At 33.7% G+C, this 57,671-nt stretch carries 54 protein-coding genes and 1 pseudogene (2 of these 55 only partly in view); 44 read left to right on the top strand and 11 right to left on the bottom strand.

Features of this window, described 5'->3' with window-relative positions:
* The 28 genes from MUA37_RS11600 to isaB all read left to right on the top strand — a co-directional run.
* Window positions 1–186: the 3' end of a GNAT family N-acetyltransferase gene (locus tag MUA37_RS11600; protein ID WP_002509431.1), read on the top strand. 321 nt of this gene lie to the left of the window's left edge; only the last 186 of its 507 coding nucleotides appear in the window; its start codon lies off the left edge, out of view; the stop codon is at window positions 184–186.
* A gap of 237 nt (window positions 187–423) precedes the next feature.
* On the top strand, window positions 424–1,092 hold the full coding sequence (locus MUA37_RS11595) for a Wzz/FepE/Etk N-terminal domain-containing protein (RefSeq protein WP_021459836.1): 669 nt from the start codon (window positions 424–426) through the stop codon (window positions 1,090–1,092).
* Window positions 1,093–1,108: 16 nt separating this feature from the next.
* On the top strand, window positions 1,109–1,804 hold the full coding sequence (locus MUA37_RS11590) for a polysaccharide biosynthesis tyrosine autokinase (protein WP_002509433.1): 696 nt from the start codon (window positions 1,109–1,111) through the stop codon (window positions 1,802–1,804).
* Window positions 1,797–2,564, top strand: coding sequence for a tyrosine-protein phosphatase (locus MUA37_RS11585; RefSeq protein ID WP_262624627.1), 768 nt, complete (start codon window positions 1,797–1,799; stop codon window positions 2,562–2,564). Before MUA37_RS11590 ends, MUA37_RS11585 begins: the two co-directional genes overlap by 8 nt.
* A 63-nt stretch (window positions 2,565–2,627) precedes the next feature.
* A complete protein-coding gene (locus MUA37_RS11580) occupies window positions 2,628–4,385 on the top strand; it encodes a polysaccharide biosynthesis protein (RefSeq protein ID WP_394371098.1) in 1,758 nt (585 codons plus the stop codon).
* Window positions 4,386–4,395: 10 nt separating this feature from the next.
* Entirely contained in the window at window positions 4,396–5,433 is a 1,038-nt protein-coding gene (locus MUA37_RS11575) for a nucleoside-diphosphate sugar epimerase/dehydratase (protein ID WP_204172526.1), read from the top strand.
* The gene (locus tag MUA37_RS11570; RefSeq protein ID WP_002509437.1) at window positions 5,430–6,539 is read left to right on the top strand and encodes a polysaccharide biosynthesis C-terminal domain-containing protein; all 1,110 of its coding nucleotides are present in this window, start codon (window positions 5,430–5,432) and stop codon (window positions 6,537–6,539) included. Before MUA37_RS11575 ends, MUA37_RS11570 begins: the two co-directional genes overlap by 4 nt.
* A gap of 4 nt (window positions 6,540–6,543) precedes the next feature.
* A complete protein-coding gene (gene wecB, locus MUA37_RS11565; protein WP_262624625.1) occupies window positions 6,544–7,674 on the top strand; it encodes a non-hydrolyzing UDP-N-acetylglucosamine 2-epimerase in 1,131 nt (376 codons plus the stop codon).
* Complete coding sequence (locus MUA37_RS11560) at window positions 7,668–8,291, top strand: CatB-related O-acetyltransferase (protein WP_262624624.1); 624 nt, start codon at window positions 7,668–7,670, stop codon at window positions 8,289–8,291. The genes wecB (MUA37_RS11565) and MUA37_RS11560 overlap by 7 nt, the downstream gene beginning before the upstream one ends.
* Window positions 8,292–8,301: 10 nt before the next feature.
* Window positions 8,302–9,414: a glycosyltransferase gene (locus MUA37_RS11555; protein WP_002509440.1), complete on the top strand. Its 1,113-nt coding sequence runs from the start codon at window positions 8,302–8,304 to the stop codon at window positions 9,412–9,414.
* 15 nt (window positions 9,415–9,429) lie between these two features.
* Complete coding sequence (locus MUA37_RS11550) at window positions 9,430–10,611, top strand: lipopolysaccharide biosynthesis protein (RefSeq protein WP_262624623.1); 1,182 nt, start codon at window positions 9,430–9,432, stop codon at window positions 10,609–10,611.
* Between the two features lie 5 nt (window positions 10,612–10,616).
* Complete coding sequence (locus MUA37_RS11545; RefSeq protein WP_103388458.1) at window positions 10,617–11,879, top strand: O-antigen polymerase; 1,263 nt, start codon at window positions 10,617–10,619, stop codon at window positions 11,877–11,879.
* Between the two features lie 23 nt (window positions 11,880–11,902).
* Window positions 11,903–13,111, top strand: a complete 1,209-nt coding sequence (locus MUA37_RS11540; protein ID WP_002509461.1) for a glycosyltransferase family 4 protein — start codon at window positions 11,903–11,905, stop codon at window positions 13,109–13,111.
* Between the two features lies 1 nt (window position 13,112).
* The gene (locus MUA37_RS11535) at window positions 13,113–13,670 is read left to right on the top strand and encodes a sugar transferase (protein ID WP_103388457.1); all 558 of its coding nucleotides are present in this window, start codon (window positions 13,113–13,115) and stop codon (window positions 13,668–13,670) included.
* Window positions 13,670–14,539, top strand: a complete 870-nt coding sequence (locus MUA37_RS11530) for an NAD-dependent epimerase/dehydratase family protein (protein WP_142019869.1) — start codon at window positions 13,670–13,672, stop codon at window positions 14,537–14,539. Before MUA37_RS11535 ends, MUA37_RS11530 begins: the two co-directional genes overlap by 1 nt.
* Window positions 14,540–14,606: 67 nt before the next feature.
* On the top strand, window positions 14,607–15,878 hold the full coding sequence (locus MUA37_RS11525) for a nucleotide sugar dehydrogenase (protein ID WP_262624622.1): 1,272 nt from the start codon (window positions 14,607–14,609) through the stop codon (window positions 15,876–15,878).
* 38 nt (window positions 15,879–15,916) lie between these two features.
* Entirely contained in the window at window positions 15,917–17,056 is a 1,140-nt protein-coding gene (gene wecB, locus MUA37_RS11520; protein WP_021459848.1) for a non-hydrolyzing UDP-N-acetylglucosamine 2-epimerase, read from the top strand.
* 171 nt (window positions 17,057–17,227) lie between these two features.
* Window positions 17,228–17,932 carry a CoA transferase subunit A gene (locus tag MUA37_RS11515; RefSeq protein ID WP_262624621.1) on the top strand — a complete coding sequence of 235 codons (705 nt, stop codon included), beginning with the start codon at window positions 17,228–17,230 and terminating at the stop codon, window positions 17,930–17,932.
* The gene (locus MUA37_RS11510) at window positions 17,925–18,578 is read left to right on the top strand and encodes a 3-oxoacid CoA-transferase subunit B (RefSeq protein WP_262624620.1); all 654 of its coding nucleotides are present in this window, start codon (window positions 17,925–17,927) and stop codon (window positions 18,576–18,578) included. The genes MUA37_RS11515 and MUA37_RS11510 overlap by 8 nt, the downstream gene beginning before the upstream one ends.
* 4 nt (window positions 18,579–18,582) lie before the next feature.
* Window positions 18,583–19,359: a 3-hydroxybutyrate dehydrogenase gene (locus MUA37_RS11505; RefSeq protein ID WP_142019861.1), complete on the top strand. Its 777-nt coding sequence runs from the start codon at window positions 18,583–18,585 to the stop codon at window positions 19,357–19,359.
* A 47-nt stretch (window positions 19,360–19,406) separates the two neighbouring features.
* The gene (locus MUA37_RS11500; RefSeq protein ID WP_262624619.1) at window positions 19,407–20,363 is read left to right on the top strand and encodes an ornithine cyclodeaminase family protein; all 957 of its coding nucleotides are present in this window, start codon (window positions 19,407–19,409) and stop codon (window positions 20,361–20,363) included.
* Between the two features lie 129 nt (window positions 20,364–20,492).
* On the top strand, window positions 20,493–20,915 hold the full coding sequence (hypR, locus tag MUA37_RS11495; RefSeq protein ID WP_262624618.1) for a redox-sensitive transcriptional regulator HypR: 423 nt from the start codon (window positions 20,493–20,495) through the stop codon (window positions 20,913–20,915).
* Between the two features lies 1 nt (window position 20,916).
* The gene (gene merA / locus MUA37_RS11490) at window positions 20,917–22,239 is read left to right on the top strand and encodes a hypothiocyanous acid reductase MerA (protein ID WP_142019858.1); all 1,323 of its coding nucleotides are present in this window, start codon (window positions 20,917–20,919) and stop codon (window positions 22,237–22,239) included.
* Window positions 22,240–22,367: 128 nt separating this feature from the next.
* Window positions 22,368–23,801, top strand: a complete 1,434-nt coding sequence (locus MUA37_RS11485) for an APC family permease (RefSeq protein ID WP_262624617.1) — start codon at window positions 22,368–22,370, stop codon at window positions 23,799–23,801.
* Between the two features lie 251 nt (window positions 23,802–24,052).
* Window positions 24,053–25,423, top strand: a complete 1,371-nt coding sequence (locus tag MUA37_RS11480) for an amino acid permease (RefSeq protein ID WP_021459855.1) — start codon at window positions 24,053–24,055, stop codon at window positions 25,421–25,423.
* A 154-nt stretch (window positions 25,424–25,577) separates the two neighbouring features.
* Window positions 25,578–26,564, top strand: coding sequence for an adenosine deaminase (gene add / locus MUA37_RS11475; RefSeq protein ID WP_002509475.1), 987 nt, complete (start codon window positions 25,578–25,580; stop codon window positions 26,562–26,564).
* A gap of 1,001 nt (window positions 26,565–27,565) precedes the next feature.
* Window positions 27,566–27,907, top strand: a complete 342-nt coding sequence (locus MUA37_RS11470) for a DoxX family protein (RefSeq protein ID WP_002509476.1) — start codon at window positions 27,566–27,568, stop codon at window positions 27,905–27,907.
* A gap of 336 nt (window positions 27,908–28,243) precedes the next feature.
* The gene (isaB, locus tag MUA37_RS11465; RefSeq protein WP_262615126.1) at window positions 28,244–28,792 is read left to right on the top strand and encodes an immunodominant staphylococcal antigen IsaB family protein; all 549 of its coding nucleotides are present in this window, start codon (window positions 28,244–28,246) and stop codon (window positions 28,790–28,792) included.
* Between the two features lie 118 nt (window positions 28,793–28,910).
* On the opposite strand, the gene MUA37_RS11460 is transcribed toward isaB, so the two are convergent.
* Entirely contained in the window at window positions 28,911–29,861 is a 951-nt protein-coding gene (locus MUA37_RS11460; RefSeq protein ID WP_021459856.1) for a LacI family DNA-binding transcriptional regulator, read from the bottom strand.
* Between the two features lie 119 nt (window positions 29,862–29,980).
* On the opposite strand from MUA37_RS11460, the gene eda reads away from it, so the two are divergent.
* Genes eda through MUA37_RS11420 form a run of 8 tightly spaced genes read left to right on the top strand, consistent with a single transcriptional unit; the run spans window position 29,981 to window position 37,682 of the window.
* On the top strand, window positions 29,981–30,598 hold the full coding sequence (gene eda / locus MUA37_RS11455) for a bifunctional 4-hydroxy-2-oxoglutarate aldolase/2-dehydro-3-deoxy-phosphogluconate aldolase (protein ID WP_002509479.1): 618 nt from the start codon (window positions 29,981–29,983) through the stop codon (window positions 30,596–30,598).
* Between the two features lie 3 nt (window positions 30,599–30,601).
* A complete protein-coding gene (locus MUA37_RS11450) occupies window positions 30,602–31,573 on the top strand; it encodes a sugar kinase (RefSeq protein WP_262624616.1) in 972 nt (323 codons plus the stop codon).
* 18 nt (window positions 31,574–31,591) lie between these two features.
* Window positions 31,592–32,635, top strand: coding sequence for a TRAP transporter substrate-binding protein (locus MUA37_RS11445; RefSeq protein WP_103388448.1), 1,044 nt, complete (start codon window positions 31,592–31,594; stop codon window positions 32,633–32,635).
* Entirely contained in the window at window positions 32,610–33,113 is a 504-nt protein-coding gene (locus MUA37_RS11440) for a TRAP transporter small permease (protein ID WP_002509482.1), read from the top strand. The genes MUA37_RS11445 and MUA37_RS11440 overlap by 26 nt, the downstream gene beginning before the upstream one ends.
* Window positions 33,110–34,405, top strand: a complete 1,296-nt coding sequence (locus tag MUA37_RS11435) for a TRAP transporter large permease (protein WP_193325157.1) — start codon at window positions 33,110–33,112, stop codon at window positions 34,403–34,405. The genes MUA37_RS11440 and MUA37_RS11435 overlap by 4 nt, the downstream gene beginning before the upstream one ends.
* A gap of 15 nt (window positions 34,406–34,420) precedes the next feature.
* The gene (uxaC, locus tag MUA37_RS11430; RefSeq protein WP_262624615.1) at window positions 34,421–35,827 is read left to right on the top strand and encodes a glucuronate isomerase; all 1,407 of its coding nucleotides are present in this window, start codon (window positions 34,421–34,423) and stop codon (window positions 35,825–35,827) included.
* 2 nt (window positions 35,828–35,829) lie between these two features.
* Window positions 35,830–36,864, top strand: coding sequence for a mannonate dehydratase (locus MUA37_RS11425; RefSeq protein WP_262624614.1), 1,035 nt, complete (start codon window positions 35,830–35,832; stop codon window positions 36,862–36,864).
* Complete coding sequence (locus tag MUA37_RS11420; RefSeq protein WP_002509487.1) at window positions 36,861–37,682, top strand: SDR family oxidoreductase; 822 nt, start codon at window positions 36,861–36,863, stop codon at window positions 37,680–37,682. Before MUA37_RS11425 ends, MUA37_RS11420 begins: the two co-directional genes overlap by 4 nt.
* Window positions 37,683–37,906: 224 nt before the next feature.
* Here MUA37_RS11420 and MUA37_RS11415 read toward each other — a convergent pair whose 3' ends face one another.
* Entirely contained in the window at window positions 37,907–38,215 is a 309-nt protein-coding gene (locus MUA37_RS11415; protein ID WP_262624613.1) for an MFS transporter, read from the bottom strand.
* A gap of 51 nt (window positions 38,216–38,266) precedes the next feature.
* Window positions 38,267–38,659, bottom strand: coding sequence for a winged helix-turn-helix transcriptional regulator (locus tag MUA37_RS11410; protein WP_002509489.1), 393 nt, complete (start codon window positions 38,657–38,659; stop codon window positions 38,267–38,269).
* 139 nt (window positions 38,660–38,798) lie between these two features.
* Between MUA37_RS11410 and MUA37_RS11405 the strand changes: the two genes are divergently transcribed.
* Both MUA37_RS11405 and MUA37_RS11400 read left to right on the top strand, forming a co-directional pair.
* Entirely contained in the window at window positions 38,799–39,980 is a 1,182-nt protein-coding gene (locus tag MUA37_RS11405) for an MFS transporter (protein ID WP_262624612.1), read from the top strand.
* A gap of 16 nt (window positions 39,981–39,996) precedes the next feature.
* Window positions 39,997–40,830, top strand: a complete 834-nt coding sequence (locus tag MUA37_RS11400) for an aldo/keto reductase (RefSeq protein ID WP_262624611.1) — start codon at window positions 39,997–39,999, stop codon at window positions 40,828–40,830.
* Window positions 40,831–40,926: 96 nt separating this feature from the next.
* On the opposite strand, the gene MUA37_RS11395 is transcribed toward MUA37_RS11400, so the two are convergent.
* From MUA37_RS11395 to MUA37_RS11385, 3 genes are all read right to left on the bottom strand, one after another.
* Window positions 40,927–43,041, bottom strand: coding sequence for a glycoside hydrolase family 31 protein (locus MUA37_RS11395; RefSeq protein WP_262624610.1), 2,115 nt, complete (start codon window positions 43,039–43,041; stop codon window positions 40,927–40,929).
* 135 nt (window positions 43,042–43,176) lie between these two features.
* On the bottom strand, window positions 43,177–43,956 hold the full coding sequence (locus MUA37_RS11390; RefSeq protein ID WP_002509494.1) for a DeoR/GlpR family DNA-binding transcription regulator: 780 nt from the start codon (window positions 43,954–43,956) through the stop codon (window positions 43,177–43,179).
* 66 nt (window positions 43,957–44,022) lie between these two features.
* Window positions 44,023–45,087, bottom strand: coding sequence for an alcohol dehydrogenase catalytic domain-containing protein (locus MUA37_RS11385; RefSeq protein ID WP_262624930.1), 1,065 nt, complete (start codon window positions 45,085–45,087; stop codon window positions 44,023–44,025).
* 193 nt (window positions 45,088–45,280) lie between these two features.
* On the opposite strand from MUA37_RS11385, the gene MUA37_RS11380 reads away from it, so the two are divergent.
* On the top strand, window positions 45,281–46,927 hold the full coding sequence (locus tag MUA37_RS11380) for a ribulokinase (protein WP_262624609.1): 1,647 nt from the start codon (window positions 45,281–45,283) through the stop codon (window positions 46,925–46,927).
* Window positions 46,928–47,095: 168 nt separating this feature from the next.
* Here MUA37_RS11380 and MUA37_RS11375 read toward each other — a convergent pair whose 3' ends face one another.
* Together MUA37_RS11375 and MUA37_RS11370 are read right to left on the bottom strand one after the other, a co-directional pair.
* Window positions 47,096–48,319 (bottom strand): Nramp family divalent metal transporter, encoded by a 1,224-nt coding sequence (locus MUA37_RS11375; RefSeq protein ID WP_262624608.1) that lies wholly within the window; start codon window positions 48,317–48,319, stop codon window positions 47,096–47,098.
* A 28-nt stretch (window positions 48,320–48,347) separates the two neighbouring features.
* The gene (locus tag MUA37_RS11370) at window positions 48,348–49,289 is read right to left on the bottom strand and encodes an agmatinase family protein (protein WP_262624607.1); all 942 of its coding nucleotides are present in this window, start codon (window positions 49,287–49,289) and stop codon (window positions 48,348–48,350) included.
* Between the two features lie 308 nt (window positions 49,290–49,597).
* On the opposite strand from MUA37_RS11370, the pseudogene MUA37_RS11365 reads away from it, so the two are divergent.
* The 3 genes and pseudogenes from MUA37_RS11365 (at window position 49,598) to MUA37_RS11355 (ending at window position 51,787) form a co-directional block, all read left to right on the top strand.
* Window positions 49,598–50,922, top strand: a pseudogene (locus MUA37_RS11365) (amino acid permease).
* A gap of 39 nt (window positions 50,923–50,961) precedes the next feature.
* On the top strand, window positions 50,962–51,441 hold the full coding sequence (locus MUA37_RS11360) for an SRPBCC domain-containing protein (protein WP_002509500.1): 480 nt from the start codon (window positions 50,962–50,964) through the stop codon (window positions 51,439–51,441).
* Window positions 51,442–51,655: 214 nt separating this feature from the next.
* Entirely contained in the window at window positions 51,656–51,787 is a 132-nt protein-coding gene (locus MUA37_RS11355; RefSeq protein ID WP_002509501.1) for a hypothetical protein, read from the top strand.
* A 162-nt stretch (window positions 51,788–51,949) separates the two neighbouring features.
* Here MUA37_RS11355 and MUA37_RS11350 read toward each other — a convergent pair whose 3' ends face one another.
* Window positions 51,950–53,128 carry an MFS transporter gene (locus MUA37_RS11350; protein ID WP_021459871.1) on the bottom strand — a complete coding sequence of 393 codons (1,179 nt, stop codon included), beginning with the start codon at window positions 53,126–53,128 and terminating at the stop codon, window positions 51,950–51,952.
* Window positions 53,129–53,248: 120 nt separating this feature from the next.
* Between MUA37_RS11350 and MUA37_RS11345 the strand changes: the two genes are divergently transcribed.
* Window positions 53,249–54,139 (top strand): LysR family transcriptional regulator, encoded by an 891-nt coding sequence (locus MUA37_RS11345; protein ID WP_262624606.1) that lies wholly within the window; start codon window positions 53,249–53,251, stop codon window positions 54,137–54,139.
* A gap of 563 nt (window positions 54,140–54,702) precedes the next feature.
* Here MUA37_RS11345 and MUA37_RS11340 read toward each other — a convergent pair.
* Entirely contained in the window at window positions 54,703–55,350 is a 648-nt protein-coding gene (locus MUA37_RS11340; RefSeq protein WP_262624605.1) for a FusB/FusC family EF-G-binding protein, read from the bottom strand.
* A gap of 457 nt (window positions 55,351–55,807) precedes the next feature.
* Between MUA37_RS11340 and MUA37_RS11335 the strand changes: the two genes are divergently transcribed.
* On the top strand, window positions 55,808–57,178 hold the full coding sequence (locus MUA37_RS11335) for an MDR family MFS transporter (protein WP_376786825.1): 1,371 nt from the start codon (window positions 55,808–55,810) through the stop codon (window positions 57,176–57,178).
* A 142-nt stretch (window positions 57,179–57,320) separates the two neighbouring features.
* On the opposite strand, the gene MUA37_RS11330 is transcribed toward MUA37_RS11335, so the two are convergent.
* Window positions 57,321–57,671 carry the end of a YfcC family protein gene (locus MUA37_RS11330; protein ID WP_262615110.1) on the bottom strand. Its footprint extends 1,080 nt past the window's final position, so only the last 351 of its 1,431 coding nucleotides appear in the window; the start codon falls outside the window, past its right edge; its stop codon occupies window positions 57,321–57,323.

Here is a 57,671-nt window from a genome sequence, read left to right as displayed (position 1 = left end):
AATAAAATCTTGAAGAAAGCTTTAGATTATTTATCACGTATTGGCGTACAAGAAGCCTTAATTACTTGCAATGCAGATAATGAAATTTCATTGTCAGTCATTGAGCATAACGGTGGCGAAGAAATCGAACCATATACAAAAGAAGATGGTACAACAACACGACGTTTCTTATTCGACATTGCATAATAAATTTACAACAAAATAAGAATTACACATTTTTTTGGAAGCACTTTTTTATTAAGTGCTTCCTTTTTTTTGCTTATTTTAAAATTTACCACAGCTTGAAAGTATATTCAGGTAAAATTTTAATGCAACATATTTGTAAATTACAATATGGTTCGCAATAAAAATTGTGAGCAAATATTGATATTACAAAATGGATGGCATTTAATCAATTGTAAAACATGATTAATGGAGGTAAATATGGAAAAAACATTAGATTTGATGAAGTTAAAAGACATAATAAAGAAAAACTTAAAGTTCTTATGTTTAGTGCCACTTTTATTTTTAATTAGTAGTGCAATGATTACTTTTTTTATTATGGTTCCCAAATATGAAGCTTCTACCCAAGTCTTGGTTAATCAAAAAGAAAGTGATGGTCAGCAATTTAATCCGCAACAAGTACAAAGCAATATTCAATTAGTAAATACATATAATGAAATTATTAAAAGTCCTCGTATTTTAGAGGCCTCTGCCAGAAAACTAAGCAAAAAATATAGTGCGGACGATATTGCTGCAATGTTAACTGTGTCAAATCAGGCTGAAACGCAATTATTAAACATTAATATACAAAGTGAAAATAAGAAGGAAACGGAAAAAATTGCTAATACTATTGCACAGGTATTTAGTGATGAAGTGACTGACATTATGAATATAGATAATGTGTCAATTTTATCTAAAGCTAATGGGACCGCCATACAAGTTGCACCTAAACCACTTGTAAATTTATTTATCGGATGGACATCGGGATTATTAGTAGCGCTGTTTGCTGTTGTGCTAAAAGAATTATTTGATAAACGTATAAAAACAGAAGTAGATGTAGCAACGGAATTGGACTTACCAGTTCTAGGCGCTATACAAAAATTCAAATAAGGAAGGTTGCTCAGCTATGGCTAAAAAGAATAAAAATATAACACCCCTGTACACATATGATCAACCCAAATCAACGATTAGTGAAAAGTTTAGAGGAATAAGGTCGAATATTATGTTTTCGAATGCAAATGCTGAAATTACAGATATCATAGTTGCCTCAGAAAAAACTGCAGCAGGAAAAAGTACGATTGCAGCAAATATTGCAATTACATATGCGCAAGCAGGTTATAAAACATTACTTATAGACGGTGATATGCGTAAACCGACGCAACATTATGTTTTTGATGTAACGAACAATAATGGATTATCAAACTATATGTTAGGTAGGGCAATGTATCAAGATGCTGTCAAAGAGACGTTCGTTGCAAATTTGTTTGTACTAACTTCTGGTCCGATACCACCGAATCCATCTGAGTTAATTGGTTCAGAAAAATTTAAAACAGTATACCAGCAACTAAAGCAAGAGTTTGATTTTATTGTGATCGATACACCACCGGTAACGAGTGTGACTGATGCTCAACTATACGCTATCAATGTGGCGAATTGCATTTTAGTCATTGATAGCGAAAAGAATGATAAAAATGAAGTGAAAAAAGCTAAAGAATTAATAGAAATATCAGGAGCAAAAGTTATTGGTGTTGTATTAAATAAAATGCCGAAAGATAAATCGTCAAATTACTATTATTATTACGGAGATGATAGTAATGATTGATTTTCATAATCACGTGTTAATTGATGTTGATGATGGACCACAAAATATTGAAGCAGCGAGTAAACTGCTACAACAAGCACGTACAGAAGGAGTAACTGAAATAATAGTGACGCCTCATCATTTACATCCTAAATATTCAACGACTATGCACTGTGTTGAAGAAAAGTTGTTGGAATTACAAAATCATGAAGAAGTAAAACAATTGAACTTTAACTTTTATGCGGGACAGGAAATTCGATTGACAGATCAAATTATTACTGAGCTAGAACAAGGAACTATTAAAGGAATTAATGATTCACGTTATTTATTAATTGAATTTCCATCGAACGAAGTGCCGTATTATACGCATAAGCTATTTTATGAATTACAAAATAAAGGATATATACCAATCATTGCACATCCAGAAAGAAATAAAGAAATGAGTCAAAATCTTGATGTATTATTTGAGCTAATTAACATGGGAGCTTTAAGTCAATTGACTTCTGGATCGTTAGTAGGTGTTTTTGGTAAAAACGTTAAAAAGTTAGCATTTCAAATGATAGATAACAATTTAGTACATTTTGTAGGTTCCGATGCACATCATGCCATACATCGTCCATTTTTGATGCGTAGCTTATTTCAGGACCGTAAGGTGAAGCAGTATCATGGTGAATTAACTAATTTTTTAACAAATGCACAAAAGGTGGTTAGGGATGTACACATATCCAAATTTAAGCCAACTCAGGGATATAAAGAGAAAAAATGGTTTGGACTAACTTAGTAAATTGAATGAGGGATTATAGTGACGCACATTTCTGCAAGATTACGGTTATTAATATTAATTATGATTGATTCAATAATAGTAACTTTCTCAGTCTTTGTAAGTTATTTTATCTTACAGCCATATTTTGAAAGTTATTCTATTAAATTATTAATGTTATCAGCGCTGTCGTTGTTAATATCGCATCACATTTTTGCCTTGGCTTTTAACTTATATCATCGGGCATGGGAGTATGCTAGTGTGGGTGAACTCTTGTTAGTTGTGAAAGCGGTAACTTCATCTATTGTGAGCACAATGATTATCGTAGCAATCTTAACAGCGCAAAGTCCATTTATTAGGTTGTATTTTATTACATGGATGATGCATTTAATATTTATTGGTGGTTCTCGTTTATGTTGGAGAGTATCAAGTAAACACTTTGGTGGCAAAGCATATAATAAAAAACCTACATTAGTTGTCGGTGCTGGCCAAGGAGGTTCGATGTTGATTCGTCAAATGTTGAAAAGTGTTGAGATGAAATTAGAACCAGTATTGGCAGTAGACGATGATCCGAAAAAGTACAAAATAGCAATTACTGAAGGAGTTAAAGTACAGGGAACGATAGCTGATATTCCGGAGTTAGTAAAGAAATTTAACATCAAAAAAATTATTATAGCAATACCTACAGTTAATCAAAAGAGACTAAAAGAAATTAATAATATCTGCAATATTGGAGGTGTTGAGTTATTAAGAATGCCTAATATTGAGGAAGTTATGGCAGGAGAAATTGAAGTTAATCAACTGAAAAAGGTAGAAGTTGAAGATTTACTTGGGAGGGACCCAGTAGAACTAAATATGCAAATGATATCACAGGAGTTAACGCGTAAAACGATATTAGTTACCGGTGCAGGTGGTTCTATAGGCTCAGAAATTTGTCGCCAAGTTTGTAAATTTAGCCCGAACAAAGTCGTGTTGTTAGGACATGGTGAAAATAGTATTTATTTAATACACCAAGAATTGTCCAAACAGTATGCAGGGGAAATTGAGTTTGAACCTGTAATAGCCGATGTGCAAAATAGAGTGCGATTATTTGAAGTGATGAATTACTACAAACCGTATGCCGTGTATCATGCAGCAGCACATAAACACGTTCCACTGATGGAATATAATTCACAAGAAGCATTACGTAATAATGTACTAGGAACGAAAAATACTGCAGAAGCAGCGAAACATGCAGCTGTGAAAAAGTTTGTCATGATTTCTACAGATAAAGCAGTAAACCCACCGAACGTTATGGGAGCGACAAAGCGAGTTGCAGAGATGGTTATACAAAGTTTGAACGACAAAACATCACAAACAGACTTTGTCGCTGTCCGTTTCGGTAATGTGTTAGGTTCGCGAGGTTCAGTAATTCCATTATTTAAGCAACAAATAGAAGCGGGTGGCCCGGTTACTGTAACGCATCCAGAAATGACGCGGTATTTTATGACGATACCAGAAGCATCAAGATTAGTATTACAAGCTGGTGCCTTAGCACAAGGCGGAGAAGTTTTCGTACTCGATATGGGAAAACCAGTAAAAATAGTAGATTTAGCGCGTAATCTTATTAGGTTAAGCGGTAAAAAAGAAGAAGATATCGGTATTGAATTTTCTGGTATAAGACCAGGAGAAAAGCTATACGAAGAGTTACTGAATGAGGGTGAAATACATCCAGAACAAGTATATGAAAAAATCTATCGAGGTAAAGTGAAATTCTTCTCTCGAGTAGAAGTAGACGAAATCATAAATGATTTAGTAAATAACTTTTCTAAAGAAAAAATTATCCAGATTGCTAATGAATAGGAGAATTAATATGTTTAAAGATAAAGTGCTATTAATCACTGGTGGAACAGGGTCATTTGGTAATGCCGTTATGGATAGATTTCTTGAAACAGATATTAAAGAGATTAGAGTGTTTTCAAGAGATGAAAAAAAGCAAGACGATATGAGGAAAAAATACAATAACTCTAAACTAAAATTTTATATAGGTGACGTGAGAGATTCACGTAGTGTTGAAACTGCTATGAGAAATGTAGATTTTGTATTTCATGCAGCAGCTTTAAAACAAGTGCCTTCTTGTGAATTTTTCCCAATAGAAGCTGTTAAAACAAATATACTCGGTACTGAAAATGTACTACAAAATGCTATTCGTCATAATGTAAAAAAAGTAATTTGTTTATCTACAGATAAAGCTGCCTATCCGATTAATGCAATGGGCATTTCTAAATCAATGATGGAAAAAATATTTGTAGCTAAATCTAGAAATGTGGATAGTGAGCAAACATTAATTTGTGGTACTAGGTACGGTAATGTGATGGCTTCAAGAGGCTCAGTCATTCCTCTCTTCATAGAAAAAATTAAAGCTGGAGAACCATTAACAATAACAGATCCAAATATGACAAGGTTTTTAATGACTTTAGAAGAAGCCGTTGAATTAGTGATTTATGCATTTGAGCACGCACAAAATGGAGACATTATGGTTCAAAAAGCACCGAGCTCAACAGTTGGAGACCTTGCGACAGCACTTTTACAATTATTTGAAGCATATAATGACCTCAAAATAATCGGTACAAGACATGGTGAGAAAAAGTCTGAAACATTATTAACTCGCGAGGAATACGCTCAATGTGAAGATTTAGGAAATTATTTCAGAGTGCCAGCAGATTCAAGAGATTTGAATTACAGTAATTATTTTGAAGATGGTAGTAAAAGTATTACTGCATCTTATGAATATAATTCTGATAATACGACAATATTAACAGTTGAAGAAATTAAGGAGAAATTGCTGACTTTAAAATATGTTCGTACTGAATTAAGCAAATACCATAAAAGACAGGAGCGTTTACATTGAAAATTGTTATAACTGGCTCAAATGGCTTTGTAGGAAAAAACCTAAAAGAAGATTTGAAAGCAACAACAGATTATGAAATTTTTGAAGTGCACAGACAAACTTCCTCAGATGAATTAAAACAGTATTTACTGGTAGCTGATTCAGTTGTGCATTTAGCAGGCGTAAATAGGCCTCAAAATGATACGGAATTTAAAATAGGTAATGTAGACTTTTTACAACAAATACTTGAAATCTTAAAAGATAACCCTAAGCAACCAAAAATTATTTTTGCTTCATCAATTCAAGCTGAAATTGATACACCATATGGTAATAGTAAACGTGAAAGTGAGCATCTACTTATTAATTTTGCAGTACAAAATGGCAATGAAAGTTTAATTTATCGCTTGCCTAATTTATTTGGTAAATGGTGCAAACCGAATTACAACTCAGTTATTGCTACGTTTTGCCATAATATTGCTCGAAATAAAGAAATACAAGTTAATGATGAGGATGTTGAACTTAAATTAAACTATATTGATGACGTTATTAAAGAATTTAAAAATGCAATTGCAGGACGACCGACTATTAAAAATGACAGACCCGAAGTACCTAATGTATTTGAAGAAAAATTAGGTACAGTAGCTAAACTATTATATCGATTTAAAGAAATGAATATAAATAAATCACTCCCAAATATTGAAAATCCATTTGAACGAGCATTGCATAGTACATTTTTAAGTTACTTACCTAAAGATAAATTTAGTTATCCTTTAAAAATGAATGTTGATGATAGAGGATCATTTACAGAGATTTTTAAAACTATAGATAGAGGTCAAGTTTCGGTTAATATTTCAAAACCTGGCATTGTGAAAGGAAACCATTGGCATCATACAAAAAATGAAAAATTTTTAGTTGTTTCTGGTCATGGTGTTATTCGTTTTAGAAAAGTTGGAGATGACAAAATTATTGAATATCCTGTTACTAGCGAAAAACTTGAAGTAGTTGATATTCCAGTAGGTTATACACACAATATTGAAAACTTAGGTGACACAGATATGGTTACAATCATGTGGGTAAATGAAATCTTTGACCCACATAATCCAGATACATATTTCTTGGAGGTCTAAATAAGTGAAAAAATTAAAATTAATGACTGTTGTTGGTACAAGGCCTGAAATTATTCGGTTATCAGCAACTATAAAATCATGCGATAAGTATTTCAATCACGTATTAGTACATACGGGTCAAAATTATGACTATACGCTGAATCAAGTGTTTTTTGAGGATTTAGAATTAAGAAAACCAGACTACTTTCTTGAAGTGGTAGGAAGTCATTTAGGTGAAACAATGGGTAACATTTTAGCAAAATCATATGAAGTTTTAGCTGAAGAAATGCCAGATGCACTGTTAATTTTAGGAGATACCAATAGTTGTTTAGCAGCGTTATCAGCGAAAAGACTTAAAATTCCAGTATTTCATATGGAAGCAGGAAACAGATGTTTTGATCAAAATGTACCAGAGGAAATTAATCGGAAAATTGTCGACCATGTCAGTGATGTTAACTTACCTTACACAGAACATAGTAGACGCTATTTACTTGATGAAGGTATCCAAAAACAAAATATTTTTGTGACAGGGTCTCCTATGAAAGAAGTATTAGATGAACATTTAACTAAAATTGAGGGAAGTAGCATTCTTTCAAACTTAAAGTTAACACCGCAAAATTATATTTTAGTGTCAGCGCATCGTGAAGAAAATATTGATAATGAGCTAAACTTCTTATCATTGATGAGTGCGATTAACGCAATTGCAGAGAACTATCAAATGCCAGTTATTTATTCAACGCATCCAAGAAGTTGGAAAAAAATTGAAGAAAGAAATTTTAAGTTTCATCCATTGGTTAGACAATTAAAACCATTTGGCTTCTTTGATTATAATGCATTGCAGAAAAATGCATTTGTTGTATTGTCCGATAGCGGTACATTATCTGAAGAATCAGCTATTTTAAAATTTCCAGGTGTTTTAATCTGTACTTCAACTGAAAGACCGGAAGTACTGGATAAAGGAACAGTCATTGTGGGTGGTATTTCATACGACAATCTTGTGCAATCTGTCGAATTAGCAAAAGTAATGCAAGAAAATGACGAGCCAATGATTGACGCAATCGACTATCAAGATAGCAATGTTTCAACAAAGGTCGTTAAAATTATTCAAAGTTATAAAGATATTATTAATCGCAATACTTGGAGGAAATCATGTTAAATAAAGTATTTGCTTTAATAAAATCATCATCTTCTAAGGAAAAAAATGTGAAGATAAATAGATTAGCTTATGTTAATAATTCAACTTTTGAAGGTAATAATTATGTCGATAGATTCTGTAAAGTCAGAAATTCTACTATCGGTAAATATAGTTATATTGGTTTTGGTAGTGATTTTAATAACGTTAAAATAGGCAATTACTGTTCAATTTCATCTGATGTAAAGATGGGTTTAGGTAAGCATCCAGTAAATTTTTTTAGTAGCTCTCCTGTCTTTTATTCAAACAATAACCCTTTTGGTTTAAAAGAAGCTTTTTTGAAATTTGATGAGAGTCCGAAGAAAATTGTTGTTGGACATGATGTATGGATTGGAGCTAGTGCAATCGTACTAGATGGTGTTCAAATAGGTACTGGTGCAATCATAGCAACAGGAGCAGTTGTAACGAAAGATGTTGCTCCTTATGAAATTGTAGGTGGAATACCAGCTAAAACAATAAAAAAAAGATTTGATAATGTAACTATTCAGCAGTTACTTGAAAGTAAATGGTGGTTAATGGAGCCAAAAGAACTTAAAGCAAATAACTTTTCATTAAATAATTTTAAAGTTTCGAAAGAATAGGAAGAGATAAATGAAAATTTTAAATATCGTATCAAGTAATATTGTTCAAGATCCTAGAATTTTGAAGCAAATGGAGACGATTAAAAATGTTACTAATACTCATTTAATGGTCGGAATGAACAATAATAATGTTACAGAAGAACGTTTAAAAAACATAAACTTTAACTTTAAACTTCTTGGTGATAAACAAGATACTACTTCAATTTTAAGTAAGTTGTCTAAACGCATTAAATTTGCCAAAGGTGTAATAAGACAAATTAAAAGATATAAACCAGATGTAATTCATGCAAACGATTTTGATGTACTGCTAATGGTTTATTTTAGCGGTTATAAAAATGCAAAAATCGTCTTTGATGCCCATGAAATATATGCTAAAAACGCATTTATCAATAAGTACAGAGTTATATCTAAAATTGTTGAACTTATTGAAAAACATATTATAAATAAAAGGGTGAATGCATTTGTTACTGTGAGTCATGCAGCTAAATCATATTATTTAAAAAAAGGTTATAAAAAAACGCCACATGTGATTACCAATGCACCGTTTCTCGATGAATCATTGACTTTAACTAAAAGTAGTGAAATTAATGAAGTTGTTTATCAAGGTCAGATTGTTGCAAATCGTGGTTATGAGGAGTTTGTTAAAGCTGCTACAATTCAGCATGAACAACCAGTTAATTATGTGATTAGAGGATTTGGCCCACAAGAAGACGAAATTAGAAAACTCATTAAAGTAGAAAATGCTAACGTAAAATTAGCTAAACCTGTAGAAGTAAAAGAGTTAGTTCAAAAACTAAGTGAAAGTGATATTGGTGTAGTTCTTACTAAACCTGTTTCAATAAATTTTAAATATACAGTGTCTAATAAAATTTTTGAATGTATACATGCTGGATTGCCAGTAATATTATCTCCAGTTAAAGAACATTACTACTTAAATGAAAAATATGAATTTGGAATTGTAATAGACAAAGTAACACCTCAAAACATTGCTGAAGCCGTGCAAACATTATTAAATAATAAAATTTTATACAACAAATTAAGATGTAATGCTATTAAGGCATCTAATGAGCTGAATTGGCAAAATGAAAGTGAAAAATTAAAAAGAATATATTTAAGTAATTAATAGTGTGGTAGCAAAATGAATAAATCAAAAGACTTTATCTATAGTGTGTTATCTAACGTAATGATCATGGTTTTAATGCAGTTTTTACTTCTACCTATTTATTCAAAATCACATTCTACAATAGAATTTGGGAACTTCATTTTACTTTTAACATTAGTTAATATGATTTCACCTATCATAGGGAACACATTGAATAACATAAGATTAATAAATAAAAATAAAGATCAAATAATTGAATCGGAATACTTATTTTTAATATTTATGGGATCTGTAATAGTAATGTGTGTAACGGGTCTTTATTCTCTAGTGAATCAGTTTGCATTCATAGATATTATGTTTTCTAGTTTGTGGTCAGCATTTTTATTAATAAGATGTTATTTATTTGTATATTACAGATTAGATTTTCGATTTAAATCACTATTTTATATAAGTTTAATAGCAAGTGCAATTATGATAATAGGCGGCGTAAGTATGTATTTATTGCATACATCTGTGTTCGTAATATTATTTTTGAGTGAATTTTTAATGAGTATATTAATGATATTTGAATATAAGAACGTATTAAAAAAAACAAATATTAAAATGTTAAATAAAGTTGATTTTAAAAGTTATTTAGAGCTTCTTAGTGCTAATTCCATATTAAATTTAATTAATTACTCAGATAGGATATTGCTAAGTATATTCTTAGGAACTATTTATGTGCCATTATTCTTTATTGCTACTATAATTGGCAAAATTTCTAATATACTAATCAATCCCATTGTTACCGTGTTATTGAGTTATGAAGTTGATAACAAACAAGAGATTACGACAGCTCAAGTAAGAAAGACGTGGAAGTTAATAATATTTTTATCAATTATAATATCAATTTTTATTTCCGTACTTTCATGGGTCTTTATTTATATATTTTATAATGAGTATATTTACAAAGTTCAATTGTTAATATTTCCAGCGAGTTTAGGGGTGATTTTAATGTCGAGTTCAGCATTGCTACAAATAAAATTGCTTGCTAACAATCAATATAGAAATAATTTGATAATTAACTTATTCACATTAATAATAATTGTTTTACTTAGTGCAATATTGACTAACATTTTAGAAATATATGGATATGCAATCGCTTTAATAATTTCAGCAATATATAAGCATTTTGCCATTTATAAAAATATTTTAAAGCTAATTCAGAATAAAGGGTGAATTGTGTGATTATATTTTTCTTTGTAACAATATCGGTTACTTATGCGATATATTTATTGCGTTCAAATTTTAGGTTTATAAGTTTATTATTTTTAACAGTTTTTAGTATAAGTTTTTTATTACCTATAATAATGGATAAACCTTTTAATTATAAATTGTATTTAGATGCCTCAAATTATGATTACACTAATAAATTGTATTTACTAGCTTTGATTGTCTTTGTAGTTACTAATCTTATTATTCAACTTGCAAATATAAAATTTGAAATGAACAATTTATTAATAATAAAAACAAAAAATATAGATAATATCTATCCAATATATGTATTAGCAACAATTGTTGTAATAATGTTAACAGGATTGAACATTGTTACTGGTGGTTCGACTGCAACTCTTGAAAATAGCTCTATAATGAAAATGTTACAAGGATCAGTGCTATTGGGTTACTTATATCTTTCATATTTATATTTATATAATTCAAATAATACAAGAAATAAAGTGAAATCTTTATTTCTAATTCTTATTAGTGTAATAGTAGTAACAATCTTCATATTTGGAAGACGCATTTTAATATATCCCACTATAGCAATTTTAGTACTTTACATTTATAAAAAAGGGAAAACACCAAACCTTCTTCATTTATCAGCAATTGCACTATCAACTATATTAATTATATTACCTTTAATGATGAGCATTCGAACTTATGGTTTGAAGGATGGTTTTGTGAATTTTAAAGATATATTAGTCGGAGATTACAACAAATATATAGATTATTTAGCAGTAGGAACGGATGTGAATTATTCATATTCTTTAGCAACTATAATTACTAATTATCAAGTACATGTAAATATATTAACATTATTCAAACCATTATTTATTTTTATACCTAGAAGTATTTGGCCGAATAAACCCCAACCTTTGTCGGAAGAAATAGTTAAAAAATTAAATTTTCCATTTGATCAAGGGATGTCAATTCCACCAGGGTTTGTAGGTGAAGCATATATATATTTAGGTGTTTTTGGAATAATTTTAGCGAGTATAATATTTGCAATATTTTGTGGTTTAGCTGACCAGTACAGTTTGAGCTTAAGAAAAGCTGAAAATGGAATATATAGTATTAATTTAATTTTAATAACTATTTTATCTATTCAATTGATTATGGGTTCTATTCGGGGAGATACTGCAACAAATATTCAAGAAGCATTATATTTATTTATTCCGTTAGCATTATTGCTTTGGTTATCACAAATTAAGCTTAAGTTTAAATAAATTTGAAAATCTAAGGTGAGTAGATGAAAAAGAAAAAATTATTAATATTATGTCAGTATTTTTATCCTGAATATGTGTCGTCTGCTACATTACCAACTCAAATGGCTGAGGACTTAGTTGACAAAGGTATGCGTGTGGAAGTGATGTGTGGGTGGCCATATGAATACAGTAATGAAAAAGATGTTGAAAAAAATGAAAATTACAAGGGAATTTCTATTAAAAGATTAAAATACTCTAAATTTAATAACAAAAATAAATTTGGTCGTATTTTTAATTTCTTTTCATTATTTGCAATGTTTGTTTGTAAAATGCCAAAAATGCTGACTTATGATCATATATTAGTATATTCAAACCCACCAATATTACCTTTAATTCCAGATGTGTTATATCGAATGTTTAACAAGCAATACTCATTTGTAGTGTATGATATTGCACCCGACAACGCTTTGAAAACAGGAACTATCAAATCTGGAAGTCTAATTGATAGATTAATGAACTATATCAATAAACATGTATATAAAAATGCTGAAAACATCATAGTTCTAGGCACAGAAATGAAAACTTATTTATTACAAAATAAAATTTCAGATAACCCGGGAAATATTCACGTGATACCTAACTGGTACATAGAATCTGAATATGACGTAGTTAAGAGTAATGAATTTAAGAAACTTAGAAATCAATATGACAAGATCTTGCTATATAGTGGCAATATGGGACAACTACAAGATATGGAGACAATTGTTGAATTCTTAAAGTTAAATAAGAATAACGAGAACACGTTAACGATTCTATGTGGGCATGGTAAAAAATATGCAGAAGTGAAAAAAAGTATTAAATCAAACGAAATTAAAAATGTGAAGATGTATGAATTTCTAACTGGGACTGATTATACGGATGTATTAAAAATTACTGATGCTTGTTTTGCTTCGTTAATTCCTGAAGGTGTGGGCTTAGGTGTGCCGAGTAAAAACTATGGTTACTTAGCCAATAAGAAACCCTTAATTTTAATTATGGATAAACATTCAGATATCGTTAAACACGTTGAAACATACAATGCAGGTATTCAAATTGATAATGGTGCAGCTCAAGATATACTTGATTTTATAACTAATCATTCAAGAAATGATTTGAAAGAATTTGGTAAAAATGCATATCAATTATTTAAAGATGAATATACGAGACAACATAATACAACTAAATATTATATTTTGCTGAATGGAGGCAATTGATGTGAAAAGAGCTTTCGATTTATTTTGCTCAATATATGGATTAATTGTAGCCGGGCCGTTACTACTTATTGTAGCAGTACTAATAAAATTAGAGTCACCGGGTCCTGCTATTTTCAAACAAAAAAGACCAACGATAAATAATGAGCTTTTTAATATTTATAAATTTAGATCCATGAAAATGGGGACGCCTAACGTAGCAACAGATTTAATGGGGCCAGAAGATTTTATAACTAAGACAGGTAAATTCATTAGAAAAACATCAATTGATGAGTTACCGCAATTAGTAAATGTGCTAAAAGGAGAAATGTCAATAGTGGGCCCGAGACCAGCACTTTATAACCAATATGAACTTATCGAAAAGAGGACTAAGGTTAATGTGCATACGATACGACCAGGTGTTACTGGATTAGCTCAAGTGATGGGCAGAGATAATAACACAGATGACCAAAAAGTTATGTATGATAAATACTATTTGGAAAATCAATCATTACTACTTGATATGTACATCATTTATAAAACTGTGATTAACACAATCTCTTCAGAAGGTGTGTCTCACTAATGGCTAAACACATTTTAATAACTGGAAGTAGCGGATATGTTGGCAGTCATTTAGCAGATAGTTTAGAACAATTAGGTAATAAAGTTAGCAGATTAAATGTAAAAAATACATTGTGGAAAGAACTGGATTTTAAGCAATATGATGCCATTATCCATACAGCAGCTTTAGTACATAACAATGATCCTAACGCTCAACTTGCAGAGTATTTTCGAGTTAATATGCATTTAACATTTAATTTAGCAATGGAAGCCAAAAAATGCGGAGTTAAACATTTTGTATTTATGAGTACGATGGCTGTGTTTGGAGAGGATGGCAAAATTGGTGAAATGGTTGAGCTAACAAATCCAACTAATTTAAAACCAGTGACAAATTATGGTATATCAAAGGCTAAAGCTGAAGCTAAAATACGAGAGCTAGCAGATGATAATTTTAAAGTTGCAATAATTAGACCTCCAATGATATATGGAGTAGGTTCACCAGGTAATTTCACTAAATTAATAAAAGTTGCAAAGCGATTACCTATAATTCCAAATTTAAGTAATGCTAGGAGCGCTTTGTATATTAAACATTTGGAACAATTTGTAAATGAAATAATTAAACATGAAATGACAGGTATCTATCATCCAAAAGATAAATTTGAATTCAATACGACAAAGGTTGTAACAGAAATACGGAAGAATGAACATAAAAATACATTTTTATTGCCTATTCCAAAAGCAATGTATCCTATTTTAAATAAATTTCGAGTTATTTCTAAAATCTACGGTAACTTGGTGTATGCCAAATCTTTGTATGCACATGAAAGCAAAGTTGCTATTGATAATCAGAAATTTGAAACAATTATCAAAGATATCATGAATAAATATTAGTATTTTAAAAGTCATTTTAATGAAAATCACATATAAAAATTATTATTTGTATATGGAGGGTATTATTTTGAAAATAACAGTTGTGGGTTTAGGTTATATCGGACTACCAACATCTATTATGTTCGCCAAACATGGTGTGGATGTATTAGGTGTAGACATAAATGAAAAAACAATCGATTGTTTACAACAAGGGAAAGCAAACATAGAGGAGCCAGGGTTACAAGAAGCATTTGAAGAAGTACTTGAAACAGGGAAGTTCAAAGTATCTACCAAGCCTGAAGAAGCGGATGCATTTATCATTACTGTACCAACACCAAATAACGATGATACGTACGAATCTTGTGATATTTCAATAGTACTTAGTGCAATAAACAGTGTAATTCCACATTTAACAAAAGGTGATACGATTATTGTAGAGTCTACTATTGCACCTCGTACCATAGATGACTTCGTTAAACCATTAATCGAAGAAACTGGATTTATAGTTGGCGAAGATATTTATTTAGTTCACTGTCCAGAACGTGTATTACCTGGGAAAATTTTAGAAGAGTTAGTATATAATAACCGTATTATTGGTGGTGTTACATCTAAATGTGTGGAAGCTGGGAAACGAGTTTATAGTACATTTGTTAAAGGTGAAATGATTGAAACTAATGCACGTACTGCTGAAATGAGTAAATTAATGGAAAATACTTATCGTGATTTAAATATTGCTTTAGCAAACGAGTTAACAAAAATTTGCAATAACTTAGACATCAATGTATTAGATGTTATTGAAATGGCTAATAAGCATCCACGTGTAAACATACATTTACCTGGTCCAGGTGTAGGAGGTCATTGTTTGGCTGTTGATCCGTATTTCATTATCGCGACAGATCCAAAAAATTCGCCATTAATTCAAAATGGTCGAAAAATTAATCGCTCAATGCCTCAATTTGTAGTTGAAAATGTTAAGCGGTTATTAACTGGTATCGATAACGCCAAAGTTGCTGTATTTGGATTAACTTATAAAGGTGACGTCGATGATATTAGGGAATCAGCAGCTTTTGATATTTATACATTATTACAAGATGAGAACTTAGATGTAGTGGCTTATGATCCACATGTTAAATTAGATTTTGTTGAAAAAGATATTGATAAAGCTACTGAAGGGGCTTCACTGGTACTTATTCTTGCGGATCATTCTGAGTTTAAAACATTTAGTGATGATGACTTCAAATACATGAAACATAAAATCATCTTTGATACGAAAAACATTGTTAAATCCAACTTTAAAGATGTATCATATATTAACTATGGTAACCTATACATAACAAGAGATATAGAGCTAGTTAATTAATGATTGAATTTAAATTGTTATGAACAAGGGGGAAGCAAATGAAGAAAATAATGACCGTTTTTGGCACCCGCCCGGAAGCTATAAAAATGTCGCCTCTAGTTAAAGCGTTACAAACAAATGAAAACCTACAACCAGTTGTCGTAATTACAGCACAGCATAGAGAAATGCTCGATAGTGTGTTAAACATCTTTGATATAAAAGCAGATTATGACTTAAATATCATGAAGGCAAACCAAACATTAGCTGAACTCACTTCTAGAATTATAACGAAATTAGATGCAGTAATAAAAGAGGAAAAACCAGATATGGTCCTGGTTCACGGAGATACAACGTCTACATTTGTAGGTGGCTTAACAGCTTTTTACAATCAAATACCAATTGGTCATGTAGAAGCAGGATTACGTACTTGGAATAAATATTCTCCATTTCCAGAAGAGATGAATAGGGTCATGGTTGGTCATATGGCTGATTTAAATTTTGCACCCACAGAGCAAGCTGCTAATAATTTACAAAGGGAAAAGAAACAAGTAGCAAGTATCGTTGTAACGGGAAATACTGCCATTGACGCAATGAAGACAACAATTAAAGACGGATATCAGTCAAAAATTCTTGAACGTCATAGTGATAAAAGAGTTATTTTATTAACTGCACATAGAAGAGAGAATATCGGGGAATCTATGCACAACATCTTTAGAGCAGTTCGTGACATTGTAGATGAATATAAAGATGTCGTTGTTATATATCCAATGCACAAAAATCCTAAAGTAAGAGAGATTGCGAGTCAGTATTTATACGATCATTCAAGAATTGAATTAATTGAACCGCTTGATGTTGTAGATTTTCATAATTTTGCAAATGAAGCACATTTAATTCTTACAGATTCTGGAGGAGTTCAAGAAGAGGCACCATCATTGGGTAAACCGGTATTAGTCTTGAGAGATACCACTGAACGACCAGAAGGTGTTAGTGCTGGTACATTAAAAGTTATTGGTACAACTTATGAAGCAGTGTTAACAGAGACGAAAAATTTGTTAGATAACCACAATGAATATGAAAGAATGAATAAAGCTAGTAATCCATATGGAGATGGCAAAGCTTCGCGACGTATTTGTGAAAACATAGAATATTATTTTGGAATTAGAGAAGTAAAACCTGAACCTTTTAATTATAGAAATTAAAATTTAAACAGCATCTCAATAGTTGAAATGATAGTCAACTTTAATTGAGATGCTTTTTTGTTTATCATTGTAAGCGTAATCATAATTTTAGGACAATGATTTCCATTTAAAGTATAATCGGAGTAGTATTAGTACTAGGTATTAAAATTGTTAGAAGAAATGAGGGATATTATGTCTAAAGTAGTGACAGACATTAATACAGCATTAGTGAATTTACATGATGGTATGACACTTTTAGCTGGTGGTTTTGGTTTATGTGGTATTCCAGAACATGCTATCGAAGCGATTCGAAATAAAGGAACTAAGCATTTAACAGTTGTGAGTAATAACTGTGGTATAGATGATTTTGGGTTAGGTCGTTTGTTAGAAAAGAAACAAATCGATAAAATGATCAGTTCTTATATTGGTGAAAATAAACGTTTTGAACAGCAATTGATTAATGGGGAATTAGCTGTTGAGTTAACACCTCAAGGTACTTTAGCTGAAAAATTACGTGCGGGTGGTGCTGGAATTCCAGCATTTTATACACCAACAGGAGTAGGCACATTAATTGCTGAAGGCAAAGAAGTCCGTGAATTTGATGGAAGAGAATATTTAATGGAACGTGCGATTACTGGTGATGTTGGAATTATTAAAGCGCAAAAGGCCGATACATTTGGGAACTTAGTGTTCGACAAAACAGCACGTAACTTTAATCCACTATGTGCTATGGCAGCGAAAACAACAGTTGTGGAAGTGGAAGAGCTTGTAGAGGTCGGTGATATTGATCCAGATGCTGTGCATTTATCAGGGGTTTATATTGATTACATATTTGTTGGAGCGGAGTTTGAAAAAAGAATTGAAAAGCGTACAGTAAAGGAGGTTAATCATGGATAAAATGACACAAAGAATGAAAATAATTCGTCGTGCAGCCCAAGAAATAAAAAGTGATATGGTCATTAACTTAGGTATTGGTATGCCTACATTAGTTGCCAATGAAATAAATGACCATGTGGAAAATGTTTATTTCCAATCTGAAAATGGATTGTTAGGTATCGGTCCTTACCCAACTGATGCTGAAGTAGATCCAGATTTAATTAATGCGGGTAAAGAAACGGTAACTGCAGCTAAAGGTGCATCATTCTTTGATAACGCAGAGTCGTTTGCCATGATACGTGGCGGTCATATTGATTTGGCCATACTTGGAGGTATGGAAATAGCGCAAAATGGCGATTTGGCTAACTATATGATTCCAGGGAAATTAGTCAAAGGTATGGGTGGTGCCATGGATTTAGTTGTAGGTGCACAACAAGTAGTAGTTATTATGGATCATGTCAATAAACATGGTGATTCTAAAGTGAAAAAAGCTTGCACCTTACCATTAACAGGTAAAGGCGTCGTTGATACATTAATTACTGATTTAGCTGTCTTCCAGTTTGAAGATAATGTTATGAAACTCATTGAGTTACAAGAAAGGGTATCTTTAGCAGACGTAGAAAAGTATACAGAAGCAGAGTTTGAAAATCATTTGAAGGAGTTGTAATGACTTGGTTAAAGATAAAGTAACAATCATTACTGGTGCAGCCAGTGGTATTGGTTTAGAAATAGCTAAAATATTTGCTCAAGAAGAAGCTAAGCTCATTCTCGCAGATATGAATACAACTAAATTAGAGAGCGAAGTGCAGTCGTTACAAGCACAAGATGTAGATTGCATGGGTATCACAGTAGATGTAACCAACGAAGATGATATTCAACGTATGATTCAACAGACTGTCGAACATTATGGGCGAATCGATATTTTATTTAATAATGCAGGATTGCAACATATAGATAGTATTGAATCTTTTGCTACAGACAAATTTAGACAAATGATTGATATTATGTTAGTTGGTAGTTTTATGGCGATGAAATATGCTTTGCCATATATGAAAAAGCAACAATCAGGACGTATATTAAATATGGCATCTATAAATGGCGTGATTGGTTTTGCGGGTAAAGCTGCTTACAATAGTGCCAAGCATGGCATAATTGGTTTAACTAAAGTAGCAGCATTGGAAAATGCTACAGATGGCATTACAGTTAACGCTTTGTGCCCAGGTTACGTTGATACACCTTTAGTACGTAATCAAATGGCAGAGTTAGCCAAAAACAGAGGAACAAATATAGAAGATGTGTTAGATGAAGTATTGTATCCTTTAATACCGCAAAAGCGTTTGTTGCAAGTGTCCGAAATTGCTGACTATGCTTTGTTTTTAGCGAGTGATAAAGCTAAAAGTGTTACAGGACAAGCAGTGCTAATAGATGGAGGCTACACAGCCCAATAAGGTGAACTTAATGTTTGAGTATAAATATCGCTTAGAGGAGGTTTGTTATGCAATTTATTAGTGCAGATGAGCAAGCAAAATTGTTAGATATGAAAGAAGTTGTAGATGCAGTAGCTGAAGCACTACAAGCTTATTCAGCAGGTCAAACTGAAACACCGATACGTTATTCATTACCTTTTAACCAAGACAATCGTTATTTAGTCATGCCTGCACTGTCAGATGCGTTAAAATTAGTAGGGTTGAAAAATGTAACTTTTGCACCACATAATCCTGATAAGGGCAAAAGTACGATAGTTGGATCCGTAGTGTTATCTGATTATGATACTGGAGAGACATTAGCGATATTAGAAGGTTCATATCTAACAAAAATTCGCACTGGTGCTATTTCAGGTGTGGCGACACAATATTTAGCTAAAGAAGATGCTAAAACATTGTGTGTAATTGGTACTGGTGAGCAGGCTGAAGGATTAATTGAAGCTGTTTTAGCAGTTAGAAATATCCAACGTATTCAATTTTATAACCGTACATATGCTAAAGCAGTGGATTTTGCACAAGATGTTGCAGATAGACATACACAGGTCACAATAGCAGTGTATGATGATGTTGATGCTGCCATGGATGATGCAGAAGTTATAGTTACAGCAACGAATGCGTCTGCACCTGTGTTCGAAAAACAAGTGGAACCAGGGGTACATGTAAATGCAGTCGGATCGTTCAAACCAGATATGCAAGAACTCCCTTCACAGTTAATTGCTAACGCAGATAAGGTAGTAGTTGAAGCGGCAGAAGCAGCGTTAAAGGAAACCGGTGATTTAATAAATCCTGTAAATGAAGGTGTCTTTAATGATACAGATTTGTACGGTGAATTAGGGAATATAGTTGCAGGTAAGTTAACCGGGAGAGATTCAGCAGAAGAAATTACTGTTTTTAAATCAGTGGGCTTAGCTATAGTCGATATCGTAGTTGCTAATTATTTTTATCAAAAGTTAAGGGCTTCAAAATAATACTAAAAGAGAGTTGCATCAATTTTGGATGTAACTCTTTTTTCTAATTATATATAAGCAAAAGGGTTGTCTGTTAGGATTATATTTGTTTAAATGTAATTATGAAAGTTACAATTAAGGAGTGGAGAGATGAATTTATCATTCAATATCGCAATTCACGTACTAACATTTTTAACTAAACATAGTAACGAACGATTTTCCAGTGATGCTTTAGCAGAAAAGGTGTGTGTTAATGCAGTGCAATTACGTAATGTTGCACGGATATTGAAACAACATGATTATTTGGACGTTCATCGTGGGCAAGTTGGAGGGTATCAAGCAACTAAAAAAACAGCAAGTGCTAATTTAGGTGACCTTTATTTATTGTTCACTGAGGGTAGAGATAAAGGACGTATTTTTACAGGAGACCATGACAGTAGTTGTGAAGTATCTAGTCAAATTAGCACTACGATGGCTAAGCATTTTCAACAAGAGGCGATACGTGTTCAAGCGTATTATGAAAACTTTACTATTAAAGATATTTTAGAAGACATACTCAAGGAGGATAAATAGTATGAAAACATATGATTTAATTGTAATTGGTTTTGGTAAAGGTGGTAAAACATTAGCAAAATTTGCAGCTACACAAGGTAAAAAAGTTGCAATGATTGAACAATCACCTCGTATGTATGGTGGTACGTGCATTAATATTGGATGTATACCTTCTAAAACGTTAGTGCATGAAGGCTTAGCACATAGTGGATTTAAGCAAGCAATGCAACGTAAAGAAGAAGTTATCGATGCGTTAAATAATAAAAACTACCATAATTTAGCGGATGAAGAGAATATTACAGTTTTTGATAATAAAGCAAAATTCCAATCTAATGATACAGTTGCCATATTAAATGACAATGGTTCAATAGAAGAGACTGTTACTGCTGAAAATATTGTAATTAATACAGGTGCAACGCCAGTAATTTTACCTATCGATGGTATTAAAGAGTCACAATATTTATATGATTCTACTGGTATTATGAATTTACCTGAACAACCACAACGACTTGTAATCGTAGGTGGGGGTTATATTGCTTTAGAGTTTGCATCAATCTTTGCGAATTTTGGTACTGAAGTTACAGTGCTTGAACATAAATCTGAGTTATTAGCACATGAAGATCGTGAAGTCGTGGCTCAAGTTGAACAGGATTTAACGGATAAAGGTGTAACATTCGTATATAACGCTGAAACAACAGCTTTTGAAGATCAAGATGATCATACTTTAGTGCGCACTTCACAAGGAGATTTTGCAGCGGAAGCAGTGTTATTAGCAACAGGTCGTAAACCTAATACTGACTTAGAATTAGACAATACTGATATTAAGTTAGGTGAGCGTCAAGAAATAGCGGTAAATGATAAACTACAAACAACAGTGCCACATATTTATGCATTAGGCGATGTTAAAGGTGGCATGCAATTCACTTATATCTCGTTAGACGACTTTAGAATTGTGAGAGATCAATTATTAGGTAATGGACAAAGAACAACTAATAATCGTGGTGCAGTTCCGTATACAATGTTTGTTGATCCACCATTCTCTCGTGTAGGTTTAACGGCAGCAGAAGCTGAAGAACAAGGTTATGACTTTGCAGAAGGTCAAATGGCAGTGAATGCAATGCCGCGACATAAAATAAATCATGACGAACGTGGTTTATTCAAAGTAGTCATTGATAAATCAAACAATCAGATTTTAGGAGCTACTTTATATGGTGCACAAACTGAAGAAATAATTAATATTATTAAATTAGCGATTGATCAACAGATTACGTATGATGTATTGCGTGACAATATTTATACGCACCCTACAATGATTGAATCATTTAATGATTTATTTAATATCTGATTGGTTTTTTGTTTAGACATGGTGATGAGCGTTAAAAAATGCTGTCTACAATATATTGTAGACAGCACTATTAAATACGATTATACTGTGTAGTATTGTTTTGATAACAACAAGGAGATTGTAAGGAAATGAATATATTGAAAAGACTATTGTATAAGGAAGATCCTGCTCTGTTTCTAAATAAAGATGCACATCTTGAAAGGACATTAAGAGTAAGAGATTTTCTAGCACTAGGGGTCGGTACGATAGTGTCGACAGCAATTTTTACATTGCCTGGTGTGGTTGCGGCGGATTATGCAGGTCCGTCAGTAAGTTTATCGTTTTTAGTAGCAGCTATTGTTGCTGCGCTAGTAGCTTTTGTATACGCAGAAATGGCATCAGCTATGCCTGTTGCGGGTTCTGCTTATACGTGGATAAGTTTATTATTTGGCGAATTCTTCGGGTGGATTGTCGGCTGGGCATTAATTGCAGAATACATTATTGCAGTGGCATTCGTTGCATCGGGGTTTTCGGCAAATTTGCGAGGACTAATTGCTCCATTGAATATTGAGTTACCTGCAACATTATCTAATTCTTTAGGCAATAATGGTGGCGTAATAGATATTTTAGCTGCAGTAGTGGTTATTATTACTGCGTTATTATTATCTCGGGGCGCATCTGAAACAGCGCGAGTACAAAATATTTTAGTTGTTTTGAAAATACTAGCGATCTTTTTATTTTTAATAGTAGGTTTAACAGTTATTGATTTACATAACTATGTGCCTTTTATCCCTGAACATTCGTCTACTGCGAATAGTACATTTGGTGGGTGGCAAGGTATTTATGCTGGTAGTTCAATGATTTTTATTGCATATATCGGCTTTGATTCCATCGCGGCCAATTCTGGTGAAGCTATAGAGCCTCAAAAAACAATGCCACGTGGTATTTTAGGTTCGTTACTGATTGCAGTGGCATTATTTATTGCTGTATCTCTCGTACTGGTCGGTATGTTTAACTATAGCGAATACAAAGATAATGCAGAGCCTGTAGGTTGGGCACTTCGAATGAGTAATCATGAAGTTATTGCTGCTGTGGTACAAGCAATATCTGTTGTCGGTATGTTCACAGCCTTAATAGGCATGATGCTAGCAGGTTCTAGATTACTGTATTCATTTGGTAGAGATGGGGTTTTACCGACATGGATAGGTAAACTCAACAATAAACATCTACCGAATCATGCATTATGGATTCTTACACTGGTAGCGGTTATAGTAGGGTCAATGTTACCTTTTGCTTTCTTAGCACAATTAATAACTGCTGGAGCTTTGGTTGCCTTTATGTTTGTAACTATAGGTATGTATGCTTTACGGCCTCGAGAAGGTAAAGATTTACCAGAACCAGCATTTAAATTACCTTTGTATCCAGTAATGCCGATAATTATTTTTGTCTGTGTATTTTCTGTATTTTGGGGTCTTAGTGGCCAAGCTAAACTTTATACAATGATTTGGTTTATCGTAGGCATGGTTTACTACTTTATCTATATCATTGTGTTAGATAAACAAAAAAACAATAATATATTGTAGTGAAAGAGGCTGAGACATCATTGATTCGTCTCAGTCTCTTTTCATATTGTTCGTAGATGACTAGCAGTGAAAATGTGCGCTAAATCAACCATTGTTTACTGCTAGTTATCATTGCAAAGGGTGGGATGACGTAATCTTTTTAATAAAATTAGATTTCTTTCCCACTTCTTTTTATAAATATACTAATCTCAATTTTAATTTATATAAAAATATATTAAAATGTAATAATCATGAATGAAGAGGTATGTTTAATGAATAACAATTTGCAAAGAGCGTTAACAGCACGACAGATTCAAATGATAGCCCTTGGAGGTACGATAGGTGTTGGCTTGTTTATGGGCGCCTCGAGTACTATTAAATGGACAGGCCCCTCGGTTATATTAGCGTATGCCATTGCTGGTCTATTTGTATTTTTGATTATGAGAGCATTGGGTGAAATGTTGTATATTTATCCTGACACTGGATCATTTGCGAAATTTGCTAATGATTACATTCATCCATCATTTTCATACATAACTGCGAGTAGCAGTATTTTTAATTGGATCATAGTTGGAATGAGTGAAGTGATTGCAGTCGGCTCGTATATGCGATTCTGGTGGCCAGAATTACCTACGTGGATACCTGGTATAGTAGTTATTGCGATTTTGCTAACAGCAAATTTAATATCGGTAAAATGGTTTGGCGAATTTGAATTTTGGTTTGCTGCTATCAAAGTTGTTACAATTATTTTAATGATTATTGCAGGATTCGGCATTATTTTATTTGGTTTTGGTAATCACGGAGATCCAGTTGGTTTTGCCAATTTATGGTCACACGGTGGTTTTTTTGCTAATGGTTTAAGTGGTTTCTTTTTTGCACTCTCTATTGTATTTGGGTCATATATAGGTATCGAGTTGATAGGTGTTACTGCGGGAGAAACTAAAGACCCACAAAAAAATATTAAAAGAGCAATAAATGGAGTAATTTGGAGAATCCTAATTTTTTATGTCGGTTCTATATTTATAATTGTCACTGTGTATCCTTGGGATGAAGTAAGTCAAATTGGTTCGCCGTTCGTTGCAACATTTGCCAAAATTGGTATAACAGGTGCTGCGACAATTATTAATTTTGTAGTCGTTACAGCAGCAATGTCTGGTTGTAATTCAGGCATCTTTAGCACTAGTCGTATGGTTTATACACTCGCTAAACAAAAACAAGCATCAAAAATCTTTTTAAGGCTAAATCGTAATAATGTCCCAGATATCGCAGTCATTGCTGTGACTCTAGGTATTTTTATGGGCATTGTGTTAGATATTGTCTTACCATTAATATTAGGGAAAGATACTAATATCTTTGTCTATGTTTTTAGTGCGGGCGTTTTACCAGGTATGGTCCCTTGGTTTGCCATTTTAATTAGTCATTTGCGTTTTAGACTGTTAGAAAAGATACCAGATCATCCATTTAAAATGCCTTTTGCGCCATATAGTAATTACGTAACTATTTTAATGTTATTAGCAGTAATTGTCGGTATGATTTTTAATAAAGAGACACGAATTTCAGTTATTATTGGCATTGTTTATATTAGTGTAGTGAGCATCGTAGTAATTGCGAAACAGTGGCGTAGCAATAATTCTATACGATAAGGCTTGTAGAAGGATTAATAATAAAAAACAGTTGGGTGAGTAGATAAAATAGTTGTAAAAACTTAGTTTTAAACTCACTTTCTTATATATTTTTATAGTAATATTATTTTTAAGAGAGAGTAAGAAGTATGACCATTTAATTAAGGAGTATGACATGGAACAATTAATTAAAGATATTGCTAAGGTAGAATTGCATTGTCATTTAGATGGTTCAGTTAGTGTTGAATTAATTAAACAACTCGGCGCAGAACAAGGAATTGACATCAATGAACAGCATTTGCAAGCGGATAAAGACTGTGAAAATTTAGAAACATATTTAAAATGTTTTGATGAAGTACAAAAGGTTTTACAAACGAAAGATAGTTTAAGACGTTCGGTAATAGATGTGGCTGAACAAGCAACGCAAGATAATGTGAAATACATTGAATTACGTTTTGCCCCGTTATTTCATATGGAGCAAGGTTTAGCTGTAGAAGAAGTGATTGCAGCGGTAATATTAGGTGCAGAGCAAGCAATGGCACAACTGGATATTAAAATCAATTTACTAATTTGTGCGATGCGTCAACATGATATAGCAACGAATAGTGAGTTATTTGATCGAGTTATTGCACTAAATAGTGATCTCGTTTGTGGCATTGATTTTGCAGGTCCCGAAGCAGCTTTTCCGCCAGAAGATATAGCTCCTGCCATTCAATACGGCTTGGATCAAGGGCTTAATTTAACATTACATGCTGGTGAATGTGGCTGCATGCACAATGTGGTAGAATCTATTAAATTAGGTGCCCAACGTATTGGTCATGGTGTAGCTATTAATAACAATGATGAGTTATTAAATATGGTGAAAACGCATGATGTGTTATTAGAAATATGTCCGCAAAGTAACATGCAAACAAAGGCCATTGAGTCGTTTAAAGAATTAAACTTACCACAATTGATAGAGCAACAAGTGCCTTTCATCATTAACACGGATAATCGGACAGTCACTCAAACGACTTTAAATGATGAATATGTAATATTGTATGAGCATGAACAATTAACACTTGAACAAATGAAAATGATTAATAAACAGGCTGTAAATTATGCGTTTTTAACTGACGCAGATAAAGACGTATTACAAGCACGTCTAGAACCAGTAAAATAACTTTGAAGTGAACACATAAAGTAGTCATTCAATTAAATAACGTTAAGGCGACTTCAATTTTTTATTTTGATGTCGCCTTAATTGTTGATGGGATGTGTGAATAAATAAAACTGGCAATCAATTTTTTCATTTTGTGGGCAGTTTTTGAGCACGCTTTCCGCGGGCACTGCCTCAGCCTGTAGTCTTCGGCTAGTGGTATTCCCGCAGGAGTCGGCTCAAATCACTGCCAATCTAGTGCTGAAAATATTATACATATAAATTTAACAGTGTCGGTGTTTATTATGTTGAATAAATCAAAAGACAATTAAGATTAAGAGAAATGATTTCTATCTCTGAATTAGATTCGAACCATCCTCTATTACATAAAGTAGATGTGATTTTGGATTAAGACGACTGGCGATCAATTTTTTCATTTTGTAGGCAGTTTTTGAGCACGCTTTCCGTGGGCACTGCCTCAGCCTGTAGTCTTCGTCTAGTGCTATTCCCGCAGGAGTCGGCTCAAATCACTGCCAATCTAAAGTGAAGGCTTTAGGAAATCTAATACAAAAGGGTTATTTAATGACAATATGACAAGAGGCTATCGACAAAGTTTCTGACTTTGTGGGCAGTTTTTTAATGCAAGCTTTCCGTGGGCACTGTCTCAGCCTGTAGTCTTTGGTCAGTGTTATTTCCACAGAATTCGGCTCAAATCATTGTAAATATTATACAAAATGTTTTAGACACACTGTCAGCTAAAGTTTGTCTACTTCTTGGGAATAGCATTGAAAGCCAACGTTATTAAAAATGTTTTATTGCCCTACCACGATAGGATAATTAGCTTACAAAGCTTGATACGAAATGTATTTTCAGGTCATGTTTTGTTTGACGATATCATTGATACTAGTACGAATCAATGATGTCTCAGGCACGATTTAATGGTAAAATATAGAGTGGTATTTGAGAGAATAGGCTGTACACTGTGAATTTCATAGTACACAGTAAGCATAAATGAGGTGTAGTCAATGGGCGTTATAATGATTATCTTACAAATAATTTTGGGGATAGTTTTTATAATTACAGGATCGAAGATTGTGTCTGGTGCGATGGATAAAGAATTCGTCAGAATGGGTTATCCAAGAATATTTAATCAGATAACTGGTGGGATTGAACTATTAGGTGCGTTAGGCATGTTATTTGGGATTTTTTATCATTTACTAGCTGTAGGTGCAAGTATAATATTAGGCTGCACGATGCTAGCCGGTGCTTTATCGTTAATCTTTTTAGGTAAAGATCCTATTGTGAAAGCATTACCAGCTATCATTTTATTTATTTTAAATGTGATAGTGTTCATTTGGTACATATAAGTGATACAACTAGGCTGAAAATAATTTCAGCTGTTTATAATGACTGTAGTTAGCTAGTAACCAGCTAACTACAGTCATTATGCTTTTAGCGTGATTATTGAGTTTTACACAGTTGGTATAGAGTGAGTGTGAGGTTCATTAAATGTTTTCAATAGCCATTAAAGAAAATAATCTTATTTTATTCCCAAGTGGTTATATACTGAATATTAATATAATCAGATTTTGATATTATTAATAAGTAACTATATTGATTGTTTTTATAAAAAAAGAGCGTATACTTATAAGTGAAAAATTACCCTTGTTTTTACGACAATTCTCAATGGGGAGTGAACTGTTATGCGTGAAGGTAGTAAAATCTTAGCAGCAAGCGTTGTTGTATCGACCCTTGTATTAGGATCTGCTGTAACTACAACAAGTAATGCAAACGTAGCGAGTGCACAAGAAGTAATGAGTCAACATGATTCAGGTATAGATGCGAAAACACAAAAACCATATTATAACTATGATGGTTATACGACTTATGATGGTGCGTTTACACAAGATGAATATTTTGTACAAGCGCTAAAGTACGATAATGTGACAATTAATGGTTATAAAGTTGACGCAACAGCTAGCGGTGGCTATACTTCGAATAAGCATTTGTATGATCAATCAGTTCAATTTAATGAAGATGGAGATGTCTTAGAAATAGTATTCTTTACGAAGCCAGATTCAGTCACTAAAGCAGCATTTAAAGATGCGCATCATCAAAATGAAATTATCGAAGAAGGCGAATTAGGTAATGAAGAAGGTAACTTTGTAAAATATAAAACGATGGACGGTAGTTATACTGCATTCTTTAATCCAAATGATAACTTAATAGAAATAACAATTACGAATAAGTAAGAGACTAGACATGTGGATAATAATCTAGCCTCATGGGACGAGTTAGACAACTATTCAGTGAATGTGCTAGCTCGTCTTATTTGTTGTAGAAAATGTCGTATGATTGAATAGCTATCAGCTAATTATGTGATGTGATTTGCGGTTCTAAATTATAGACTGTGTCAACTGTCGTTTCATTAGTAATGACCTCGTTTAATACTGCCACTACTTTTTCAGCAATAGTCGTTGTTGGCACACCTATAGCATGCACCGGATAATCTAATTTTTTTATTTGAGGAATGTTGTCATAAGAATAAATAACTGGTTGATGTTTATTAACATCTAAGGCGTTTATTGTCCCCAATGTAATATCATAACTACCACAAATTACGCCGGGAGCGATAGATTTATGTTTGTAATAGCTTTTAACTGCTGTTTCCGTTTCGAGCGCCGATAAGCCTTGTGAATCAATTAAACGATAATTAATGTTGTGTTGAGTACAATAATCGATAATAGCTTCTTTCTTTGCCAATTGACGCGCGTCAGTCGTGTGAATATCACCTATGTAATCTATAGTAGTTATGTTTTGTTCAATGAGCGCGTCAATTGCCATCATCATAGCTTGACGATGATTGACGTTAATAATTGGGTAGTCCATGTTACGTGCTACTCCATAAGCTACGACGGGAATATTACGATAAACTTCGGGTGAAAGATTCGTTGAAGGTCCTTCATCAAATACGATAATGCCATCACAGCCAAATTCTACAAATTTTTTCGATGCTACTGAGAGATCATCAATAGAAAGAAACATAACAAAACCTAAATCTTTTAAGGCAATGTTAATTTCAGAGACTAGGTGAGTCACAGCTACACGGTCCACAGAAGGCCATATCAACCCAATAGTATTACTGCGTTTCGAGACCAATGCACGTGCGGAATTATTAGGTATATAATTCATTTCCACTGCTTTTTGTTGAATTAGTTCTTTTGTTTTAGGTTTAACTAAAGGTGAATTTTTTAATGCTTTGCTGACTGTTGAATAACTGACGTTACAAGCATCAGCAACATCTTTGAGGGTAACAACCATAAAAATACTCCTTTAAGGGATTGATTTCAGTTAAGAATAATTATACCATATAGTTATTAATAAAAATATTTTTTTACAACAAAATAACAACGTTGTTATTTTTAAAAGGGGATGCTAAAATGAATTCAACTCAAACAATGCAAGAAATCAAAAAAGCGCAACATATTGCAGTAATGCGAACAAATAGCGGTGAGGAGTTTACTGAAATTGCTAATACGATTATAGATGAAGGGTTAAATGTTATAGAAGTTACTTTAACGACACCTGATGCTATGGAAGTTATTAGCACTTTAGCTAAACGAGAAGACGCATTAGTTGGTGCAGGTACAGTGTTAGATAGTGTATCGGCTCGAACAGCAATTTTAAATGGTGCAGATTTTATTGTTAGCCCAGCATTTGATATTGAAACTGCCAAAATTGCTAACTTATATGACGTACCGTATGTACCTGGTGTAATGACTGTCAAAGAAATGATTGAAGCAATGCAATACGGATGTAAAGTATTAAAACTATTCCCAGCTACACAATTTAGTCCAAAAGCAATAAAAGATTTCAAAGGACCTTTACCTCATGTTGAAATTATTCCAACTGGTGGAGTAGGCAAGGATAATCATACAGAGTGGCTTGATGCTGGTAGCTTTGCAGTGGGTATTGGAAGTGAAATTACTAAAATATATCAACAACAAGGTAAATCAGCATTAGTTGATTACGTTAAAGCGATTAAAAGTGAGGTGTAAGTTATGAAGGTTTATGGTTTTGGAGAGGTATTATTACGTTTTACACCACCTAATTATATACAGTTGAAGGATGCACAGCAGTTAGACATTAATGTGGGAGGTGCAGAATTAAATGCATTAAGTACGTTGGCACAATTTGGTCATGCTACTGAAATGATTACGACACTACCAGAACATGCATTAGGTCAACATGTACTTCAAGAGATGCGTCGTACCCAAGTAGGTACGCAATGGGTTCAACAAACTGCAGGACGTTTAGGCACATATTACATGGAAGAAGGGTTTGGTCATCGTAGTGGTCAAGTCATTTATGATCGTGCATATTCAACTTTTGCTCAACAAACGTCACACTTACTTGAGAATATAGCAGGCTCTAAAGGCGATTGTTTTGTTTTTACTGGTATCACATTAGCCGTAAATCATACTATTCGAGAGCATATCGTTTCTTACATACAACAATTGAAAGAGCAAGGAATCACAATTGTTTTTGATATTAATTTCAGAAGTAATTTATGGACTTTAGAAGAAGCAGTACCTGTCATTAAAGCAGTATTGCCGTTAGTTGATATACTATTCTTTGGTAAAAAGGATGCGACACATCTGTTACAAACGAATGCTGAATCTGATAATATGCATACTTGTGCTCAAACGTTACAACAAAAATTTAATATTCCGTTTTTAGCATCAAGTAATCGTTCGATCACTCAGAGCACATTACAAGGAATAGCCTTAACGCCTGATGGTTTTATTGAAAGCGCAGCTTATCCGTATACAGTATTAAATAGAATAGGTGCGGGAGATGCATTTTTAGCCGGAGTTATACATGGTCTTGAAGCACAGTGGTCATTGACTACTACTTTAGATTTTGCAACTAAATGTTCGGTATTACAGCATACGACACAAGAAGATGCATTACACCTAGCTGAAGCGGATATATTAAATCTACCGGAGCACTTTGGCGAACTCAAACGCTAGTCTATTAGGGGGAATAGGATGAAAAAAATTTTATTTAAAGTTGTAAGCGCATTCATATTGTTAGCGTTACTCGTTAGTATGTCGTCTGTACAAGCAAGTGACAAAGATGAAAAACAACAAAGTAAAACGATTGTTTTAGCGCATAATCAGCCTACAGAACATCCAGTACACAAATCATTAACGATATTTAAAAAGAAACTAGAAAAAGAATCTAAAGGTCAATTGAAAGTGAAAATATATCCAAATGGACAACTCGGTAGTGAACGAGAAGCTATTGAAATGACACAAACAAATGCAATACAAATGACTAAAGTATCTGCAGGCGCATTAGAAAGTTTCTCACCATCATATTCACTGTTCAATATGCCATATTTATTTGAATCACAAGAAAATTATCGTCATGTCATGAGAGAACCAAAAGTACAAGATGCGTTCTTTAATTCTACGAAAGACAATGGTTTTTTAGGCGTTACATTTTATGATGCTGGTGTACGTAATATTTACACAAAAGATAAAGAAATCAAAAATAGTGATGACCTTGATGGTTTGAAAACACGTGTGCAACCTGGTAAAACAAGTGTCGCTTTAATAAAATCACTCGGCGGAACACCAACACCGATGGATTATGGTGAAGTATACACCGCTTTACAATCAGGTGTTATCGATGCAGCTGAAAATAATGAAACATCATTAACAACTAACAATCATGGTGAAGTTGCTAAAAATTATCATTATACGGAACATGCGATTGTACCCGATATTTTAATTATGAACAAAGAGACTTACGATGAGTTATCTACACAACAACAAAAATGGTTAAAAGATGCAGCAGCATATTCGACAGAAAAGCATGAAAAATTATGGGATGAAGAAGTGAAACAAGCGAAGAAAAAAGCCAAAAATGAGATGGGTGTTAAGTTCCATCAAGTAGATAAATCGTCATTCAAAGATGCTTCTAAAGATTTACGACAATCTTTCGCAGAAGATCCTAAAACGAAAAGCGATTATGAGTTAATTGAGAAGGAGGAGAAAAAATATGAACAAAGCAAAGCTGATCATTGATAAGCTCCTTCTGACATTAGCGGGATTGGCCTTAATCGTTATGGTTATTTTATCGATTTATCAAGTAGCAGCGCGTTTTATTTTTAACGCGCCGAGTACGATGAGTGAAGAAATTGTACGCTTCTTATTGATTTGGTTCGCATTATTAAGTGCAAGTTATGTATTTGGTGTTAAAAAACATATCGCTATTTTGTTTGTCAGAGAATTGTTACCTTCAAAAGTGCAACTCGTAATGGAGAAAATAGGGGATATCGTTATTATATTAATTGCCTTAGTCTTGATGATTTGGGGAGGCTACGAAGTAGTTCATCTTACTTGGAACCAAATAGCACCATCAACTGGAATGTCAATGGCAGCAATGTACAGTGCTTTACCAGTATCTGGTGTGTTCGTGATTTTCTACTCAATCTACAATTTACTAGATAAAAATGAATTAGCAACTGTGAAAGAAGGAGAAGAAGGGGGCGGCACAGCATGACAATTATTGCAGGTTTAGTACTTTTTATCACATTCTTTTTCTTCTTGTTATATGGTTTGCCGATTGCATTAGCGATTATTTTAAGTTCCATTATTACTTTGCTATTGATTTTACCATTTGATGTCACGATTGTGACCGCAGCTCAGCGTATGGTAACCGGTATTGATGACTTTACCATGTTAGCAATTCCACTTTTCGTATTAGCGGGTATCATTATGAATAATGGTGGTATAGCGTTTCGATTAGTTAATTTCGCTAAAGTGTTGGTAGGACGTATGCCGGGATCTTTAGCACATACTAACATTGTTGGTAATATGCTTTTTGCCTCAATTTCAGGTTCTAGTGTGGCGGCAGCAGCGGCTATGGGACGTATTATGGGGCCAATGCAACAAACGCAAGGTTATAAAAAAGAATACTCAGCAGCAGCCAATATTGCATCAGCGCCATCAGGGTTATTAATTCCACCCAGTTCATTATTAATTGTTTACTCCTTAGTAAGTGGAGGAACATCAATAGCAGCGCTATTTATTGCAGGTTATATTCCTGGTATTTTATGGGGACTTGCTTGTATGGTTGTGGCTTTCATCATGGCGAAACGAGCTGGCTATAAAGTTTCTGAAAAAATTAGTTGGAAAGATAAACTATTTTTAACGTTAGATGCCATACCAAGTTTACTTCTTATTATTATTGTTATTGGTGGTATTGTTGTCGGCGTCTTTACAGCAACAGAAGGTGCCGCTGTAGCAGTACTCTACTCAGTAGTATTATCACTTATTTATAGAAGTTTGAAACTAAAACATATTCCTAACGTCATCAAAGAAACAGCAGAAATTACAGGGATGATCTTATTTTTGATTACTGCATCCGCACTGTTTTCACTCGTTATGAGTTATACAGGTTTACCGGAAGCTATATCTAACAGTATTTTATCTATCACAGATAATCCAATATTATTACTGTTATTAATGAATGTAATCTTATTAATTATTGGTACATTTATGGACATTACACCAGCTGTATTAATATTTACACCAATTTTCTTACCTATTTCGGAAGTGCTTGGTTTAGATCCAATTCACTTTGGTATTATTATTGCCTTTAACTTATGTATCGGTAACATTACACCTCCTGTAGGTAGTGCTTTATTTGTTGGTGCTAGTGTTGGTGGGGTACGTGTAGAAAATGTCTTTAAATATTTAGTACCATATTTCGTAATGCTCATTATTTTATTATTGTTAGTAACATTTATTCCACAACTTTCATTATTCTTACCGAAATTACTTGGACTATAGCAAAGGAGCTCTAATATGACATTAATTAATGATAATTTTTTATTAAATAATAAAACAGCAGTAAAGTTGTATCAGCAAATAAAAGACACACCAATTTTCGATTTTCATTGTCATTTAGATCCACAAGAAATTTATGAAAATAAAAACTATGACAACATCACACAATTGTGGTTGGCAGGAGACCATTATAAATGGCGCTTAATGCGTGCAGATGGTATTGAAGAGGATTACATTACAGGTGCTGCAGATGACTACTTCAAGTTTAAGGCATTTATGGAGATGTTACCTTATTCAATTATGAATCCAATGTACCATTGGTGTACGTTAGAGTTAAAACGATATTTTAATGAAGATGTACAGTTAGATAAAGTGAACATTTCTAAATTATATAAGTCGTTAAATAAAACACTAAAAAAATCAACGCATAAACCTCAAGGATTGATTAAACAAAGTAATGTTACGGTAGTTTGTACGACTGATGATCCATGTGATGATTTGAAATATCATCAACTATTAAATGCAGATCGCAAAGTACCATTTAAAGTATATCCAACTTTTAGACCTGATAGTTATGTGTTTTTAAACGCAGACAGTTTAGGGCAAAAAGTGTCACAACTAGAAACAGCAACAGAGACAACGATCCAAGACTTATCGGAATACATTACCGCATTAAAAGCACGAATTTACTATTTTGATAGACATGGTGCTTTAAGTTCAGATCAAAGTTTTGAACATACACCAACAGTACATTTATCAACTGAAGAAGCTACAGCGTTGTTTAAAACATTACAAGCTAATGAGTCAATATCAGAAGCGGATCAATATGCATTAGCCGGCTATATTTTGACTGAATTAAGTAAGGTCTATAAAGAATTAGGATGGGTTATCCAGTTCCATTTAGGGCCAACACGTAATAATAATACATCTATGTATCAACAAGTAGGTGCAGACAGTGGCTTTGATAGCGTAGGAGAACAATTAAGTGCTAAAGCGTTAAACAGTTTGTTAGACCATTTAGAACGGCATAATGCGTTATCAGATACGATTATTTATCCAAATAATGGCAATGACCATTTGATGGTACAAGCCACTGCGGGTAACTTTAGTAATAGTGAACATCGTGTACAACTTGGAGCTGCATGGTGGTTTAATGACACGAAAGAAGGTATGGAGCAACATTTAATTGACTATGCCAATGTCGGTTTACTACCTAATTTTGTCGGCATGTTGACTGATTCACGTAGTATGACTTCATATACACGTCATGAGTATTTTAGAAGAATTTTATGTAACTTAATTGGAGAACGTATTGAAAAAGGTGAAATTGCCTTAACAAATACTACAATTGTCCAAATATTGAAGGACATTTGTTATAACAATGCAGTACGATTATTTAAAGTAAAAGAGGTTAAGGAGGTATAATTATGGAATTATCATTTAGATGGTATGGTCAAGATGACCCAGTAACATTAGAGCATATCCGACAAATTCCAGATATGAAACAAATTGTCTCGGCAATTTATGATGTGCCAGTAGGTGAAGTATGGTCGTCAGTACGTATTAAAGAGTTAAAAGAGCAAATAGAAGCTGCAGGGTTGAAATTTGAAGTGGTGGAAAGTTTACCAGTGCATGAAAACATTAAACTAGGTAAAGATAATCGTGACCAATTAATTGAAAATTACAAGGAATCATTAATTAATTTAGCGCAAAATGGTATCAAAACAGTAACGTATAACTTTATGCCAGTCTTTGACTGGACACGTTCACAGCTTGATTACCCGTTACAAGATGACTCGAACACTTTAATATATGATCACAATCAAATTAAAGATATCGACCCATTAACTACTGAGTTAAATTTACCAGGTTGGGATGAAAGTTATTCACGTGAAGAAATGAATGAACTTATCAAAGCTTATCAACAAACTTCGGACGAACAGTTATGGCAAAATCTAACTTACTTTTTAGATAATGTGTTGCCTACTGCTATAGAACATGATATTGATCTGGCAATTCATCCGGATGATCCACCATGGCCTATTTTTGGTATTCCAAGAATTATTAAAAATAAAGACAGTTATGAACGTTTGCTCTCTATTAATTCGAGTAAAAATAACGGTATTTGTTTCTGTACAGGTTCACTTGGATCACTTGCGGAAAACGATTTACCAGCAATGATTCGTACGTTCGGTGACCATATTCATTTTATGCATATGCGTAATGTAAAACGTATGGGAGAATATTCATTTGTTGAGACGGGCCATTTATCAAAACAAGGTTCAGTCGATATGAAAGCTATAGTACAAGCACTACACGACATAGGTTTTAAAGGTACAATACGACCAGACCATGGACGAATGATCTGGGGAGAAACAGGTAAAGCAGGTTATGGCCTTTATGACCGTGCGTTAGGTGCCACATATATTAATGGTTTAATAGAAGGAGTGGGTCCAGAATGACGACACAATTTCAAGGCGTTAACGTAGTAATTACAGGGGCTACAGGAGTAATTGGTTCAACGTTTGTGAAAGCATTAGTAGCCAAAGGTGCAAATGTTGGGATTTTAGGCCGTTCAGAAGATAAAATTGTCCAATTACAAGATGACATTGATGCTGAACGCAAACACACAATTGGTCTTGTCGCAGATGTCTTAAATAAAAATGCGCTTAGCCAAGCAAAACAATTATTTAATCAAGCATTTGGTAATATTGATATATTAATCAACGGTGCAGGGGGCAATAATCCCAATGCAACGACAGATGATGAATTTTATGACGAACACAGTGATAAGTCATTCTTCGACTTAACTGAGGAAGGCATAGATAAAGTCTTTAAACTAAATTACACTGGAACTGTGTTGCCTTCACAAGTGTTTGGTAAAGATATAGTGCAAGCAGATGGTGGAACTATTATTAATATTTCATCGATGAATGCATTTACACCATTAACTAAAATTCCAGCATACAGTGGTGCAAAAGCGTCTGTAAGTAATTTTACACAATGGTTAGCAACATACTTTGCAGGAAAAATTAGAGTCAATGCGATTGCACCTGGATTTTTTGAGACTGAACAAAATAAAGGGCTGTTGCGTAATGATGATGGCTCTTATTCAGAACGAGCGGAAAAAATCATTTCGCAAACTCCAATGGGGCGCTTTGGTGAACCTGAAGAAATTTTAGGTACATTATATTGGTTAATGGACAACAGTCAAAGTGGTTTCGTCACAGGTATTGTAGTACCAGTTGATGGAGGCTTTTCATCTTATTCTGGTGTGTAAACATGCAAGCTATAGCATGAACTTAATGAATTGAAGCATAGCAATGACATAAAAAAGATGAGACTGGGACAAAATTGATCTGTCTCAGCCTCTTTGCATTTTGGCAGTAGATGACTGTATTGAAAATGCGCTTCAAACCAAGCTTTTTTCAATGCTAGTCATCCTTGCCGGGGTGGGACGACGAAATCTTTTTATCAAATTAGATTTCTGTCCCACTCCCTTTTTTATGCTTTTGTGATGGTTGCAGCTTCTGTTAAATTCATATTTTTGGTTTCTGGTGCTAAGAAGTAAGACACTATAAAACTAATAAATAGTAACCCACCTGCAATATACAAAGTAATACTTAATCCCAACTGTGATAATAATAGAGGGAAGAAAAATGTACTAATAGCTGAGGTGATTCTACTAATCGTTGTAGTAAATCCGCCACCAGTACCACGTACATGCGTAGGATATAATTCATATGGATAAATCCATTGATGACATCCCATGGCAGTATTAAATATGCCATAAATGATAGTAAAAAGAGCCATGAACATTTATTAATGTTCATGGCTCTTTTGCTTTGAAAAATTTATATGCAATTAATTGGGTTGTCTATTGGAAGGAATATGAACAAAATCTTGCTTTTCTAAAGATACATCACGACCTTCTTGATACATTTTTTCGATATGAAATTCTCCCCATTCACAAAGGGTAGAAAGCAGATTGCCAAGAGATTGACCATAATCAGATAACACATATTCAACTTTAGGTGGAACTTGTTGGTAAACAATGCGTTCAATGATGCAATCTTCCTCAAGCTCTCGTAATTGTTGCGTCAACATTTTTTGAGTAATGTTGGGAATTGCGCGTTTTAATTCAGATGTACGAAGCGTGCCATTGTCTTTTAAATGACATAAAATTACTGGTTTCCATTTACCACCTAAAACATCAATGGTTGCCTCTACACCAATATTATAATGTTCTCTTAACATGATTTTCACCTCTATAGTTACTTTAAAGTATCTACAGTACTTTTAGGTATCTATATGACTTTAAAGTTCGTACTTACTTATTGGTTTTGTTGCGTATATAATAACACACATATTAAGTTAAGCGAAAGGAAAGGTGAATATGAAAAAGCACAATTTTGCGATTATAGCACTTGCTATCTCAGCATTTGCGATTGGAATGACGGAGTTTATTAGCGTGGGGCTATTACCTTTAATTAAAGATGATTTTGGTATTACGTTACCGTTGGCAGGGTTAACGGTCTCACTATATGCGATTGGTGTCACAATTGGTGCACCAGTATTGACGCCATTAACTAATAAAATGAAACGAAAGCATTTATTAATTTGTATTATGGTGGTTTTTATTGTAGCAAATCTGTTAGCAGCATTTGCATTAAGTTTTAGTATGTTGTTGGCCATGCGTATTTTATCAGCATTAATGCACGGTGTCTTTATGTCTATTGCAACTGCAATTGCCAGTGATTTAGTATCAGCGGATAAACGTTCTAGCGCAATTGCGATGATGTTTACAGGGTTAACAGTTGCAACGATTACAGGTGTGCCATTTGGTACGTGGATTGGACAAACATTTGGTTGGAAGATGTCATTTGTAACTATCGCACTTATAGGGCTACTCAGCTTAATAGCAAATATAATTGTCGTGCCGAAGGATTTAAATGAGTATGAGCAGACACCAATTGCACAACAATTAAAAGTTTTTAAAAACAAATCTTTGATGATGGTTTATTTAATTACTGCATTGGGTTATGGAGGTACTTTTGTTGTTTATACTTATTTAACAACTATGTTGACACATGCTTTAGGTTATAGTGATCAGGCAGTAGTGGGATTACTTGTGGTTTACGGTGTTATGGTAGCGATTGGGAATACCCTTGGTGGTAAATTTACTAACCAAGCACCTACGAAAGCATTGAGTGTGATTTTCTTAATTCAAGCTTTCGTATTATTAGTCGTTGGTTTTACAACACATTTACACTTTTTAGGGTTATTGGCAATTTTATTAATGGGTTTATTTGCCTTTATGAACGTCCCAGGTTTGCAATTAATTGTAGTGTTATTTGCAGAACGTGATAATAAAGCAACAGTCAATTTTGCTTCAAGTTTAAATATTTCTGCATTTAACGTTGGCATTACACTTGGCTCAGTAATCGGTGGTTATGTATTAGAACAATTTTCAGTAATGATGACACCATTTTTTGCCTTCATTATGGTTATTGTAGCCAGTGGAATGATGTATGTACTTTATATAAAAGAAAAAGAACACAACTTAGCGCAATGCTAACTAAAGGAGCGTAACAATGAAACAAGTTAAATTTTATAACGGTCAATTAATGCCTCAATTAGGGTTAGGGGTATTTAGAGTGGAAAATGATAATACAGCTAAAGATGCGGTGAAACATGCAATTATAAGTGGATACCGTAGTATCGATGCCGCGTTAGTATACGGTAATGAAGAAATGGTAGGTAAAGGGATTGCAGAAGGTATAGCAGCAGCTGGTATTCAACGGGAAGATTTATTTATTACGTCAAAATTATGGTTAGATGATTTTGGATATAATCAAGTTGTACAAGGCTATGAACAATCAATAACTAATTTAGGCTTAGACTATTTAGATTTATATTTGATGCACTGGCCAGGGACGAATAGTACTTTAATGGTAGAAACATGGCAAGGTATGGAAGCATTGTACCAAACAAAGAAAGTACGCAATATTGGTGTGAGTAATTTTAATATTGAACATTTAGAAACTTTAAAAGCACAAACTGCAATTAAGCCTGTAATTAATCAAGTAGAATTTCATCCATATTTAACACAAGCAACATTGCGAGATTATTTGATGCAAGAAGATATTCGAATGGAATCATGGTCACCATTAATGAATGGCGAAATTTTGCAAGATGAGGTTGTAAATACTATTGCACAACAATTAGGTAAATCTGCCGCACAAATCATCATTCGTTGGAATATAGAACATGGTGTAGTCACGATTCCGAAATCAGTAACGCCAACACGTATAGAAGAAAATTTAGATGTATTTAATTTTGAATTATCTGAGGAGAAAATGACAGCACTAGATAAATTAAATCAAGACAAGCGTATCGGACCAAATCCTGTAGCCTTTAATGGTTAACAAATATTAAAGTAGCAAACAGACTAAAGAGAGTTAGGAACAGTAAATTGTTCCTAACTCTCTTATTTTAGAGTGACTGTAATATTTTATAATAGGTTATGACGAGAAATTATGATGAGTGGTGTCTGTTAAAGTGTCATCTAATAAAGGAATTGTGCTACCGTTAACTACAAAAATCGGAATAGTACCTAGAGTGACAGGTATTGTAATAGTTTGACCACCATCATAATATTGCTTTGTAAAGAAGTCTATCCAACCGCTATCATTAGCAGGTAAGTAAATTGATTTTTGTTGCTGTCCTTGTGCCACTATTGGAGCTACCAATAGATCCGGTCCAAGCATCCAAGCAGATGTATTAGTTAACGTTGTTGTATCCTCTTCAAAATCATAAAAAGTAGGGCGTACAATGGCTTCAAAATTTTGGTGACTCAATTGTTGTAATTTATCAAAATAAGGGACGAGACGTTCATGGAGTAACATTGCAGCTGTGATTTCTGGCATCACAGAAGGATGCATCCAAGGTTCATTCACCGTTGCATCACTATTCCAAGAATGAATCGAGAATCTTGGATAAAAGATACCGTTTTGCACCCATCTGACAAATAATTCAGGGTCCGGTTTAGGACCGGAAAAACCACCGATATCATGACCAAAATTATGTACTCCAGACAGACTTAATCCTTGTGCCATATAGTTATTGTATTCCAATGATTCCCAGCTTGTAGCATTGTCGCCTGTCCAAGTTTGGACATATTTAGACATACCTGCACAGCCCGAACGACTAATAATATATGGATAATCTGTAGCTGTCGCAGTTTGTTGAATTTCTCTTGAAGCCATAGACATTAATAAAGGCATAACTGCTCGATAGTCATTGAAGCGTTGACGTTGGCCATTAAATCCATACACTGTTGCGTTATCATCCCAAATTTCAAATTCATTATTATCATTCCACGTACAATTTATATGGTTATCGAGCAACTGTTTTTTAATTTGTTGTTGCCACCATGCTATTGTTTGTGGATTGGTAAAATCTAAATAATAACCTTGGTCATCCCAAAATTGAATTTTTAAAGGATTGCCATCACTGTCTGTAATAAAACCATTGAAAGCTAATACTTCTTCTAATAAAGGATGGTTTAGCATTAAAGATGGCTTGATATTAGCAACAATTTCAACATTGTTGTCAGTGAATGTCTGTCCGAAACCTTTTGGATCCGGAAATTTATCATAGTTCCAATTAAAGACGTAGCGTTTATCGTCGATTGACGTATAGCCAGAAGATAAGTGGAAAGAACGGACATGAATATTATGCTGCTGGCAGTCTGTTAAAAATTGGTTGAGTCGTTGTTGAGAGTGAGGTTCATCTGTATATTGCATTGTAGAACCTGAATAGGAAGCACTCCAACTTGGGAATAGTGTTGGTCGTCCAGTTAACTGACTGAAATGTTGAGCAACTGCTTTAATGCTGTTGCCACCTATCACATAGTAATCGAGAAAGTCAGCAGCTGTCTCATAATAACGGTAGTAACCATGATAGTTATCGAGCTCTTTCCCTAAATCGAAAACAGAACGTTGATAGTCGTCGTAAAATAAACCATATGATTGTTTAGTATCACGATGGTGTGTAATGTAAAAAGGAATATGTTTGTATAAAGGATCGGTAGATTGGGCATTGTAACCCATCGCATCAATATTGGTCATACGCATACGTTGACCATGTTTATCTACACCGCCTGTTTTTTCGCCTAAACCAAAATATTGTTCTTCAGACGAACGTGAGATATAGTGGCAAGTTGGATGTGTAGCGGCAATATGGTGTTGATAGGCTTGTGTTTTTCTATCACTAAATAATGGTAACCATTGTTTAGCTGTATTTAGTTGATACCAGTCACAATGCAAAGTTGACGTGTTGATGATTACTTTAAGGAGAGCGGTTTGAACAGTCAATGTGTCAGCATCTAGTTTTGTCGTAAAGTCAGGGAGGCTAAAGTTTTGGGTATGATAACGGGATAAGCCTTCATAAGGTAAAACAGTATCGAAAGGAGTTACAGTGTATGTAGGTAACTCAATGGGTGCTGTAGGTGTGAGTTTCATATTAATGATATGTGGTTCTAATATACGTAATGTACAATAGAAAGTCTGCTCATTATTTTGTAACGTAATGGTATGGGAATTTGGATAGGAAATGTGCGTGTGATTAGTATTCATGAATTAGCGCCCCTTTTATAACAACGTTGTTAATTTATAAAGTTATTATACCAATAACCTGTTTGTTAGGAAATAAACTAACATAGTAAAACTAACTAAGTTTATTTCCTATTATTAATAACATTGTTTTTGCACTTAGGTAGTAGTGGGGGTATCAATAATTATAAGTTGTTCGACATGTGCCTGATAATCATCCCAATTAATGTCTGAGTGCGTGTTATCAGTAATTAAGGTAGTAATGTGTTGGGAATTACAAACAGAGTATAATGAAACTTTATCGAATTTGGAACTATCAGCTAAAACATAAACCGCTTTTGCTTGAGCGACCATTTGTCTTTTAGTTGCAGCTAATGTGTCATTATAATGCGTTACACCTTTATGCGCATCAATCGCTGGTGTAGCTAAAAATAGTTTGAGCGGGTTGAATGAACTTAAGTTAGTTAGCGTTAACGCACCATTTAAAACATAATTATCTGGATGTAAAGATCCTCCTGTAACAATAATATGATGACCACTCGATTTTAACAACGAAGCAATATAAATATCATTCGTGATTATTGTCAAATTGTGTTTTGATTTTAAAGCATGTGCAAAGTGTAATGTTGTAGAACCAGAATCAATAATCAGTGTGTCATTATCATCCACGAAGTCAGCCGCTTTCTGGCCGATACGTCTTTTTTCATCATAAAAAGTAGTTTCACGATCATCAAAATTAAGTTCATCCCAAACTTCGGTATTATTTAACACGACACCACCATGTGTACGCTTAATTTGGTTGAATTGTTCTAGTTTGTGTAAATCACGACGAATAGTTGCAGCATGTACATTAAATTCAGTAGCTAAAGTACGCACAGTAGCTTGTTTATTAGTTTGTAAAAAATTAATGATGCGCTGTTCTCTGTCAGCTGGTAACATACAAAACACCTCAGTTTAATATTAATATAGAGTAATAAAGCTGTGTACGATAAAGTACAATCTCACTTACCAATGATATTGTAAGTAGGTTTTTGTCCAGCCTTTATGTTGAACTGTATCTTCCATAGCAGTAGTTAAATCTGCAGTATTGTAAATATCATAGGCTTGTTCAGGAATTAATTGTTGTAAAACTTGTTGATAGTTTGGGTTAGCAAAAGCAGCAATTAACTGTTCGAACTCTCTTTTAGTACTACGTGAACTACCGGACAGTGTTAATCCTTTTTCTAAAATGTCACGCGTATTAATACCTACTAAATCTTCTGTGACACCCATTAAAATAAGTTGACCTTGACGCTCAATTAAGTCAATGGCTTGATTGATTGCAGATTCTGAAAAATGAGCACCTGTACATTCAAAGACAGTGTGTACACCGCGATGTTGTGTGAAGTTATAGTCAAATACTAAGTGTGTTGTAGCAAATGACTCAAAAGCGGCTAGTTTTTGTGAATCCGCTCCAAAGACGATTAAGTTTGAAGGATGAATATCATATATAAAATGAAGTGCACTGGCTGCTAAGTAACCTACCGGTCCGTCACCAAAAATTGCTACTTGTGGTGCTTCTGTAGTAGTAAGTTGTTGTAGCTGATTAATAGGAAATAAAGAAACTGAACATAATTCAGCTAATAAAGCGACATCTTCATTTAAGTCTGACGGAATTTTAACGACATTATCACCGGGAACTACCATATGACTTTGACAAATGCCATCATATCCACTGCCCATAAATAATGCATTTTCATCGTAATTATCTAAAAGTTCAGTAGTAGGAAAACTAGTTTTACGCAGTCTTGAAGGAATATTGGGCACGATTACGACTTTATCACCTACATCTACAGTTGAATGTTTGGATTGTTCTACTACACCAATACCTTCATGGAATAAAGCCATTGGCAATTTTTTAGCTAATGCTTCTGGGCGACGCTTACCAGTATAGTAGCGCAAATCTGCATGACAGATACTTGCTTTTGTCGGTTTCACGACGATATCGCCTTCATTAAAATCATGTGACAGTGTAGTTTTTTCAAAGACACCAGGTGCGGTTAAACGATAAGCAGTTGATTGAATATTCATCATATACCACCTCAGAAAATGTTTGTTTTTGTTTATATTTCATATAATAAGCGATGAATTAAGAAAAAACAAACATAAATGAACAATGAAAATGTAGCTACTTGTTTATTAAGCGTTGTGTATATTGATTTTTTAGTCGATTTTGCTTATCATTTAAGAAAACGTTTCCATGTTAAAAGGACGGAGGGTATTTATGAGTTATAGTATAGGGATTGATTTTGGGACAAGTTCAGGGCGAGTGTTTTTAATTAATACGTCAACTGGAGAAATAGTAACACAATATGTTAAACCATATACCCATGGTACGATAGAAAAAAGTTTGAATGGTGTGGAATTACCACGTGAATTTGCCTTACAAAATGCTAATGATTATTTGGAAGTAATTAATGAAGGTATACCAGCTATGTTGGCTGATGTAGCTATTTCACCTAAGGAAATAGTGGGTATTGGTATTGATTTTACCTCATCAACTGTCATGTTTGTTGATGAAACGTTAGAACCAGTTCATAATTTAGCACAGTTTCAAAATAACCCACACGCCTATGTTAAATTGTGGAAACATCATGGCGCACAAGCAGAAGCAGATCAATTATTTACAACGGCACTGGCTGAAAAAAATCGTTGGTTAGGCTATTATGGTTTTAATGTAAGTAGTGAATGGATGATTCCTAAAATTTTAGAAGTAAACAATAAAGCTCCTGAGGTGATGGCAGCAACAAGCTATATTATGGAAGCTGGAGACTGGATTGTGAACAAACTGACAGGGAGAAATATTAGATCGAACTGTGGCCTTGGCTTCAAATCGTTTTGGGAAGAAGAGGAAGGATTTCATTATGATTTGTTCGATAAAGTAGATGGAGAACTTTCAGAAATTGTGCGTACTAAAGTCGATGCACCTATTGTTAAAATAGGTGAGACTGCAGGAAGACTTAGCGCAGATATGGCTGAACAACTAGGTTTAGATCCAGAAACACAAGTAAGTCCTTTTATTATTGATGCTCATGCCAGTTTGTTAGGCATTGGTTCACAACAAGATAAAGAAATGACTATGGTGATGGGAACAAGCACCTGCCATTTAATGTTAAATAAAACACAACACAAAGTGCCAGGGATTTCTGGTTCGGTAAAAGGTGCGATCATTCCAGGTATCTATGCGTACGAAGCAGGACAATCTGCAGTAGGAGATTTATTTGAGTATGTGGCTAAACAGGCGCCCGCTGCTTATGTTGAGGAAGCAACACAACTAGGTATTTCGATTTTTGAGGTGTTAAATCAAAAAGCAGAACAGCTCTATCCGGGTGAAAGTGGATTAATCGCACTTGATTGGCATAATGGTAATCGTAGCGTACTTAGTGACAGTCAGTTAACAGGTTGTTTGTTTGGTATGACATTGAAAACGACGCATGCAGAAATTTATAGAGCCTATATGGAAGCTACAGCATTTGGAACGAAAATGATTATGCAACAATATGAAGGATGGCAGATGACGGTAGATCGTGTTTTTGCTTGTGGTGGTATTCCGAAGAAAAATCCATTGCTGATGGATATTTATGCAAATGTGCTCAACAAAAAAATAACTGTAATCGATAGTGAATATGCACCAGCTATTGGAGCTGCAATACTAGGGGCGATTAGTGGTAATGCACATGCTACATTTGATAGCGCCATTCAAGCAATGAAGGAGCCAGTACTCTATGAAGTTGAGCCAGACCCAACTAAAGTAGAACGTTATCAAACATTGTTTGAAGCTTACAACGAGTTACATGATATTCATGGGTATAAAAAGGCGAGGATAATGCGTGAGGTATCACAATTGGCGACAGCTCCTAGGCCAGAATAAACTGAGGGAGTGGGACAGAATCTCGTTTTATTACAAAGGTTTCGTCGTACCCTCGGTAAGGATGACCAGAATTGAAAAAAGCTTAATGTGAAGCACATTTTAGCTTAGTCATCTACTGACAATATGAAAGGAGACTGGGATGAATTAATTCTGTCCCAGTCTCAATTATTATGCTGCAAAAATATTCTTAACGGCATCTATTAAACTATAAAGACCTAAAAATGTAACAACTAAGACAACAATAAAACTAATGATATTAAGTTGCCATGTATTTGCATATTTGCCCATAAGTTTCTTTTTATTAATAATAATTAAGATTAATATGGCAACAAGTGGTAAAATAATTCCGTTTAAGGCTTGTGCAATAAGTAATACTTGTAGCGGTTCAAAACCTAAAGCAGAAGTAATAATACCTATGATGATAATAACAACGAATACTGCTTTATATTTTTTGCTGCGCATACCACCTTTCCATCCTAACAAGCTACTTATTGTCGCAGCTGCTCCAGTAGGAGAGGCTATGGCAGAAGATAAACCAGCCGCAAATAACCCGATACTAATAATAATAGGAGCAAAATCTCCAAACACCGGTTTCAGCGGTCCCGCTAGCCGAATTACACTAGTAACTTCCTCGCCTTTAATTAAAGTTGCAGCAGAGATTAAAATGGCGGCAGAAATAACTCCGCCAATAGTAATTGAAATAATAGTATCCCATCTGGCAAATTTTAAATCAGTTAAATCTTTAAAACGTTCATGTACAGCAGTTGAATGTATAAAGAAATTGTACGGAACAACAGTGGTACCAATCAACGCGATAACTGTGAATATTGAACCATCTGGTATGGAAGGCACAAAGACACCTTGCAGTATGCCCATTACATCAGGTTGAATCGCAACCATCGTAATTATAAAAATAAGTCCCATAATAACCATTAATACAAGCATGATTTTTTCTAAGAAACGGTAATTCCCAAATAAGCCGATAAGTAAAATAATTACACCGATTACTGGTGCCACTAAATGCTCAGGCAAATGTAACAAATAAGAGGCACCTAAAGAGGTACCAATTAAATCTCCACTGATATACGCTGCACAGCCGATAGTAACTGCGATAAGTGTAAACCAGACAATGATAAATTTGCCGATTTTATGGGCAAACAATTCCTGAATTGCTTCACCCAAACCTTCTCGAGTGACAAGAGAAAGTCTAATAATCATTTCTTGTAATACAATCGTCGCAATGATAGAAAATACTACTGCCCACAATAAGCTATAACCAAAACCTGCACCACCTTGAGTCATGGTAGTTACAGTACCCGGGCCAATAAATGAAGCAGTAATAATCATTCCTGGACCTAAAGATTTTAGTGTTTTTTTAAAACCACCCAACATCAGCATCACATCCCCTGTTTGCTTAGGCCTATAATTTACCTAAATATTTCGCGTGACCTGCTAATACGTAAAGTACAGCTGTAGAGACAAAATGAGCGGAATTTTGATTGGCATCTTGCATTGGATATACTTCTACATAATCCATGCCACACAAGCCAAGTTTACCAAATTCATAAATTAACGTTAATAATTCATAAGATGTTATGCCGTTGCCATCAACGGGGCCACCCGGATTGAAGGCGAAATCTAGCACGTCACTACAAATAGTTAAATAGACGACGTCTACATCTTTACTAGCTAAAGCATAAATATCTTTAGCTAATTTTTTTAAGTTTGTTGCTTCGCGAATATCATTAATTGTTAAAGTCACGGCACCTGCTTGTTCGGCGTATTGGCCAGTTTCAGGTTTGTTACGCGGTCCGTGAATCCCTGTGTGGATAATACTTTCATTTCTAATACCTTCTGTTTCATATAAGCGCATAAAAGGCGTGCTTCGAGCATACTCCTCACCTTCATGATCGGGCATATTATCGTAATGTGCATCTAAGTGTATAATACCTACACGCTTATTCGTTTTAGTTAATGCTTTTAAGATTGGATATGTAACACCATGTTCGCCACCAAGGCCGATTAAAAATTTATTCGTTTGCCATAAATTGTAAGCAAAACTTTCTATATTGTCATAACTTTGCTTATTGTCATGCGCTACGAAAGGGACATCTCCCACGTCACCCATAGATAAATGTTTGCTGACATCAATATGATTAAGTTCGGGTAAGTATTGGCTATAACGAGCAGAAGATAAACGAATTTGTTTTGGACCTAATTCCACTCCAGTATAGTCTCCCCAAGTGCTTTCACCTTCAAACGGTACGCCATAAACAAGGACATCAGTATCTAATTCAGTTGCATGTGATAAATTCTTGCTGCCTAGAAAAGTTGGTACATTACCATAAATATTATTTTTCATCGTGAAATCAACTCCCTTTGTTAGTTTATTATTATATATAGTATAATTACCCATTTCAAATATTGTAGCGTAAGCGTTATCATCACTATGTTGTGCCATTAATTTATTTTTATGTAAAATGTTGATTAAATAAACAAAAATATTATAAAATTTAAAGATTGTTGAATTTTTTAGAAAAAAAGAATATTATACAATAAAGTATTGTTGAGATATGTTTATGAATGTACAATTGTTTGTTCAAAAAGGGGTTTGAATAAACTACATATTTATCATGCATACTTTAATCTAATAAACAAATGGGGAATTAGATGGCACATAAGTTAAATAGAGAGCTAAGCAATAGACATATTCAATTGATTGCTATAGGAGGAGCGATAGGCACTGGACTCTTTTTAGGTGCAGGCCAGTCGATTAGTTTGACGGGGCCTTCGATTTTATTGACCTACATTATTGTAGGATTTGTACTGTTTATGTTTATGCGTGCAATGGGGAAATGTTAATTTCTAATACGCAATATAAAACATTTGCTGATATTGCTCATGATCAAATAGGGCCATTAGCTGGATTTTTGACAGGCTGGACGTATTGGTTAACTTGGATTACTTCTGGCATGGCAGAAATTACTGCCGTTGCCAAATATGTTGAATATTGGTTGCCAGAATTACCAAACTGGATTACATCTCTTGCGTGTATTTTAATTTTAATGACATTGAACTTGGCAAGTACGAAAATGTTTGGTGAGCTTGAATTTTGGTTTTCTATTATTAAAGTAGTGACAATTATTGCATTAATCGTCATTGGTATTGTCATGATTTGTTTTGCTTTTAATACACATTATGGCACAACTGGCTTATCTAATTTATATTCACATGGCGGCTTTTTTCCACATGGTGCTTCCGGGTTTTTAATGTCCTTTCAAATGGTAGTCTTTTCATTTACTGGAATTGAAATTGTGGGTATTACAGCAGGTGAAACGAAAGACCCACGTAAGACGATACCTAAGGCCATAAACAATGTACCTATTAGAATTTTAATATTTTATGTTGGGGCATTGGCTGTTATTATGTCTATCATACCTTGGAATCAAGCAAATCCAGATAACAGTCCATTTGTAGCATTATTTGCATTAATCGGTGTACCTTTCGCGGCAGGATTGATCAATTTCGTCGTGTTAACTGCTGCTTCATCTTCATGTAACAGTGGAATCTTTGCAAATAGTAGAATTTTATTTGGATTAGCAGATAAAAAACAAGTGCATCCACTATTGTTGTCGATAACTGTAATCATGAATTACTTCATTCCAAATGCGACACAAGTATTTTTCTATGTTACATCTTTATCGACTATATTATTAATTATTAATTGGATGTTTATTATGCATGCTTACGTAAAATATAGTAAAAATGAAACTCAATCACATAAAACGAGTAGCTTCAAATTGCCAGGTGGTCTAACGATGGCGTATTTTGTGCAAATATTCTTCGTATTTGTGCTAGTCATTTTAGCTGTTAAACCTGAAACACGCAGTGGTATGTATATCACACCATTATGGTTTATATTCTTAATTGCAGTGTATTATAAAGCAGTGAAAAAAAGTGGAGATTTATCACTAAGCCGTGGTAATACTGGGTAATAAATATAATGGATTTCAATTAATGAGTGGAGGATTCTAATGGATATTAAATATTCACAAGATGACAATGGTGCATATCAAACTGCGAAAACATATATTGAAGCTACACCACAGACGGTTTTTAAATATTTAAGTACGACGGAAGGTATTCAACAATGGTTTCCACAATTAGAAGTGGACGAACGCGCAGTAGGCGGACATATTTACTTTCATTTAGAAGGTGACAACTATGAAACAATGCATATTACCGAATTTGCTGAGGACCAACGTATAAGTTATACATGGGATGTAGGAGAAGTAAAATTTCAGCTAGAAGCAGACAATAATAGTACGATATTAACGTTAGAAGAATATTTACCTTATACTTTTCCGCACATCATTTTAGATTTTGCTGGATGGCAATTTCAACTAGACAATGTGAAACATGTAATTGAGCAAGGTGAACCGATCGATCAACAAAACTTGGATTTTGAAAATAAAAAATTTGAAATAGCACAACACTTAAATATAGAACAGTGAAGTGTATACTGAGCTAGACTGTACACTACGTTGTGCAGTCTATTTAGTTATAGATAAAATACTTAATTAAAACTTAAAGAAAAATGATTTTTTATATTAATAAGCATTATAGATAATATAGTAAAGTAGATTTATCAAAAAATTTAAAAATTAAGTTTAAATAAAGTTATAAGTGGTAAAGTTAATATACATTCAACTTAAGGAGGAATTTATAATGAGTAAATTTGACGAATTTAAAGACCAAGCTGAAGACAAAGTGAATGAAGTGAAAGATGACAAAGAAAAACAAGAAGAATTAAAAGATAAAGCAAAAGATAAAGCGAATGATTTAAAAGACAAGTTTTAAAATATAGTCACTACGGTGATCATGTTGCCCAGAACATTAATAATGTTCTGGGCGTTTTTATGATTAACATGAACAGTGACATAGAGTCTTTAACATACTTAATGAGTACATTTTATTCTACTAATCAACATTATCAAAGGTGCAGTCACTAAATTTATTTTATTAGGTATTATACTGTTGTTGTGACGCTTTTTTGCCATGTACGAAATAATAAACACAAAGTGATACGATAACGAGTAGTCCCATGACAATATATAAATAACGATAACCAATAAATGGAATAATGAAGCCTAAAATAAATGGTCCAATACCAGCACCTAGATCAGCAAACATATAAAAAGTAGATGTGGCTAGACCAATTTTTTCTTTTGGTGACTGTTGGATAGCAATGGCTTGCGCACTAGGGATAACTGTACCGTAGCCAATACCAATAAAGATCGCAGAAATAAATAAAACAATACTACCATTTGTCATTCCTAGCGTTATCAACCCGATGATAAAACTAACGAGTACTGGATACATAATTTTATTTTCTCCGTATTGATCAAAGATTTTTCCAGTAATAGGGCGTGTAACAAATGTACTTACGGCGTAAACTATAAAAAAGAAACTGGAAGCGGCTGCCAAATCAATTTTAGCAGTGAAAACAGTCATAAATGATAGCACACTAGAATAGGCTATACCTACTAAGGCTGCGACCATTGCAATAGGTAGTGCTTCTTTTTGAACATAAGCTTGTATTCCAGAAGGGCGTGTTTTGTCAGTTGATGGTTTAGATAAAGGTAATTTTTTAATACTTAACGCAACAACAAATGCTAGTAAAATAACAATCAAGCAAAGTAAAAAGTTTCCTTGATAGCCTAAATTTTGATTGATAATAATACCAGCGAATGGACCGATAGCAGAAGCTACTGTGACACTTAAAGCATAATAGCCAATTCCTTCGCCTTTACGATTTTCGGGAATAATACGCGAAGACATAGTACCAGTTGCAGTGGATGATAAACCAAATGCAACGCCATGTAATAAACGAACTATCATTAAAATAATTAGACTGTGTATAGCAAAATAAAATGCTACCGTAACAATAGAAAATAAAATGCCACCTAACAAGACGTTTTTAGGTTGCATATTATCTATAATTCTTCCGGCAAATAATCTACCAAACAGCATACCGATGATAAAAATACCAGCTGCCAATCCTCCCATACTTTCGGAAGCGTTATATTTTTCTATTGTGAATACAGTAATGGACACAATAAGCGCATAATGTATGAGATACATTAAAAAATTAACAATAGTAATAAAGATAAAATCTTTAGACCATAGTTTGTCATACATAGTAAGACCTTCCTTTTAGTTGTAATATCAAAACAATTAATATTATAATAATTAAAATATACTTATGTATAATTGGAATTTGTGATATTAATATAAGTTTTACTAAAGTGAGGGGATTTGGTGAATTTTGAGCAACTGGCATATGTCAAAAAGATTTACGAAATGGAGTCTATGATTCATGCTGCAGAAGCGATTCATATTAGTCAGTCAGCTATGAGTCAATCAATAGCGAATTTAGAACAAGAACTAGGTTATACATTGTTTCATCGTTCACGTAAAGGGACGTTACCAACGCCAGAAGGTAAACAATTGATACCCTTTATTATTGATATTTTAGATTCGCGTGACAAGTTGTCAGCAGAAGTTGAAGCGATGACTTCTCATTTGAAAGGATCTTTAATTATCGCCACTATTCCTACTTTATTCAATAAAATTATCCCTAAGGCATTATCAGCATTTAAGAAAGATTACCCACATATAAATGTTGAAATTTTTGAAAGTTCACGTGAAGATATCATCCGGTTGGTAGAAAATAATGAAGTAGATATTGGTTTAATAGGTATTCGTGATAATGAACAACTTAGTTCAACTATAACCTTGCATTCATTAAATCGGACTAGTGATTTTAAATTAATAGTGCCCAAAAAATCTAAATTGGTGTTAAAAGATGTAGTGAGTTTAGAGGAAATACAACAATATCCATTTGTTTTATATGATCGTAGTTTTTATCAACATAATTTTAAAGAATTTGAAGAGGTTTATGGCCCATTAAAAATTGTGTTTCGCACAAATAACCCAGGAGTAGTGCTACGTACAGTAGCTGAAGGTTTAGGTGTTAGTATTGTGTCGAGTTTAATGTTGGAAGAAGATTTATTAATTGAAAGTGGAATGATTGAACAAATACCTATTGGCAATCCTTTTGACTATTATATTTATTTCACCGCTCTGACTAAAGGAGTGCAAAATAAATATTCTGTGGCAAATACCTTTATTACTTATATAAAACAGTAAAACATCAAGGTATCGAGCAAAAAACGCTCGAACATCATTGATGCATCCAGTTCATAGACTTTCGATGAAGTACTAACTTTGTTGGCAGTTTTTGTGCACGCTTTCCGCGGGCACTGCCTCAGCCTGTAGTCTTCGGCGAGTGCTATTCCCGCAGGAGTCGGCCCAAATCACTGCCAATATTATTTATTTTATTCATAGTCCATTTGGTATTACAGAAATAATAGCTAAAGTGGATTTCCATGCAAGCATCAGTTATATTTTTAGATAATACACCACATTTAGTAACTGTTCAGTAACAAACGATACACGTTGTTGTCACAATACAGATTTCTGTCACACTCCGCAGACTGTCAGCAGAGTTTCCAACTTTGTTGGCAGTTTTTGTGCACGCTTTCCGCGGGCACTGCCTCAGCCTGTAGTCTTCGGCGAGTGCTATTCCCGCAGGAGTCGGCTCAAGTACTACCAATGATAAATGACCGCTGTTATTTAATACATTAATTAATATATAAACAAATAACCCTTAGGCGAATTATCACCTAAGGGTTATCGACAGTCTGAAAGTACTACTGTGCTTCGATTTTCGTTAAAAATTGATAGAACTGCTGTATTGCTGATAATTGTTGATTACATTTCGTACTGTCTAAACAAATGTAATCACCTTTTTTAGTATAGCGCCCATCACTAGTAGCTTTTGTTTTTCTTGTAAATAACGTGACGTTGGATTGTTTATTACATATGGCACAAAATCCTTTGACGGTATTTTGTGTGATATCGCCATAAAACCCTTGAAGTTGATGATTATTATCATAATATATGATGTACTTACGATTTGATGCGATATCGTTCCAGCCGATGTACGTACTTTCTAATAAGACCTCATCACTTATGAATGGCGTTTTTAATTTTTTTACTTTTTTAAACACACGTTCGACTTGTTTTTTGGGCGGATGTTCAAAAGGAATAACATAGGACTGAAATGATTTGAGTACCTTTTCAGCTTGTGCTGTGGAACACTTTCTATTCATTAGCACTTCAATACTGTTAGTAATTTCAGAATTTGTGCTTGGGAAGGTTTGAAGTATGTCTTCTCGTACGGCTTCTTGAATAGATGTTACTGTTTTAGGGTCATTCACTGAATGATAAACATTGAGTAAATGTGCTATTTTATCTGCAATAAAGTTATATTGATATGGATATAGATTAAGATTCATTTTTTATTTTCCTTTCACAAAATATATTTTTAGTTAAGGTAATACTTTGTGAAAAGCGAATGATTTACAAAGCATTACAAAATGCATTGTGTATTAAGCATGTAGCATTTAGGTGCAACATATCATCATCTCCAATTTAAATGTTAAGTTGTTTATATCAAGATAGTTAACCATTGTCAACAGCGCTATAATTGTGTGATAAATCAGTCATTAGACTTGTGATTTTGAAAGTGGTACAATTTAATAATTGCTGTTATGACGAGTATAAAAGACTGTCATTTCAAGGCTTATTACAATTGTATTTTCGCGGTTCTTCAGCTGCTCAATGATAGTCAGCAACACGAAATTACAACTACAGAACGCTTATATTTTTAAAGCTGAGGCCAACAATAAAAATTTAATAAAAGAGAGAAGGGTTTTTTTGGCTGAAAGTGAAAAATTTAATTTAGGTAAAAACATGCCACTATTTATTGTGCTATTATCTGGTGCTTTTATCACAATATTAAATCAGACATTACTTGGTACTGCACTCCCACCCATTATGAAAGACTTGCAACTATCTAATAGTACCGTGCAATGGTTACAATCTGTTTTTATGTTAGTTAACGGTATTATGATTCCAGTGACAGCGTTCTTTATTGAACGTTTTACGTCGAGGCAATTGTTCTTATCAGCGATGGGGATATTTACAGTAGGTACATTAATTTGTGCAATTGGGCCTAATTTTAGTATTTTATTAATCGGTCGTATCTTACAAGCAGCAGGTGCAGGTATTATGATGCCATTGATGCAAACAATTTTATTCTTATTATTCCCAGAGGAAAAACGCGGAACAGCTATGGGATTATTCGGTTTAGTTATCGCTTTTGCGCCAGCGATAGGGCCTACATTATCAGGAATTTTAGTAGAGTTCTTTACTTGGAGAAGTGTTTTCTATGTAATTTTACCAATTGCGGTAGTTAATATTATTACTGCGTATTATTTATTATCAAATGTTACAGAGTTAACTCATCCAAAATTAGATAAACTATCAGTGCTTTTATCTACAGTTGGTTTTGGTGGTTTATTATACAGCTTTAGTACAGTAAGTGAAGCTGGATTTACGAGTCTGCGTGTTATTATCACATTAATTATTGGTGTCGTAACATTATACTTCTTTATTAAACGTCAATTGAAACTCAAAGAACCTATGCTTGAATTTAGAGTATTTAATTATAATATTTTTACCATTGGTACTATTTTAGGCATGTTCGTCTTTGCAGTAATGATTGCCACAAATATTATTTTGCCTCTATATATGCAAAATATGTTACAACTTACAGCATTAGAATCTGGTTTAGTCTTACTACCAGGTGCAATAGTTATGGGACTTATGAACCCGATCACCGGTTACATGTTTGATAAATTCGGTGGTAAGTGGTTGGCACGAATTGGTTTATTACTATTAGCATTATCTACCTTGCCATTTACATTTTTAACTAGTCATACCAGTGTTACGTATTTAACTATAATGAACAGTATACGTATGGTTGCTATTGCAATGGTTATGATGCCTATGACAACTTTAGCAATTAATCAGTTGCCAAAACAGTTAATACCACATGGTACAGCGATGAATAATACATTTAGACAGATGGCAGGTGCTATCGGTACAGCTGTATTTATTACTATTATGTCATTAGCTGCAGTATCAGATGGTGGAGCAGAAGGTATTATTCACGGTGTGAACATTTCATTCATAGTAGCCACTATCGTAACATTCTTAGCTTTTGCATTATCATTTAAACTACATGAAGGTCCTAAAAAAGTTAAGAAAATGCAAAGTTAATGAGCGGTAAGTTGATAGTTGTAGCTTTCAAACAACATATTTCGTCGGATGGTTAGTACACAATTTGTGCTAATATCTACAATAAAAAGGATGACTTTTACGTGATTAACGTAGAAGTCATCCTTTTTTTATAATATATTTTTTAAGAGTAGCCTGTTAACTGAGCAATAATTAATGCGATGACTGATATACCGGCCCAAATAATAAATAGTGGGAAAAAGAAACGAATCCACTTAGTATAAGATACACCGCTAATTGCTAATGCGGCCATAAAGTAACCACTTGTTGGATAAAACACGTGTGTAAAGCCATCACCTAATTGGAAAGCGAGGACAGCTGTTTGTCGCGTAATACCTAACATATCGGCTAATGGAGCCATGATAGGCATAGTTACTAATGCTTGACCACTACCTGAAGATATAATGAAATTAATTAAAACTTGTACAGCATACATACCAACGGCAGCTACCGTTGGTGTGGCGCCATCAAGTAC

The sequence above is a fragment of the Staphylococcus arlettae genome (assembly GCF_025560845.1).
GTDB lineage: Bacteria > Bacillota > Bacilli > Staphylococcales > Staphylococcaceae > Staphylococcus > Staphylococcus arlettae.
The sequence above is the reverse complement of the archived record's forward strand: the minus strand, read 5'-3'. Positions and strand labels throughout refer to the sequence as shown.

Coding starts and splice junctions, on each gene's coding strand:
- MUA37_RS11460 (WP_021459856.1), bottom strand. CDS start 29,861: ATGGTTGTTACCCTCAAAGATGTTGCTGATGCTTGTAACGTCAGTTAT.
- MUA37_RS11375 (WP_262624608.1), bottom strand. CDS start 48,319: ATGTTGGGTGGTTTTAAAAAAACACTAAAATCTTTAGGTCCAGGAATG.
- MUA37_RS11595 (WP_021459836.1), top strand. CDS start 424: ATGGAAAAAACATTAGATTTGATGAAGTTAAAAGACATAATAAAGAAA.
- MUA37_RS11355 (WP_002509501.1), top strand. CDS start 51,656: ATGAGTAAATTTGACGAATTTAAAGACCAAGCTGAAGACAAAGTGAAT.
- MUA37_RS11370 (WP_262624607.1), bottom strand. CDS start 49,289: ATGAAAAATAATATTTATGGTAATGTACCAACTTTTCTAGGCAGCAAG.
- MUA37_RS11440 (WP_002509482.1), top strand. CDS start 32,610: ATGAACAAAGCAAAGCTGATCATTGATAAGCTCCTTCTGACATTAGCG.
- MUA37_RS11450 (WP_262624616.1), top strand. CDS start 30,602: ATGAAGGTTTATGGTTTTGGAGAGGTATTATTACGTTTTACACCACCT.
- MUA37_RS11395 (WP_262624610.1), bottom strand. CDS start 43,041: ATGAATACTAATCACACGCACATTTCCTATCCAAATTCCCATACCATT.
- MUA37_RS11585 (WP_262624627.1), top strand. CDS start 1,797: ATGATTGATTTTCATAATCACGTGTTAATTGATGTTGATGATGGACCA.
- MUA37_RS11470 (WP_002509476.1), top strand. CDS start 27,566: ATGGGCGTTATAATGATTATCTTACAAATAATTTTGGGGATAGTTTTT.
- MUA37_RS11420 (WP_002509487.1), top strand. CDS start 36,861: ATGACGACACAATTTCAAGGCGTTAACGTAGTAATTACAGGGGCTACA.
- eda (WP_002509479.1), top strand. CDS start 29,981: ATGAATTCAACTCAAACAATGCAAGAAATCAAAAAAGCGCAACATATT.
- MUA37_RS11425 (WP_262624614.1), top strand. CDS start 35,830: ATGGAATTATCATTTAGATGGTATGGTCAAGATGACCCAGTAACATTA.
- MUA37_RS11435 (WP_193325157.1), top strand. CDS start 33,110: ATGACAATTATTGCAGGTTTAGTACTTTTTATCACATTCTTTTTCTTC.
- MUA37_RS11485 (WP_262624617.1), top strand. CDS start 22,368: ATGAATATATTGAAAAGACTATTGTATAAGGAAGATCCTGCTCTGTTT.
- merA (WP_142019858.1), top strand. CDS start 20,917: ATGAAAACATATGATTTAATTGTAATTGGTTTTGGTAAAGGTGGTAAA.
- hypR (WP_262624618.1), top strand. CDS start 20,493: ATGAATTTATCATTCAATATCGCAATTCACGTACTAACATTTTTAACT.
- MUA37_RS11385 (WP_262624930.1), bottom strand. CDS start 45,087: ATGAATATTCAATCAACTGCTTATCGTTTAACCGCACCTGGTGTCTTT.
- MUA37_RS11590 (WP_002509433.1), top strand. CDS start 1,109: ATGGCTAAAAAGAATAAAAATATAACACCCCTGTACACATATGATCAA.
- uxaC (WP_262624615.1), top strand. CDS start 34,421: ATGACATTAATTAATGATAATTTTTTATTAAATAATAAAACAGCAGTA.
- MUA37_RS11575 (WP_204172526.1), top strand. CDS start 4,396: ATGTTTAAAGATAAAGTGCTATTAATCACTGGTGGAACAGGGTCATTT.
- MUA37_RS11510 (WP_262624620.1), top strand. CDS start 17,925: ATGGATAAAATGACACAAAGAATGAAAATAATTCGTCGTGCAGCCCAA.
- MUA37_RS11380 (WP_262624609.1), top strand. CDS start 45,281: ATGAGTTATAGTATAGGGATTGATTTTGGGACAAGTTCAGGGCGAGTG.
- MUA37_RS11515 (WP_262624621.1), top strand. CDS start 17,228: ATGTCTAAAGTAGTGACAGACATTAATACAGCATTAGTGAATTTACAT.
- MUA37_RS11555 (WP_002509440.1), top strand. CDS start 8,302: ATGAAAATTTTAAATATCGTATCAAGTAATATTGTTCAAGATCCTAGA.
- MUA37_RS11360 (WP_002509500.1), top strand. CDS start 50,962: ATGGATATTAAATATTCACAAGATGACAATGGTGCATATCAAACTGCG.
- MUA37_RS11530 (WP_142019869.1), top strand. CDS start 13,670: ATGGCTAAACACATTTTAATAACTGGAAGTAGCGGATATGTTGGCAGT.
- MUA37_RS11580 (WP_394371098.1), top strand. CDS start 2,628: ATGATTGATTCAATAATAGTAACTTTCTCAGTCTTTGTAAGTTATTTT.
- MUA37_RS11560 (WP_262624624.1), top strand. CDS start 7,668: ATGTTAAATAAAGTATTTGCTTTAATAAAATCATCATCTTCTAAGGAA.
- MUA37_RS11400 (WP_262624611.1), top strand. CDS start 39,997: ATGAAACAAGTTAAATTTTATAACGGTCAATTAATGCCTCAATTAGGG.
- MUA37_RS11415 (WP_262624613.1), bottom strand. CDS start 38,215: ATGGCTCTTTTTACTATCATTTATGGCATATTTAATACTGCCATGGGA.
- wecB (WP_021459848.1), top strand. CDS start 15,917: ATGAAGAAAATAATGACCGTTTTTGGCACCCGCCCGGAAGCTATAAAA.
- MUA37_RS11350 (WP_021459871.1), bottom strand. CDS start 53,128: ATGTATGACAAACTATGGTCTAAAGATTTTATCTTTATTACTATTGTT.
- MUA37_RS11390 (WP_002509494.1), bottom strand. CDS start 43,956: ATGTTACCAGCTGACAGAGAACAGCGCATCATTAATTTTTTACAAACT.
- MUA37_RS11445 (WP_103388448.1), top strand. CDS start 31,592: ATGAAAAAAATTTTATTTAAAGTTGTAAGCGCATTCATATTGTTAGCG.
- add (WP_002509475.1), top strand. CDS start 25,578: ATGGAACAATTAATTAAAGATATTGCTAAGGTAGAATTGCATTGTCAT.
- MUA37_RS11405 (WP_262624612.1), top strand. CDS start 38,799: ATGAAAAAGCACAATTTTGCGATTATAGCACTTGCTATCTCAGCATTT.
- MUA37_RS11335 (WP_376786825.1), top strand. CDS start 55,808: ATGCCACTATTTATTGTGCTATTATCTGGTGCTTTTATCACAATATTA.
- MUA37_RS11500 (WP_262624619.1), top strand. CDS start 19,407: ATGCAATTTATTAGTGCAGATGAGCAAGCAAAATTGTTAGATATGAAA.
- isaB (WP_262615126.1), top strand. CDS start 28,244: ATGCGTGAAGGTAGTAAAATCTTAGCAGCAAGCGTTGTTGTATCGACC.
- MUA37_RS11550 (WP_262624623.1), top strand. CDS start 9,430: ATGAATAAATCAAAAGACTTTATCTATAGTGTGTTATCTAACGTAATG.
- MUA37_RS11540 (WP_002509461.1), top strand. CDS start 11,903: ATGAAAAAGAAAAAATTATTAATATTATGTCAGTATTTTTATCCTGAA.
- MUA37_RS11340 (WP_262624605.1), bottom strand. CDS start 55,350: ATGAATCTTAATCTATATCCATATCAATATAACTTTATTGCAGATAAA.
- MUA37_RS11480 (WP_021459855.1), top strand. CDS start 24,053: ATGAATAACAATTTGCAAAGAGCGTTAACAGCACGACAGATTCAAATG.
- MUA37_RS11410 (WP_002509489.1), bottom strand. CDS start 38,659: ATGTTAAGAGAACATTATAATATTGGTGTAGAGGCAACCATTGATGTT.